This window comes from Escherichia sp. WS1118 (assembly GCF_046487695.1).
Classification (GTDB): domain Bacteria; phylum Pseudomonadota; class Gammaproteobacteria; order Enterobacterales; family Enterobacteriaceae; genus Escherichia; species Escherichia coli.
The window spans coordinates 286,826-339,966 of record NZ_JBJQIZ010000005.1; the positions used below are offsets into that span (position 1 = coordinate 286,826).

General features: G+C 50.1%; 55 protein-coding genes. 22 read left to right on the forward strand and 33 right to left on the reverse strand.

The features are described from left to right. Positions 1 to 402 precede the first annotated feature (402 nt). Positions 403 to 969, forward strand: coding sequence for a manganese efflux pump MntP (gene mntP / locus ACJHYO_RS11700; protein ID WP_001296134.1), 567 nt, complete (start codon positions 403 to 405; stop codon positions 967 to 969). On the opposite strand, the gene rlmA is transcribed toward mntP, so the two are convergent. The 5 genes from rlmA to mgrB form a co-directional block, all read right to left on the reverse strand. After that, the gene (rlmA, locus tag ACJHYO_RS11705) at positions 966 to 1,775 is read right to left on the reverse strand and encodes a 23S rRNA (guanine(745)-N(1))-methyltransferase (RefSeq protein WP_000010139.1); all 810 of its coding nucleotides are present in this window, start codon (positions 1,773 to 1,775) and stop codon (positions 966 to 968) included. The genes mntP and rlmA overlap by 4 nt on opposite strands. Before the next feature lie 165 nt (positions 1,776 to 1,940). Next, the gene (cspE, locus tag ACJHYO_RS11710; protein WP_001062678.1) at positions 1,941 to 2,150 is read right to left on the reverse strand and encodes a transcription antiterminator/RNA stability regulator CspE; all 210 of its coding nucleotides are present in this window, start codon (positions 2,148 to 2,150) and stop codon (positions 1,941 to 1,943) included. A gap of 12 nt (positions 2,151 to 2,162) precedes the next feature. Further along, on the reverse strand, positions 2,163 to 2,306 hold the full coding sequence (locus tag ACJHYO_RS11715; protein WP_001295496.1) for a DUF2627 domain-containing protein: 144 nt from the start codon (positions 2,304 to 2,306) through the stop codon (positions 2,163 to 2,165). Positions 2,307 to 2,975: 669 nt separating this feature from the next. After that, complete coding sequence (locus tag ACJHYO_RS11720; protein ID WP_001006866.1) at positions 2,976 to 3,263, reverse strand: YebO family protein; 288 nt, start codon at positions 3,261 to 3,263, stop codon at positions 2,976 to 2,978. A gap of 74 nt (positions 3,264 to 3,337) precedes the next feature. After that, positions 3,338 to 3,481: a PhoP/PhoQ regulator MgrB gene (gene mgrB / locus ACJHYO_RS11725; RefSeq protein ID WP_000714544.1), complete on the reverse strand. Its 144-nt coding sequence runs from the start codon at positions 3,479 to 3,481 to the stop codon at positions 3,338 to 3,340. A 158-nt stretch (positions 3,482 to 3,639) separates the two neighbouring features. On the opposite strand from mgrB, the gene ACJHYO_RS11730 reads away from it, so the two are divergent. Next, the gene (locus tag ACJHYO_RS11730) at positions 3,640 to 3,879 is read left to right on the forward strand and encodes a YobH family protein (protein ID WP_001211011.1); all 240 of its coding nucleotides are present in this window, start codon (positions 3,640 to 3,642) and stop codon (positions 3,877 to 3,879) included. Between the two features lie 143 nt (positions 3,880 to 4,022). Here the strand turns inward: ACJHYO_RS11730 and kdgR are convergent, their stop codons facing one another. Next, positions 4,023 to 4,814 carry a DNA-binding transcriptional regulator KdgR gene (gene kdgR, locus ACJHYO_RS11735; protein ID WP_001262188.1) on the reverse strand — a complete coding sequence of 264 codons (792 nt, stop codon included), beginning with the start codon at positions 4,812 to 4,814 and terminating at the stop codon, positions 4,023 to 4,025. 176 nt (positions 4,815 to 4,990) lie between these two features. Between kdgR and ACJHYO_RS11740 the strand changes: the two genes are divergently transcribed. Then, positions 4,991 to 6,364 (forward strand): MFS transporter, encoded by a 1,374-nt coding sequence (locus tag ACJHYO_RS11740; protein ID WP_085455374.1) that lies wholly within the window; start codon positions 4,991 to 4,993, stop codon positions 6,362 to 6,364. A gap of 45 nt (positions 6,365 to 6,409) precedes the next feature. Here the strand turns inward: ACJHYO_RS11740 and htpX are convergent, their stop codons facing one another. The 4 genes from htpX to msrC all read right to left on the reverse strand — a co-directional run bounded on the left by htpX (position 6,410) and on the right by msrC (position 10,843). Beyond that, on the reverse strand, positions 6,410 to 7,291 hold the full coding sequence (gene htpX / locus ACJHYO_RS11745) for a protease HtpX (protein WP_000984517.1): 882 nt from the start codon (positions 7,289 to 7,291) through the stop codon (positions 6,410 to 6,412). Between the two features lie 191 nt (positions 7,292 to 7,482). Next, positions 7,483 to 9,531 carry a carboxy terminal-processing peptidase gene (prc, locus tag ACJHYO_RS11750; RefSeq protein WP_001055805.1) on the reverse strand — a complete coding sequence of 683 codons (2,049 nt, stop codon included), beginning with the start codon at positions 9,529 to 9,531 and terminating at the stop codon, positions 7,483 to 7,485. A 19-nt stretch (positions 9,532 to 9,550) separates the two neighbouring features. Continuing rightward, the gene (gene proQ / locus ACJHYO_RS11755) at positions 9,551 to 10,249 is read right to left on the reverse strand and encodes an RNA chaperone ProQ (RefSeq protein WP_000431375.1); all 699 of its coding nucleotides are present in this window, start codon (positions 10,247 to 10,249) and stop codon (positions 9,551 to 9,553) included. Between the two features lie 96 nt (positions 10,250 to 10,345). Beyond that, complete coding sequence (gene msrC / locus ACJHYO_RS11760; protein ID WP_001029108.1) at positions 10,346 to 10,843, reverse strand: L-methionine (R)-S-oxide reductase; 498 nt, start codon at positions 10,841 to 10,843, stop codon at positions 10,346 to 10,348. A gap of 129 nt (positions 10,844 to 10,972) precedes the next feature. On the opposite strand from msrC, the gene yebS reads away from it, so the two are divergent. From yebS to ACJHYO_RS11785, 5 genes are all read left to right on the forward strand, one after another. After that, on the forward strand, positions 10,973 to 12,256 hold the full coding sequence (yebS, locus tag ACJHYO_RS11765; RefSeq protein ID WP_001207279.1) for a membrane integrity lipid transport subunit YebS: 1,284 nt from the start codon (positions 10,973 to 10,975) through the stop codon (positions 12,254 to 12,256). Beyond that, positions 12,225 to 14,858: a lipid-binding membrane homeostasis protein YebT gene (gene yebT / locus ACJHYO_RS11770; RefSeq protein ID WP_001552982.1), complete on the forward strand. Its 2,634-nt coding sequence runs from the start codon at positions 12,225 to 12,227 to the stop codon at positions 14,856 to 14,858. Before yebS ends, yebT begins: the two co-directional genes overlap by 32 nt. A gap of 79 nt (positions 14,859 to 14,937) precedes the next feature. After that, entirely contained in the window at positions 14,938 to 16,377 is a 1,440-nt protein-coding gene (gene rsmF / locus ACJHYO_RS11775) for a 16S rRNA (cytosine(1407)-C(5))-methyltransferase RsmF (RefSeq protein WP_069371382.1), read from the forward strand. 117 nt (positions 16,378 to 16,494) lie between these two features. Then, positions 16,495 to 16,731, forward strand: a complete 237-nt coding sequence (locus ACJHYO_RS11780) for a YebV family protein (RefSeq protein WP_001295499.1) — start codon at positions 16,495 to 16,497, stop codon at positions 16,729 to 16,731. A 104-nt stretch (positions 16,732 to 16,835) separates the two neighbouring features. Continuing rightward, positions 16,836 to 17,027 (forward strand): YebW family protein, encoded by a 192-nt coding sequence (locus tag ACJHYO_RS11785; RefSeq protein ID WP_001317886.1) that lies wholly within the window; start codon positions 16,836 to 16,838, stop codon positions 17,025 to 17,027. Here the strand turns inward: ACJHYO_RS11785 and pphA are convergent, their stop codons facing one another. From pphA to yobA, 4 genes are all read right to left on the reverse strand, one after another. Continuing rightward, the gene (gene pphA, locus ACJHYO_RS11790) at positions 17,028 to 17,684 is read right to left on the reverse strand and encodes a protein-serine/threonine phosphatase (RefSeq protein ID WP_000812743.1); all 657 of its coding nucleotides are present in this window, start codon (positions 17,682 to 17,684) and stop codon (positions 17,028 to 17,030) included. Positions 17,685 to 18,078: 394 nt separating this feature from the next. Next, entirely contained in the window at positions 18,079 to 18,420 is a 342-nt protein-coding gene (locus ACJHYO_RS11795; RefSeq protein ID WP_085455375.1) for a YebY family protein, read from the reverse strand. Between the two features lie 12 nt (positions 18,421 to 18,432). Then, positions 18,433 to 19,305 (reverse strand): copper homeostasis membrane protein CopD, encoded by an 873-nt coding sequence (copD, locus tag ACJHYO_RS11800; RefSeq protein ID WP_000879311.1) that lies wholly within the window; start codon positions 19,303 to 19,305, stop codon positions 18,433 to 18,435. Between the two features lie 3 nt (positions 19,306 to 19,308). Further along, entirely contained in the window at positions 19,309 to 19,683 is a 375-nt protein-coding gene (gene yobA / locus ACJHYO_RS11805) for a CopC domain-containing protein YobA (RefSeq protein WP_000168747.1), read from the reverse strand. 138 nt (positions 19,684 to 19,821) lie between these two features. On the opposite strand from yobA, the gene holE reads away from it, so the two are divergent. The 3 genes from holE (at position 19,822) to exoX (ending at position 21,495) form a co-directional block, all read left to right on the forward strand. Then, positions 19,822 to 20,052, forward strand: coding sequence for a DNA polymerase III subunit theta (holE, locus tag ACJHYO_RS11810; protein WP_000916763.1), 231 nt, complete (start codon positions 19,822 to 19,824; stop codon positions 20,050 to 20,052). Between the two features lie 101 nt (positions 20,053 to 20,153). Then, positions 20,154 to 20,810, forward strand: coding sequence for a carbon-nitrogen hydrolase family protein YobB (gene yobB / locus ACJHYO_RS11815; RefSeq protein ID WP_000011664.1), 657 nt, complete (start codon positions 20,154 to 20,156; stop codon positions 20,808 to 20,810). 22 nt (positions 20,811 to 20,832) lie between these two features. Continuing rightward, positions 20,833 to 21,495 (forward strand): exodeoxyribonuclease X, encoded by a 663-nt coding sequence (gene exoX, locus ACJHYO_RS11820; protein WP_000944256.1) that lies wholly within the window; start codon positions 20,833 to 20,835, stop codon positions 21,493 to 21,495. On the opposite strand, the gene ptrB is transcribed toward exoX, so the two are convergent. The 4 genes from ptrB to yebG form a co-directional block, all read right to left on the reverse strand. Next, entirely contained in the window at positions 21,492 to 23,552 is a 2,061-nt protein-coding gene (ptrB, locus tag ACJHYO_RS11825) for an oligopeptidase B (protein ID WP_000936977.1), read from the reverse strand. The two genes, exoX and ptrB, sit on opposite strands and share 4 nt — an antisense overlap. 206 nt (positions 23,553 to 23,758) lie before the next feature. Beyond that, a complete protein-coding gene (locus ACJHYO_RS11830; protein ID WP_000024728.1) occupies positions 23,759 to 24,418 on the reverse strand; it encodes a tellurite resistance TerB family protein in 660 nt (219 codons plus the stop codon). Positions 24,419 to 24,744: 326 nt separating this feature from the next. Then, complete coding sequence (gene yebF, locus ACJHYO_RS11835) at positions 24,745 to 25,101, reverse strand: protein YebF (protein ID WP_001295500.1); 357 nt, start codon at positions 25,099 to 25,101, stop codon at positions 24,745 to 24,747. Positions 25,102 to 25,167: 66 nt separating this feature from the next. After that, on the reverse strand, positions 25,168 to 25,458 hold the full coding sequence (yebG, locus tag ACJHYO_RS11840; protein ID WP_000257738.1) for a DNA damage-inducible protein YebG: 291 nt from the start codon (positions 25,456 to 25,458) through the stop codon (positions 25,168 to 25,170). A 133-nt stretch (positions 25,459 to 25,591) separates the two neighbouring features. Between yebG and purT the strand changes: the two genes are divergently transcribed. After that, positions 25,592 to 26,770 (forward strand): formate-dependent phosphoribosylglycinamide formyltransferase, encoded by a 1,179-nt coding sequence (gene purT, locus ACJHYO_RS11845; protein ID WP_000173466.1) that lies wholly within the window; start codon positions 25,592 to 25,594, stop codon positions 26,768 to 26,770. Positions 26,771 to 26,825: 55 nt separating this feature from the next. On the opposite strand, the gene kdgA is transcribed toward purT, so the two are convergent. From kdgA to zwf, 3 genes are all read right to left on the reverse strand, one after another. Then, positions 26,826 to 27,467: a bifunctional 4-hydroxy-2-oxoglutarate aldolase/2-dehydro-3-deoxy-phosphogluconate aldolase gene (gene kdgA / locus ACJHYO_RS11850; RefSeq protein WP_000800512.1), complete on the reverse strand. Its 642-nt coding sequence runs from the start codon at positions 27,465 to 27,467 to the stop codon at positions 26,826 to 26,828. 36 nt (positions 27,468 to 27,503) lie between these two features. Continuing rightward, positions 27,504 to 29,315 carry a phosphogluconate dehydratase gene (gene edd / locus ACJHYO_RS11855; protein WP_001069461.1) on the reverse strand — a complete coding sequence of 604 codons (1,812 nt, stop codon included), beginning with the start codon at positions 29,313 to 29,315 and terminating at the stop codon, positions 27,504 to 27,506. Between the two features lie 234 nt (positions 29,316 to 29,549). Next, positions 29,550 to 31,025 carry a glucose-6-phosphate dehydrogenase gene (gene zwf, locus ACJHYO_RS11860; protein ID WP_000301727.1) on the reverse strand — a complete coding sequence of 492 codons (1,476 nt, stop codon included), beginning with the start codon at positions 31,023 to 31,025 and terminating at the stop codon, positions 29,550 to 29,552. Positions 31,026 to 31,362: 337 nt separating this feature from the next. Here zwf and hexR point away from each other — a divergent pair, with 337 nt between their 5' ends. Then, positions 31,363 to 32,232 carry a DNA-binding transcriptional regulator HexR gene (gene hexR / locus ACJHYO_RS11865; protein ID WP_001056695.1) on the forward strand — a complete coding sequence of 290 codons (870 nt, stop codon included), beginning with the start codon at positions 31,363 to 31,365 and terminating at the stop codon, positions 32,230 to 32,232. A gap of 127 nt (positions 32,233 to 32,359) precedes the next feature. Next, on the forward strand, positions 32,360 to 33,802 hold the full coding sequence (gene pyk / locus ACJHYO_RS11870; RefSeq protein WP_000091149.1) for a pyruvate kinase: 1,443 nt from the start codon (positions 32,360 to 32,362) through the stop codon (positions 33,800 to 33,802). Positions 33,803 to 33,933: 131 nt separating this feature from the next. Here the strand turns inward: pyk and lpxM are convergent, their stop codons facing one another. The 3 genes from lpxM to znuA all read right to left on the reverse strand — a co-directional run bounded on the left by lpxM (position 33,934) and on the right by znuA (position 37,294). Next, positions 33,934 to 34,905 carry a lauroyl-Kdo(2)-lipid IV(A) myristoyltransferase gene (gene lpxM / locus ACJHYO_RS11875; protein ID WP_001296141.1) on the reverse strand — a complete coding sequence of 324 codons (972 nt, stop codon included), beginning with the start codon at positions 34,903 to 34,905 and terminating at the stop codon, positions 33,934 to 33,936. Between the two features lie 118 nt (positions 34,906 to 35,023). Continuing rightward, positions 35,024 to 36,346, reverse strand: coding sequence for a murein DD-endopeptidase MepM (gene mepM, locus ACJHYO_RS11880; RefSeq protein ID WP_001184045.1), 1,323 nt, complete (start codon positions 36,344 to 36,346; stop codon positions 35,024 to 35,026). 15 nt (positions 36,347 to 36,361) lie between these two features. Beyond that, a complete protein-coding gene (znuA, locus tag ACJHYO_RS11885; protein WP_085446830.1) occupies positions 36,362 to 37,294 on the reverse strand; it encodes a zinc ABC transporter substrate-binding protein ZnuA in 933 nt (310 codons plus the stop codon). A 78-nt stretch (positions 37,295 to 37,372) separates the two neighbouring features. Between znuA and znuC the strand changes: the two genes are divergently transcribed. Both znuC and znuB read left to right on the forward strand, forming a co-directional pair. Continuing rightward, positions 37,373 to 38,128 (forward strand): zinc ABC transporter ATP-binding protein ZnuC, encoded by a 756-nt coding sequence (znuC, locus tag ACJHYO_RS11890; RefSeq protein ID WP_000202996.1) that lies wholly within the window; start codon positions 37,373 to 37,375, stop codon positions 38,126 to 38,128. Beyond that, positions 38,125 to 38,910 carry a zinc ABC transporter permease subunit ZnuB gene (gene znuB / locus ACJHYO_RS11895; RefSeq protein ID WP_000571479.1) on the forward strand — a complete coding sequence of 262 codons (786 nt, stop codon included), beginning with the start codon at positions 38,125 to 38,127 and terminating at the stop codon, positions 38,908 to 38,910. Before znuC ends, znuB begins: the two co-directional genes overlap by 4 nt. A gap of 147 nt (positions 38,911 to 39,057) precedes the next feature. Here the strand turns inward: znuB and ruvB are convergent, their stop codons facing one another. From ruvB to yobI, 3 genes are all read right to left on the reverse strand, one after another. Further along, the gene (gene ruvB / locus ACJHYO_RS11900) at positions 39,058 to 40,068 is read right to left on the reverse strand and encodes a Holliday junction branch migration DNA helicase RuvB (RefSeq protein ID WP_000568522.1); all 1,011 of its coding nucleotides are present in this window, start codon (positions 40,066 to 40,068) and stop codon (positions 39,058 to 39,060) included. Between the two features lie 8 nt (positions 40,069 to 40,076). Continuing rightward, positions 40,077 to 40,688 carry a Holliday junction branch migration protein RuvA gene (gene ruvA / locus ACJHYO_RS11905; RefSeq protein ID WP_000580323.1) on the reverse strand — a complete coding sequence of 204 codons (612 nt, stop codon included), beginning with the start codon at positions 40,686 to 40,688 and terminating at the stop codon, positions 40,077 to 40,079. Between the two features lie 138 nt (positions 40,689 to 40,826). After that, entirely contained in the window at positions 40,827 to 40,892 is a 66-nt protein-coding gene (gene yobI, locus ACJHYO_RS11910; RefSeq protein ID WP_072123646.1) for a stress response small protein YobI, read from the reverse strand. A 73-nt stretch (positions 40,893 to 40,965) separates the two neighbouring features. Between yobI and ACJHYO_RS11915 the strand changes: the two genes are divergently transcribed. After that, positions 40,966 to 41,568 carry a YebB family permuted papain-like enzyme gene (locus ACJHYO_RS11915; RefSeq protein WP_001024939.1) on the forward strand — a complete coding sequence of 201 codons (603 nt, stop codon included), beginning with the start codon at positions 40,966 to 40,968 and terminating at the stop codon, positions 41,566 to 41,568. Between the two features lies 1 nt (position 41,569). On the opposite strand, the gene ruvC is transcribed toward ACJHYO_RS11915, so the two are convergent. From ruvC to aspS, 4 genes are read right to left on the reverse strand one after another with little or no spacing between them, the layout of a single operon-like run. Further along, entirely contained in the window at positions 41,570 to 42,091 is a 522-nt protein-coding gene (gene ruvC / locus ACJHYO_RS11920; RefSeq protein WP_001295503.1) for a crossover junction endodeoxyribonuclease RuvC, read from the reverse strand. A gap of 34 nt (positions 42,092 to 42,125) precedes the next feature. Further along, positions 42,126 to 42,866: a YebC/PmpR family DNA-binding transcriptional regulator gene (locus ACJHYO_RS11925; RefSeq protein WP_000907234.1), complete on the reverse strand. Its 741-nt coding sequence runs from the start codon at positions 42,864 to 42,866 to the stop codon at positions 42,126 to 42,128. Positions 42,867 to 42,894: 28 nt separating this feature from the next. Continuing rightward, positions 42,895 to 43,347 (reverse strand): dihydroneopterin triphosphate diphosphatase, encoded by a 453-nt coding sequence (gene nudB / locus ACJHYO_RS11930; protein ID WP_077393227.1) that lies wholly within the window; start codon positions 43,345 to 43,347, stop codon positions 42,895 to 42,897. Further along, complete coding sequence (aspS, locus tag ACJHYO_RS11935; RefSeq protein ID WP_001258675.1) at positions 43,340 to 45,112, reverse strand: aspartate--tRNA ligase; 1,773 nt, start codon at positions 45,110 to 45,112, stop codon at positions 43,340 to 43,342. The genes nudB and aspS overlap by 8 nt, the downstream gene beginning before the upstream one ends. Positions 45,113 to 45,421: 309 nt before the next feature. Here aspS and ACJHYO_RS11940 point away from each other — a divergent pair, with 309 nt between their 5' ends. Genes ACJHYO_RS11940 through cmoB form a run of 5 tightly spaced genes read left to right on the forward strand, consistent with a single transcriptional unit; the run spans position 45,422 to position 49,003 of the window. Then, entirely contained in the window at positions 45,422 to 45,988 is a 567-nt protein-coding gene (locus ACJHYO_RS11940; RefSeq protein WP_000891620.1) for a hydrolase, read from the forward strand. Continuing rightward, complete coding sequence (locus ACJHYO_RS11945; protein WP_085455377.1) at positions 45,985 to 46,803, forward strand: DUF72 domain-containing protein; 819 nt, start codon at positions 45,985 to 45,987, stop codon at positions 46,801 to 46,803. Before ACJHYO_RS11940 ends, ACJHYO_RS11945 begins: the two co-directional genes overlap by 4 nt. A gap of 52 nt (positions 46,804 to 46,855) precedes the next feature. Beyond that, entirely contained in the window at positions 46,856 to 47,251 is a 396-nt protein-coding gene (locus ACJHYO_RS11950) for an MAPEG family protein (protein ID WP_000252980.1), read from the forward strand. A 40-nt stretch (positions 47,252 to 47,291) separates the two neighbouring features. Beyond that, positions 47,292 to 48,035 carry a carboxy-S-adenosyl-L-methionine synthase CmoA gene (gene cmoA / locus ACJHYO_RS11955; protein WP_000019588.1) on the forward strand — a complete coding sequence of 248 codons (744 nt, stop codon included), beginning with the start codon at positions 47,292 to 47,294 and terminating at the stop codon, positions 48,033 to 48,035. Beyond that, positions 48,032 to 49,003, forward strand: a complete 972-nt coding sequence (cmoB, locus tag ACJHYO_RS11960; RefSeq protein WP_000564725.1) for a tRNA 5-methoxyuridine(34)/uridine 5-oxyacetic acid(34) synthase CmoB — start codon at positions 48,032 to 48,034, stop codon at positions 49,001 to 49,003. Before cmoA ends, cmoB begins: the two co-directional genes overlap by 4 nt. Positions 49,004 to 49,167: 164 nt before the next feature. Here cmoB and torZ read toward each other — a convergent pair whose 3' ends face one another. Together torZ and ACJHYO_RS11970 are read right to left on the reverse strand one after the other, a co-directional pair. Continuing rightward, positions 49,168 to 51,597 (reverse strand): trimethylamine N-oxide reductase TorZ, encoded by a 2,430-nt coding sequence (gene torZ / locus ACJHYO_RS11965; protein WP_049595280.1) that lies wholly within the window; start codon positions 51,595 to 51,597, stop codon positions 49,168 to 49,170. A gap of 24 nt (positions 51,598 to 51,621) precedes the next feature. Beyond that, positions 51,622 to 52,722 carry a NapC/NirT family cytochrome c gene (locus ACJHYO_RS11970; protein WP_001214286.1) on the reverse strand — a complete coding sequence of 367 codons (1,101 nt, stop codon included), beginning with the start codon at positions 52,720 to 52,722 and terminating at the stop codon, positions 51,622 to 51,624. Positions 52,723 to 53,141 lie beyond the last annotated feature (419 nt).

Below are 53,141 nucleotides of genomic sequence, written 5' to 3' on the forward strand. Positions count from 1 at the left end.
TAGTGTATTTTTAATAATCAGACATAGCTTAGGCTATATTACCTCTTCCCTTATTTGTTTTTTATTTTAACGTTTCATTGATATATAAATCTAAATGAAAATCGTTATCAATAAAGCAATAAAATAATATATTCCAACAGTTGTCTTATATTCTCAAAATATGTTAAGGTTGCGCCCTCATTTGGGGAGTAGCTGATTTCCAGATTCCGGAAATGTACGTGTCAACATACTCGTTGCAAAACGTGGCACGTACGGACTGAACACTTTCAGTCAGGCGAGACCATATGCACATCAATCGCTATGCCTGCATGAACGCGAAAACCATCGCGGCTTGTTGTTCATGTATGCATGTTTGCTGGGGGCGATGATGTGTTTTATGGATACCCCGGTCAGGACGTTGTCATGAATATCACTGCTACTGTTCTTCTTGCGTTTGGTATGTCGATGGATGCCTTTGCTGCATCAATCGGTAAAGGTGCCACCCTCCATAAACCGAAATTTTCTGAAGCATTGCGAACCGGCCTTATTTTTGGTGCCGTCGAAACCCTGACGCCGCTGATCGGCTGGGGAATGGGCATGTTAGCCAGCCGGTTTGTCCTTGAATGGAACCACTGGATTGCGTTTGTGCTGCTGATATTTCTCGGCGGGCGAATGATTATTGAGGGTTTTCGTGGCGCAGATGATGAAGATGAAGAACCGCGCCGTCGACACGGTTTCTGGTTACTGGTAACCACTGCGATTGCCACCAGCCTGGATGCCATGGCTGTGGGTGTTGGTCTTGCTTTCCTGCAGGTTAACATTATCGCGACCGCATTGGCCATTGGTTGTGCAACCTTGATTATGTCGACATTAGGGATGATGGTTGGTCGCTTTATCGGCTCAATTATTGGGAAAAAAGCGGAAATTCTCGGCGGGCTGGTACTGATCGGTATTGGCGTCCAGATCCTCTGGACGCACTTCCACGGTTAATAAGAACGCTGCCAGAGGTGAATATTAAAGTCCGTCTGGCAGTCGAACACTTCTTTTGCGGCCAGTGCTTGCCAGACTTCAGGCTTCGCACGCCAGGCAAACGGCGTCATCTGCAATAATGCGACGGCTTCATCACCGCGAAGACGCATCAGATAACACAACTCATCACTCTGCTGTAATGTAAAACCTTTCAGTTGTTCTGCATGAGGTGCATGAAGATGTACTTCATTGTAAATCAGCCCCTTCAGCTCCATTAAGTGTCTCGGTCCCGGCGTGGCAGTAATGACCCAACCGCCGGGCTTCACTACTCGCACTAATTCTTCTGCTTTACACGGCGCGTAAATACGTATTATGGCGTCCATACTGGTATCGGAAAACGGCAAACGGTGGCTGGAAGCGACACAAAAAGTGACCTGCGGATAGCGTTTCGCCGCCGCTTTTATCGCTACCTTCGAGACATCCAGGCCAAACGTGGTGATTTCGGGCAACGCATCAGCAAATGCGTGTGTGTAATACCCTTCACCACAGCCAATATCCAGCACCGCCGCGGCCTTTTCATCAAGCCGTTCCCGCAGTTGGCCGACAATTGCATCACGCAGCGGCTGATAATGTCCGGCATCTAAGAATGCGCGGCGTGCTTGCATCATTTCCGCGCTGTCGCCCGGATCACGAGACCGTTTATGCTGAACGGGCAGCAGATTGACATACCCTTCTTTCGCCATATCAAACTGATGTCGCTGGGGACAGATATAGCTGTTTTTTTCACGCGAAAGAGGCTGATGGCAAAGTGGACAGGAAAACGACATGACAACTCCGGTAGGATACTAAAGGCCGCAAGTGTAACGCGAATCATGCGGCGGGCAAATATCCGAACGACTGGAGCGAAGATAAAACAAAGTAAAAAGCCTCGCATTCGACGAGGCTTTATAGCGAGATTGAAGCGTATTCACACTTCAGATCAGTGGATTCGATCAGATAGCTGTTACGTTAACAGCTGCCGGACCTTTCTGACCGTCCTGAATTTCGAACTCAACGTTCTGACCTTCAGCCAGAGTTTTGAAACCATTACCCTGGATAGCGGAGAAGTGTACGAACACATCTTTGCTGCCATCAGCCGGAGTAATGAAGCCAAAACCTTTAGACTCGTTGAACCACTTAACCTGACCTTTAATCTTTGCCATTTGAAAAATTCCTTAGATTGTTTTCTTCGCCCGCAGGCATAACATAGATAAAACTGACACATTACTGCATGAGGCACCAATATAAGGCTCGGCAGAGAAGCGGTATTCAACGTCAACGTGTTTACTCAGGACTTCTTTACTGAAAATGCCACACATAAACAGAACTGTACCTCGTTTAACCCGAAATCTGTTATCACATACAACGTTAATTATGGCAAGCCATTTTTAAACATGTCTCGATCAGACGCACAAATCTCGATACGTCTTCCACTTTTTTTGCACACTTATGCAACGAAATACGCGCCGATATATCATTGTGCTTAACCTTGCCAGTTCAGGCAGATACTTAAACTGGCGTATTTTCTAACATAGTTCAATAAGTTCAGTTGTTCCAGGCCAGTGGGAGAAGTTATTACATAGTGCGTGCAATATCACATTTTTTGCTATGCAATGAATAAAAAGTTATATCACTTTTTCTCATAAAACAGTCAGTTAACGGCTATCAATTACCCTAAAGAGAAGTCAGTCCCCAAAGGGATTGTAAATTTAAAATAAGAAAAATTGATGAATGAGCAAAAAAATCAAGAGAGAAACGTTTCGCTAATAAATAATACCACACTTAATCACAAATCCGATGTAAACATCCTAATAAATTAATGAGGGAAATATCTTTTTCTGATATCCCGTTACGCAAATTAATAATATGATAATTATTTGAAGTCAGACCAGAGTTTTAATTTGAAGCAGCTGCACCATGACAGTGCGTATAATCAGCATGAATTGAGTAACCCTTCAACGACGGGGTTACTCAAGATTGAGGAAGGATTATCGTTCGGCGACCAGACGAATAATATCTTCGTCTTCAACCGATTTTTGACTCTCAACGGTCTTTTTATCTGCTTTCTCAGGTTCGTTTGCTTCGCACAAACGACGTAACAGTGCATTTTGACGTTTTTGCTGATCCAGCAACGCCTCAAGCAGTTCAATCTGTTCGTTAGTCCGTGAACTGGCACGATTGATAAAAAACCACAAGATGAGCCCGATAAGAAGAACCACCACCGATACAACCAAAGACGCAATGTTCATCACGCCTGAATTTACAACTTCGTTCATTTCACCACCTCTGAGTAGAGGCGCTATTCTACCACTGCTGGAGAGGAAGAAAATCTAGTGCTGAAAAAATGATATCACCACGGGATAAACTGGTTAATGGCACAAATTCCGCTGAAAAATTGTACATCCTGATCGCACATCATGTTGAATACCTGCGCCCAAAGCAGCAAGCAAGCCAACACCACGACAACCAGAGCGACCCATCGAAACTTTTTCACTCCAATCTCCGTTTCACCTACCTTATGTCATTAAACTAGCATGCGTTAGTTAAACAGCGCCTAACTATGTCGATATTCGTGCTTTTTCGGAATGAGTCGCTTGCTTCAGCGCATATTGCCGCTACGATTAAGCGAACATAAAAAGAGAAGAGGTTGTAATGCGATTCATCATTCGCACAGTTATGCTGATAGCGCTGGTATGGATAGGATTATTACTCAGCGGATATGGCGTTTTGATTGGAAGCAAAGAGAATGCCGCGGGATTAGGTTTACAATGTACCTATCTGACCGCCAGAGGCACCAGCACGGTACAATACCTGCACACTAAAAGTGGTTTTCTGGGGATAACAGATTGCCCGTTGTTACGTAAAAGCAATATTGTGGTCGATAATGGTTAAGGGTAATAAATAACCAGATTCTCACTCATGAGTAAAATATTCTTATCGCAAGTGCGTTTAATATAACGCCACCTTCAACTTTATTTTTCTCATGCTAAATAAAGAACCTGTCTGTTTGATATTCAGACAGGTTCTTACTCTCATCAGAACGGATAGTCGTGATAACCCATTTGGGCAGAAATTTTGCGCGCCGCGGTATGCAACATTGCGACATATTCCTGTAAACGCTCTTCAGAGAAACGCAACGTCGGGAAGGAGATGCTCAGACCGGCAATGACCACGCCAAAGCGATCAAATACCGGAACCGCAATGCAACGCAGTCCTTCTTCCTGCTCTTCATTATCTTCGCCATACCCCTGCTCGCGCACCTGGTCCAGAACGGGTAATAACGCTTCTGTACTGGTGATGGTCCGCTCGGTACTGCGTTTATACTCCACGCCCTCAAGAATTTGCATCACTTCATCGCGATCGCGCCATGCCAGCAGTACCTTACCAATCGCGGTGCTGTACAGCGGATTACGACGCCCAATCCGTGAATACATGCGCAAATTGTACATTGAGTCAATTTTGTGGATGTAAACAATACTGTCTTCGTCCAGTGCGCCGAGGTGGATAGTTTCTTTGGTCAGGCGGGAGATCTCACGCATCTGGATATCTGCGCTACGAATTAAATCGACGTTTTGCAACGCGCGAGCGCCCAGTTCAAACAATTTCAGGGTCAGCGAATATTTCTCCGACTCCCCTTCCTGCGCCACATAACCTAAGGTTTTCATGGTCTGTAAAAAGCGATAAACGGTGCTTTTTGACATCATGACGCGCTGCGACAACTCGGTTATCCCTATTTCGCGCTCTTCACCCAGCGCCTGCAAAATGCCAAAAACTTTTAGCACGGAAGATACAGAATCAGGCTGTTTATCCAGATCTGCGTTAGCCATTTATCACCTCATTGCGAGTGTTTTATAAAAATCAGAACTGTTTTTTATTATAATTTCGCACCAGGGTGGTCGCAATCCATCTTTTGCCGGTTAGTTACAATTCTGCGACATCCACCGTGAATATCAGTGCTAGAATCAGACCCCTGTTGATTATTCACCAAAGATATAAAATTCCTATGCCAAAAGTTCAGGCCGACGGCCTGCCATTGCCCCTGCGATACGGTGCGATATTAACCATTGTGATTGGTATTTCGATGGCTGTCCTTGACGGCGCAATCGCCAACGTCGCCTTGCCAACAATCGCTACGGACCTTCATGCCACGCCGGCCAGTTCCATCTGGGTAGTGAACGCCTATCAAATCGCCACTGTCATCTCCCTGCTCTCGTTTTCGTTTCTGGGCGATATGTTTGGCTATCGACGTATTTATAAATGCGGTCTGGTCGTTTTTCTGTTGTCTTCACTGTTCTGCGCCCTTTCTGATTCGCTGCAAATGCTCACCCTTGCGCGTGTCATACAAGGTTTCGGCGGTGCAGCGTTGATGAGCGTTAATACCGCACTTATCCGCCTGATCTATCCACAACGTTTTCTGGGTAGAGGGATGGGCATAAACTCGTTTATTGTTGCCGTCTCTTCTGCTGCCGGGCCGACAATTGCTGCAGCAATCCTCTCCATCGCATCCTGGAAATGGTTATTTTTAATCAACGTACCGTTGGGTATTATCGCCCTGCTTCTGGCGATGCGTTTTCTGCCACCCAATGGTTCTCGCGCCAGTAAACCCCGTTTCGACCTGCCCAGCGCCGTGATGAACGCGTTAACCTTCGGCCTGCTTATCACTGCGTTGAGTGGTTTCGCTCAGGGGCAATCGCTGACATTGATTGGTGCGGAACTGGTGGTAATGGTTGTCGTTGGTATTTTCTTTATTCGCCGCCAGCTTTCTCTTCCCGTACCGCTGCTACCGGTGGATTTACTGCGTATCCCGCTGTTTTCACTTTCTATTTGCACATCTGTTTGCTCTTTCTGCGCACAAATGCTGGCAATGGTTTCCCTGCCCTTTTACCTGCAAACCGTGCTCGGGCGTAGTGAAGTCGAAACAGGTTTACTTCTGACACCGTGGCCGTTAGCAACGATGGTGATGGCTCCACTGGCAGGCTATTTGATTGAACGCGTACATGCAGGATTGCTGGGTGCTTTAGGGTTATTCATCATGGCTGCGGGGCTTTTTTCCCTGGTTCTGCTGCCAGCGTCACCTGCGGATATCAATATTATCTGGCCGATGATCTTATGTGGTGCTGGATTTGGCTTGTTCCAGTCACCCAATAACCACACCATTATTACCTCCGCTCCTCGCGAACGTAGCGGTGGAGCCAGTGGCATGTTAGGGACAGCTCGTCTTCTGGGTCAGAGTAGCGGTGCGGCTCTGGTAGCGCTGATGCTAAATCAGTTTGGTGATAATGGTACGCACGTCTCGCTGATAGCTGCGGCTATTCTGGCAGTGATTGCTGCCTGTGTCAGTGGTTTACGTATCACTCAGCCACGATCCAGGGCATAAAAAAAGCGCGTCGATCAGGACGCGCTTTTTAGTATTTACTTCATATTACTTCAGGTATTCACCCGTACGCAGAGCTTCAATACGTTTATCCAGCGGCGGGTGAGTCATGAACAACTCACTGAGCGATTTCGACTTCCCGTTAATGCAGAAAGCCATCATGCTGGTTGCTTCTTGCGGTTCATAGCTGGTTTTCAGGCGTTGCAGCGCGGCAATCATTTTCTCGCGACCAACCAGTTTTGCTGAACCCGCATCGGCGTGGAATTCACGATGACGCGAGAACCACATGGTTATAATGCTCGCCAGAATACCAAACACCAGTTCCAGAACCGTTGCAACCGCAAAGTAGATCAGCGGGTTGCCGTTGCTCTCTTCACCTTCATCACGGTTTCCGCCCATAAAACCCGCGGCAAGCTGCGCCAGAATACGGGAAATAAAGATAACGAAGGTGTTCACCACGCCCTGAATCAGCGTCATGGTGACCATATCACCATTGGCGATGTGGCTGATTTCGTGAGCAATTACCGCCTCGGCTTCATCCGGGCTCATGTTCTGCAGCAAACCGGTGCTGACAGCAACCAGAGAGGCATCACGGCGCGCACCGGTTGCAAAAGCATTGATGTCCGGCGCATGGTAGATAGCCACTTGCGGCATAGCGATCCCCGCCTGACGAGCCTGGGTTGCTACAGTATTGACCAGCCAACGTTCCCTTTCGTTACGCGGTTGCTCGATCACTTCCCCGCCAACAGATCGTAATGCCATCCATTTGGACATCAGAAGCGAAACGAAGGAACCACCAAAACCGAACAGCAAGGCCATGATCATCAGCCCCTGAACGCTGCTCGACTGTATCCCTGTCAGGCTCAGTACCAGCCCGAAAACGACCATTACGGCCAGGTTCGTTAGCAGGAAGAGCGCGATTCGCATCATAATTTTCTTTTTACCTCAGTTTAACAAAACGCAATATGCGATACCCACATCGTATGGGTTACGCGACTATTTTCAAGTCTGGATAGTGCGTAAGTCACCAGAAAGACACAACTTTACATTTTGTAGCATCTGATTTACGGCATCTTGCCGCTGTTAAAAAATCAGGCACAATTTCTTGTGCCTGATTGATATTACTTGACGGGAGCGGGTTGTTCCGCGGGTCTGGCTTTTTCAAGCTTCGCCAGATCGAGTGCGATATTCACCGTCTCATCCAGATAAGGATCTGGCTCCTGGTAATCTTTCGGTAGATCATCCAGTTTCTTCAACTCCGGTTTACCTTCGCGTTTAAAGCGTTCGTTCAAACGCGCCAGACGCGTCGCATCATCTTCATTATTCTCTTTCTCACGCACAGCGTAATTCAGAGAAACGATATTGCGCTTGTCCTTCATAGCGTTGAAGCGCGCGATATCCTTCATGATGTTCTGGAACTCAGGATCTTTCGCGATACGCGCATTATGTTCCTTCAGCAGCTCCGGTTCAAAGGCCGTTAAATCTCCTGATTTCACATAAGTCGCGGCATCAATGCTATCCCACGGCAGCGCGTTATCTTCGAATTTCTCACCCGTTTCCGTTTCTTCATTACCCGTCGGCATGATGATGTCTGGCGTTACGCCTTTACGTTGCGTACTGCCGCCGTTAACGCGATAGAATTTCTGGATCGTGTACTGCACAGAACCCAGCGCTGGCCATTCAGGACGTAACATCTGATCGTAAATACGGTTCAATGAACGGTACTGCTGAACGGTGCCTTTACCAAATGTCGGTTCACCCACAACCAGGGCACGACCGTAATCCTGCATTGCCGCGGCAAAGATTTCTGAAGCCGAAGCACTGAAGCGGTCAACCAGCACCACCAGCGGGCCTTTATAGAAGACCTGTCCGTCGGTGTCGCTGTCTTCACGAACCTTGCCGTTGTTATCGCGGACCTGAACAATCGGGCCGGATGGAATGAACAGACCGGAGAGCGATACGGCTTCAGTCAACGCCCCACCACCATTGCTACGCAGGTCGATAATCACACTGCTGACATTCTGTTTTTCCAGTTTCTGCAGTTGCACTTTGACATCGTCTGTCAAACCCACATAGAAGCCCGGAATATCCAGCACGCCGACTTTCTCTTTACCGACGGTCTTCACCGACATTTTAACCGCGCGGTCTTCGAGACGAATACGTTCACGGGTCAACGTTACCGTACGGGTCTTGGTCCCTTTACCAGCAGGTAAAATTTCCAGACGAACCTTACTGCCCTTAGGCCCTTTAATTAAGGCCACCACATCATCAAGACGCCAGCCAATCACGTCAACCATCGGCTTGCCTGTTTGACCAACACCGACAATTTTGTCACCAACGCTGATAGCTTTGCTCTTCGCTGCCGGACCTCCTGCCACCATCGAATTGATAACGGTGTAGTCATCATCCATTTGCAGCACTGCGCCAATACCTTCCAGCGACAAACTCATTTCAGTGTTGAACTGTTCGGTATTACGCGGGGAAAGATAGTTGGTATGCGGGTCGATTTCACGCGCAAACGCCGTCATTGCCAGCGAGAAAACATCTTCGCTGTTGGTTTGCGCCAGACGACGAATGGCAAATTTGTAGCGGCGAGTCAGGGTTTCACGAATTTCCTTATCCGTTTTTCCTGTCAGCTTCAGGCTTAACTCGTCGAATTTGACTTTACTGTCCCACAGCGCGTTCAACTCAGCCTCGTTTTTCGGCCAGGGCGCTTTGCTGCGGTCAAGGTTATAAGTGTCGTTGCCGGTGAAATCCATCGGCTTTTCCAGTACCGACAAAGCGTACTGGTAACGTTCAAAACGGCGCTTTTGCGCCAGATTGTAGAGATCGTAGAAAACGTCGAGTTTACCTGAACGCAGTTCATCGCCTAACTCAGTTTTCTTTTTCGCGAACTGTTCAACATCGCTTTCCAGCAGCACATTGTGGCTGTAATCGAGCAGATTCAGGTAGCGGTCAAAGATTTTGGCCGAAAATGCCTGATCGAGGTCGAACTGGCGATAATGAGAACGGGTGAAGCGCGACGTTACGCGCTCACTCACCGTCGCATGCTGCGTCTCTTCCTTTAATACCGGAATTTGATCAGCACGCGTGATATCTTCTACAGCGAAGGTCTGGCCTGCTATTGCAAGCAGGCCAGCTAACGCGGTAAGCCTAAAAAACATGTTCATGCCTGGCCCGGCCTCCGTTTCAGAACACCAGGTGTTCTGCGCGCACAATCAAAGACATACCCGAATTCAGCTGGACGCGGACGCCGTCTTTGGTGATTTCTAATACGGTGGCATCCATCGCGTTTTGACCCGCTTTCACCTTCAGGGCTTGTCCGACAGTCAGAGCTGAAATGTCAGAAACCGGGGTGTGCTGTTCTTCGCGAGGTGCTTTTACTGTTTTTAGCGCTTTCTCTACCGGCTTTTGCGAACGAGGTTTACGTTCAGCGCCTTCTTTGCGGCGTGGCGTGGTCGGACGTGGCTTGCGTTCGCGGCGCGGTGCGTCTTCTTTCTCACCAGCAGCTGCGGCAGCTTCGCGTTTTTTCGCTTGCTGTTCAGCACGCTGTGCCTGAACACGCGCTTTCGCTTCTTCAAGCTGCTTGCGAGCATGCTCGACATGTTGCTCGTCCAGCTCACCGCATGGGTTGCCGTCAAGATCGACACGTGTTGCGCCGGGTTTAACACCGTAAAGATAACGCCAGCTCGAAGTGTAGAGACGTAAAGCGGATCGCAATTGCGTTTTGCTCAGGTTCATTTCCCCGGCAACACGATCGACCAAATCCTGAAAAATACCGATTTTCAGCGGACGCGCTTCACCTTCCGCACTGAAACAGTGGGGAAAACGTTCGGCCAGAAACGCGATTACTTCTTTACTGCTATTCAACTTAGGTTGATTTTCCATGAAATTTCCTGATTACAACGGACGTAGCCAACAAGCGCAGGCATGAACAGGCGTCATTATAATGACGCTATCAGTAAATGCTACGTTATCCGTTGATTATCCTGCGACGCTCGCAAAGAATTTTTTGTAATCCGTCGTTGCAAGCACTTTTTCAAGCTGTGCCACAAGCTGACGTAAGCCTTGCTCGTCCTCGTCTGTAAAGCGACCGAAGACGGTACTATCGATGTCGAGAACACCAATAATCTGATTTTTCACCACCAGTGGCAGAACAATTTCAGAATTACTCGCCGCATCACAGGCAATATGCCCGTCAAACGCGTGAACATCCTCGATACGCTGCACTTGATTGCGGGCAACCGCAGTGCCGCATACGCCGCGCCCAACGGGTATCCGGACACAGGCAATTTTGCCCTGAAATGGTCCGAGCACCAGTGTATCGTCCTCAAGCAAATAAAAACCTGCCCAGTTTACGTCAGTGAGACGCTCATATAACAACGCACTGGTGTTCGCAAGCGTTGCCAGAAAACTGGTTTCTCCCACCATCAGCGCGTTAAAGTCGCGATTTAAATCCGCGTAAAATTCTGCTTTGTTCATTATATAATCACTTGGTTGTCTTACCTGGAACTGCCAGCCTATTAAAATAAGCATTAAATGCGTTAATGCTCAAGATCATTCCCATCATGGGTTAAGATTAATGTTAATTCTTATTACATTTGGCACGTCATGGCTCTTAACACACCACAAATTACGCCGACAAAGAAGATAACAGTGAGGGCTATCGGCGAGGAACTGCCGCGTGGTGATTACCAACGTTGCCCGCAATGTGACATGCTGTTTAGCCTGCCCGAGATAAATTCTCATCAAAGTGCCTATTGTCCGCGCTGTCAGGCAAAAATTCGTGACGGGCGCGACTGGTCGCTAACGCGCCTGGCGGCAATGGCCTTCACCATGCTGTTGCTTATGCCGTTTGCCTGGGGCGAACCGCTGTTGCATATCTGGCTGTTAGGCATTCGTATTGACGCCAACGTTATGCAAGGCATCTGGCAAATGACCAAACAGGGCGATGCGATAACGGGGGCGATGGTCTTTTTCTGCGTTATCGGTGCCCCCCTCATTCTGGTGACCTCCATAGCTTATTTATGGTTTGGTAACCGATTGGGAATGAATTTACGCCCGGTACTGCTGATGCTTGAGCGGCTGAAAGAGTGGGTGATGCTGGATATCTACCTGGTCGGCATTGGCGTTGCTTCTATAAAGGTACAGGATTATGCCCATATCCAGGCGGGTGTCGGCTTGTTCTCTTTTGTGGCGTTGGTAATTTTAACGACGGTGACGTTGTCACATCTTAATGTTGAAGAACTGTGGGAGCGATTTTATCCACAGCGCCCCGCTACCCGTAGGGACGAGAAACTCCGTGTCTGTCTTGGGTGCCATTTTACCGGCTATCCTGATCAGCGTGGTCGCTGCCCGCGTTGCCATATCCCGCTACGCCTGCGTCGCCGTCATAGTCTGCAAAAATGCTGGGCGGCGCTGTTAGCGTCAATCGTTTTGTTGTTACCTGCCAACCTGTTGCCTATCTCTATCATTTATCTGAATGGTGGTCGGCAGGAAGATACGATTCTTTCCGGAATTATGTCGCTGGCAAGTAGCAACATTGCAGTTGCGGGAATCGTGTTTATCGCCAGTATTCTGGTACCGTTTACTAAAGTGATCGTCATGTTCACTTTACTGTTGAGTATTCATTTTAAATGCCAGCAAGGTTTACGCACACGCATTCTGTTACTGCGGATGGTGACCTGGATTGGTCGCTGGTCGATGCTCGACCTGTTTGTCATATCTTTAACCATGTCGCTGATTAATCGCGATCAAATCCTCGCTTTTACTATGGGGCCGGCTGCGTTTTATTTCGGCGCAGCGGTAATTTTGACTATTCTTGCTGTGGAATGGCTGGACAGCCGCTTACTTTGGGATGCACATGAGTCAGGAAACGCCCGCTTCGACGACTGAAGCGCAGATTAAAAATAAACGCCGTATCTCACCTTTCTGGCTGCTGCCGTTCATCGCGCTAATGATTGCTGGTTGGCTGATTTGGGACAGTTATCAGGACCGGGGTAATACCGTCACCATCGACTTTATGTCGGCGGATGGTATTGTTCCAGGCCGTACGCCTGTTCGTTATCAGGGCGTTGAAGTTGGAACAGTGCAGGATATCAGCCTCAGCGACGATCTTCGTAAGATTGAAGTCAAGGTCAGCATCAAGTCCGATATGAAAGATGCGCTGCGCGAAGAGACACAGTTCTGGCTGGTGACGCCAAAGGCCTCGTTGGCAGGTGTCTCCGGGCTGGACGCCCTCGTCGGTGGTAATTATATCGGCATGATGCCGGGTAAAGGTAAAGAGCAGGATCACTTTGTCGCACTCGACACCCAACCGAAATATCGGCTGGACAATGGCGATCTGATGATCCACCTGCAAGCCCCCGATCTCGGTTCACTGAGCAGTGGTTCATTGGTCTATTTCCGCAAGATCCCGGTAGGTAAAGTCTACGACTATGCCATCAATCCCAACAAGCAAGGCGTGGTGATTGATGTCCTGATCGAGCGGCGTTTTACCGATCTGGTGAAAAAAGGTAGCCGTTTCTGGAACGTTTCCGGCGTTGATGCCAACGTCAGTATCAGTGGCGCGAAGGTGAAACTGGAAAGTCTGGCGGCACTGGTTAACGGTGCGATTGCCTTCGATTCACCTGAAGAGTCGAAACCTGCCGAAGCGGAAGATACCTTTGGTCTGTATGAAGACCTGGCCCATAGCCAACGTGGCGTAATAATAAAACTGGAACTGCCAGACGGTGCCGGATTAACCGCCGACTCGACGCCGTTAATGTATCAGGGGCTGGAAGTCGGACAGCTGACTAAACTGGATTTAAATCCTGGTGGTAAAGTCACTGGGGAAATGACCGTTGATCCCAGCGTCGTCACCCTGCTTCGTGAAAATACCCGCATCGAATTACGCAACCCGAAATTATCCCTTAGCGATGCCAATCTCAGCGCCCTGCTGACCGGAAAAACCTTTGAGTTGGTGCCCGGCGATGGCGAGCCACGCAAAGAGTTTGTTGTTGTGCCAGGCGAAAAAGCCCTGCTGCAAGAGCCGGATGTTCTGACACTGACCCTGACAGCACCAGAAAGTTACGGTATTGATGCTGGTCAGCCGCTCATTCTTCACGGCGTGCAGGTAGGCCAGGTTATCGATCGTAAACTCACCAGCAAAGGCGTCACCTTTACCGTCGCCATCGAGCCTCAGCATCGCGAACTGGTAAAAGGCGATAGCAAATTTGTCGTCAACAGCCGTGTCGACGTGAAGGTGGGGCTGGATGGCGTTGAGTTTCTCGGTGCCAGCGCCTCAGAATGGATCAATGGCGGAATACGTATTCTGCCGGGCGATAAAGGCGAGATGAAAGCCAGCTATCCACTGTATGCCAATCTGGAAAAAGCGCTGGAGAACAGCCTTAGCGATTTACCCACCACAACCGTGAGTTTGAGTGCAGAGACGCTGCCGGATGTGCAGGCAGGATCGGTAGTGCTGTACCGTAAATTTGAAGTTGGTGAAGTTATTACTGTGCGTCCGCGAGCTAACGCGTTTGATATCGATCTGCATATTAAGCCGGAGTATCGCAACCTTCTGACCAGCAACAGCGTGTTCTGGGCAGAAGGTGGGGCGAAAGTTCAGCTGAATGGTAGTGGTCTGACTGTACAGGCATCCCCGCTCTCCAGAGCATTAAAGGGGGCTATTAGCTTCGATAACCTCAGCGGTGCCAGCGCCAGTCAGCGTAAAGGCGACAAGCGTATTCTGTATGCTTCCGAAACAGCGGCCCGTGCGGTTGGCGGGCAAATTACGCTTCACGCTTTCGATGCCGGAAAACTGGCGGTCGGGATGCCAATTCGCTATCTCGGTATTGATATCGGGCAAATCCAGACGCTGGATCTGATTACCGCACGCAATGAAGTACAGGCAAAGGCGGTGCTCTATCCGGAATATGTCCAGACCTTTGCTCGCGGTGGTACGCGCTTCTCAGTGGTCACACCGCAAATTTCGGCAGCTGGCGTTGAGCATCTTGATACTATCCTCCAGCCGTATATCAACGTCGAACCAGGCCGGGGCAATCCTCGCCGCGACTTTGAATTACAAGAGGCCACCATTACTGATTCGCGTTACCTGGATGGCTTAAGCATTATTGTTGAAGCGCCGGAAGCCGGTTCGTTAGGTATCGGTACACCTGTGCTGTTCCGTGGTCTGGAAGTAGGTACGGTTACCGGAATGACGCTGGGGACATTGTCAGATCGCGTGATGATTGCGATGCGCATCAGTAAACGCTATCAACACCTGGTGCGTAACAATTCCGTCTTCTGGTTGGCATCGGGTTACAGTCTGGACTTTGGTCTGACGGGCGGCGTAGTGAAAACCGGCACCTTTAACCAGTTTATCCGTGGCGGCATCGCCTTCGCCACGCCTCCGGGTACGCCACTGGCACCGAAAGCCCAGGAAGGCAAGCACTTCCTGTTGCAGGAAAGTGAACCGAAAGAGTGGCGTGAATGGGGAACTGCGCTTCCCAAATAATGCCCACTGCTCCGGCGTGCCTGCGCCGGAGCGTTTATGCTAAACTGCGCGCCTGTTTTTTTGCCAGTGGTATATGCTCGTGGCCCAACACACCGTTTATTTCCCGGACGCCTTTCTGACACAAATGCGCGAAGCGATGCCTTCGACGCTCTCTTTTGATGATTTTCTTGCCGCCTGTCAGCGCCCGTTGCGCCGCAGCATTCGCGTTAATACGCTGAAAACCTCCGTTACTGATTTCCTGCAATTAACTGCTCCTTATGGCTGGACGCTTACGCCAATTCCGTGGTGTGAAGAAGGTTTCTGGATTGAACGCGACAATGAAGATGCATTGCCGTTGGGTAGTACCGCCGAGCATTTAAGCGGCCTGTTTTATATTCAGGAAGCCAGTTCAATGTTGCCTGTTGCCGCCTTGTTTGCTGACGGTAATGCACCACAGCGGGTGATGGATGTCGCTGCTGCACCAGGTTCCAAAACGACGCAAATTGCTGCGCGGATGAATAACGAAGGGGCAATCCTTGCCAATGAGTTTTCCGCCAGTCGGGTAAAAGTGTTACATGCCAATATCAGCCGCTGTGGCATCAGTAATGTTGCGCTCACGCATTTTGATGGCCGCGTATTTGGTGCGGCAGTGCCAGAAATGTTCGATGCCATTTTGCTGGACGCTCCCTGCTCCGGCGAAGGCGTGGTGCGTAAAGATCCCGATGCGCTAAAAAACTGGTCACCAGAAAGCAATCAGGAAATCGCAGCGACCCAACGAGAGCTGATCGACAGCGCCTTTCATGCATTACGTCCTGGCGGTACGCTGGTTTACTCGACCTGTACCTTAAACCGGGAAGAAAACGAAGCCGTTTGCCTGTGGCTGAAAGAGACTTATCCCGACGCAGTAGAGTTTTTACCGCTTGGCGATCTCTTCCCTGGTGCAAACAAGGCGCTGACCGAGGAAGGCTTTTTGCATGTTTTCCCACAAATTTACGACTGCGAAGGCTTCTTCGTTGCTCGTCTGCGTAAAACTCAGGCGATTCCCGCCTTACCCACCCCAAAATACAAAGTGGGCAATTTCCCGTTCAGCCCGGTGAAAGATCGCGAAGCCGGACAAATTCGTCAGGCGGCTGCAAGTGTTGGCTTAAACTGGGATGAAAACCTGCGACTCTGGCAGCGTGACAAAGAACTGTGGTTGTTCCCGGTGGGCATTGAAGCCCTGATCGGTAAAGTCCGATTTTCTCGCTTGGGGATTAAACTTGCCGAAACGCACAACAAAGGTTATCGCTGGCAGCATGAAGCCGTTATTGCCCTTGCCTCCCCCGACAATGTGAACGCTTTTGAACTGACACCGCAGGAAGCGGAGGAGTGGTATCGCGGGCGCGATGTATACCCGCATGCCGCGCCAGTGGCGGATGATGTATTGGTTACCTTCCAGCATCAGCCGATTGGTTTAGCCAAACGGATTGGTTCACGACTGAAAAACAGCTACCCGCGTGAACTGGTGCGCGACGGGAAACTTTTTACCGGTAACGCCTGACAGCGCACAAAAAAAGCGCACTTTTTGACTGGCACATTCGACTGCCTCAACTAGGCTGAAAAATGGTGCGATCGGACTGGTCGTACCACAACAGGCAGCTAAATGGAGAGCACGAAGATGAAAACCAGTGTGCGCATAGGCGCTTTTGAAATCGACGACGGCGAATTACACGGCGAATCGCCGGGTGATCGAACGTTAACCATTCCTTGTAAATCAGACCCCGATTTATGTATGCAACTGGATGCCTGGGATGCTGAAACCAGTATCCCTGCCCTGCTAAATGGCGAACACTCTGTCCTTTACCGTACCCGTTACGATCAACAATCTGATGCCTGGATTATGCGTCTTGCCTGATCCAAAAAGAACCCGTCGGCATGGCGGGTTATTTGTCCTGGTTATTCCCCCGTTGTAAAATCTCTCCTAAACTTAACGGTACGGCACCACACTTCGGGGATGAAATGTTCGCGCTGGTACTTTTTGTTTGCTACCTGGATGGCGGTTGTGAAGATATTGTTGTGGATATCTACAACACGGAACAGCAGTGTCTCTATTCTATGAGCGATCAACGGATCCGCCATGGCGGTTGTTTTCCGATTGAGGATTTTATAGATGGTTTCTGGCGACCTGCACAGGAGTACGGTGATTTTTAATTATTGCAATTGCACAAGAGTCAGTTCTCCCCCAAAGACAGCACCGGTATCAATATAATGCAGGTTGCCAATATCCACGCGATGGCGCAAAGGTGTATGACCAAACCAGAAATGATCAGCACCTGCAATTCCCTGCCCTTTTTGGCGTTCACCTAATCGCGAGCGGCTCCACAAGACCTGATGCAAATCGACGTCCTTTTGCCATTCATAAACATCATCTGGATAATCGGCATGAGCAATAACATGTTTGCCGGTGCGACTGTGTAATTCAAGAATAAAGGGCAAATGCTGACATTTTTCCAGCGCCGTTTTCGCTTGTTTCTGTTGATTATCTGCCAGCGCAATAAACCAGTCGCCGCCATTTATCAACCATAAAGACATCTGCCGGGATGCCAGCGCATCCATCGCCATCTGTTCATGATTGCCTCTTACCGCACGAACCCAATGTTGTTCCAGTAACTGCAGGCAACGTAAACTTTGCGGCCCACGATCGATAACGTCTCCCACTGAGATAAGTAAATCTCGCCACGGATCAAAACGACAATGCCATAATTTGCGGCGCAACTGCTCAAGACAACCGTGTATATCGCCTGAAAGCCAGATATGTCGCCATTGATGACCCGCAATTCTCTGATAAACGGGCGCAGGCTGTTTCATCAATATTTTCCTCCCGCGCTAAAGATCACATAATCTTAACAAGAATGTTAAAAAACGCTGGACTCAGACAGTAGAGTGTGTGTTATGGTTGACTATAAAGTCAGCGAAGGGAATGCTTCTGGCTTTTAACAGATAAAAAGAGACCGAACACGATTCCTGTATTCGGTCCAGGGAAATGGCTCTTGGGAGAGAGCCGTGCGCTAAAAGTTGGCATTAATGCAGGCTTAGTTGCCTTGCTCTTTAAGAATAGATGACGACGCCAGGTTTTCCAGTTTGCGTGCAAAATGGTCAATAAAAAGCGTGGTGGTCATCAGCTTAAATGTTAAAAACCGCCCGTTCTGGTGAAAGAACTGAGGCGGTTTTTTATTGGAAATCAAAAGGCTATTTTAGGTAATTAACAGAGTTTTTCAGCTCGCTCTATAAACGGTGCCAGACTCATTTTTTCGCCGGAATTGTTAGGATCATCAATCTGAATCACCGAAATGGGTTGGGCTTTAGTCTTCCCACTGGCAACTTCCTTTTGTGCGATATCGTTTAAAGGATACTGCACGAGGGTACTTGGGTTAATGACATACAAAGCATTACCCGGTCGGCAAGTCAACATCACCTCTTCGCGATTAAACGCCCATTTGTCTTTACCCACTTCAAAACGGCTGACGGTAATCACCTGCGGTGCCGCCAGCGCAGCTGCAGAACTGGTGAGTAACAGAAACGCCAGAATACTTTTTCTCATCATTTTCGTAATCCATCAAAAAGGTTCGAGAGTCGCAAGCAGGCTGATGATCACCAGCACTACCGCACCTATCGCCCATTCGAGTTTAGTCATCCAGACAAACCAGGGAGCCGCACGATCTTCATCCTGCCTCATGCGCGGTACAAGAACATAACGATTAGCCAGCGCGATGACCACCATAATCATCACCAGGATGGCTTTGAGCAATAAGAGTTGGCCCCAGTAAGTCGTAAGCGTGGGGGGAAATCCGGTAATCAACAATGCATTAAGCACGCCGCTTGCCAGTACGCCGATCACCGCAAAATGCCCGCACCAGGAAAAACGCATCAGCGCCTGAATAGCCTGGTGTCGCCAACGGCCTTTGATGAGTTGCATACACCAGAGCACCGGCAGTAATCCCCCAAACCACGCCGCCGCACAGATCAGGTGAATTGCGTGATTAGTCTGATGGATTTTCGCCGTTACCCCTTCATTCAACGTCGCATGCCCGACTCCCGCCAGCAGAATAAATTGCGCGGTAGTGAGCATAAACAGCAAACGTGGCATATTCCGCGGTTGCATAAGGGCGACGATCAACGTTACGAGGGCGAGAACAATTTGCCATAACCAGACGCCACCAAACTGCGTTTGCAAAACAGCCAACCAAATGTTTGGCGAAAATACATCTGACCATCCCGCTCCCATCAACCCGCCCTGAACGGCGAGCATTGCAGTGGCACTGATCAAACTCCAGACGGCAGCGTGCTGTTGTAAACGCAGAAAACGCTTCGTCAGCAAGCGACGAATCGTTAAGGGGGCCAGCCAGGCACCGTACATTGCGAAGCCAAAAACCAGCATTAGCGAGGTGAAATGGATAAATCGCAGCGCGATCCAGGTAAACGCCAGCATGATTTATTTCACACTAAAGGTGTAATGTCCTTTCGTTTTATGCCCATCCACCGAAACAACATGCCAGTCAACGGTGTAGGTTCCGGGTTTCAGCGAATCGGCCAGTGGAACAATCAGTTGCTTTTGGTCCTGCTCATTCCGCTTCGCCGGTAATGTTTTAATATTTTCGTTTTTTGGCCCCGTGATTTTTGCACCACTGAATCCTGTTTCAACGCCTTCCGAGAAGTTTAAAGTGATTGCCTGCGGAGCTGCTGTCACTTGTGCATTTGCCGCAGGATACTGATGCGTTAAATGCGCATGTGCCCAGACGGAAGGTGTCACCAACGAAGTGGTCAGGATTGCCAGCGCGTAGCGAAGGGAGCGTGCAGTTGAAGCCATATTATCTATTCCTTTTTGTAATAACTTTTTTACAGAGCATAACCTTGTCTAATGTCTGAGTCGAGGATCATCAATTCCGGCTTGCCATCAAGGCTCACTCTTAGTAACTTTTGCCCGCGAATGATGAGGAGATTAAGAATGCTGAAGAATCTCGCTAAACTGGATCAAACAGAAATGGATAAAGTGAATGTCGATTTGGCGGCGGCAGGGGTGGCATTTAAAGAACGCTACAATATGCCGGTGATCGCTGAAGCGGTTGAACGTGAACAGCCTGAACATTTGCGCAGCTGGTTTCGCGAGCGGCTTATCGCCCACCGTTTGGCTTCGGTCAATCTGTCACGTTTACCTTACGAGCCCAAACTTAAATAAAACTTATACATAGTTACACTTTCTTACATAACGCCTGCTAAATTATGAGTATTTTCTAAACCGCACCCATAATTTGCAGTCATTTTGAAAAGGAAGTCATTATGTCGTTCTGGAAAGTTGCAGCAGCGCAATATGAGCCCCGTAAAACCTCACTCACCGAACAGGTAGCTCATCATCTGGAGTTTGTGAGGGCCGCCGCCAGGCAACAATGTCAGCTGTTAGTTTTTCCATCGCTTTCTTTACTGGGGTGTGATTATTCGCGACGTGCCCTTCCTGCCCCACCCGATCTCTCGCTATTAGACCCGCTTTGTTATGCCGCAACGACCTGGCGAATGACCATCATTGCCGGCCTTCCCGTTGAATATAACGATCGCTTTATTCGTGGAATTGCGGTATTCGCACCGTGGCGAAAAACGCCAGGGATCTACCATCAGAGTTATGGTGCATGTCTGGGCCGTCGTTCCAGAACCATCACGGTGGTCGATGAACAACCGCAAGGTATGGATATGGACCCGACCTGTTCACTGTTTACGACAGGGCAATGTCTGGGAGAACCCGACCTGCTGGCGTCGGCCCGTCGCTTACAATTTTTTTCACATCAGTACTCGATTGCAGTGCTGATGGCAAATGCCCGTGGTAACAGTGCACTATGGGATGAACATGGTCGTCTCATCGTTCGCGCCGATCGTGGTTCATTATTGTTAGTCGGTCAGCGTTCATCACAGGGTTGGCAAGGCGATATCATTCCATTACGCTAGGCTTTTCGGCCTGGAGCATGCCATGTTGCGCATTATCGATACAGAAACCTGCGGTTTGCAGGGAGGGATCGTAGAGATTGCCTCTGTTGATGTCATTGACGGAAAAATCGTCAATCCCATGAGCCACCTGGTGCGTCCCGATCGTCCTATTAGTCCACAGGCGATGGCGATTCATCGCATCACCGAAGCCATGGTCGCCGATAAACCGTGGATTGAAGATGTGATCCCGCACTATTACGGTAGTGAATGGTATGTCGCGCATAACGCCAGCTTTGACCGCCGCGTACTGCCTGAAATGCCCGGTGAGTGGATTTGCACTATGAAACTGGCCCGTCGTTTGTGGCCAGGGATCAAGTACAGCAATATGGCGCTATATAAAACACGGAAGCTCAATGTACAGACGCCGCCGGGCCTGCATCATCACCGCGCGTTGTATGACTGTTATATCACCGCCGCGTTGCTTATCGATATTATGAACACCTCTGGCTGGACGGCAGAACAGATGGCCGATATCACCGGACGTCCATCGTTGATGACGACCTTCACCTTTGGCAAATACCGTGGCAAAGCGGTTTCCGACGTTGCCGAACGCGATCCGGGCTATCTGCGCTGGTTGTTTAATAACCTCGACAGCATGAGCCCGGAGCTGCGTTTAACACTGAAACATTATCTGGAAAATACTTAATCCGCTGACTGAGCGGGTAATGTTCCCTGCGCCAGCGCGACCAGAAAAGCATATTCCATCGCTACGCCTTCGTACGATTTGAAGCGACCAGATTTACCGCCATGACCTGAGTCCATGTCGGTACAGAGCAATAAAAGATGGTCATCGGTTTTCAGCTCGCGCAATTTAGCGACCCATTTTGCCGGTTCCCAATATTGCACCTGAGAATCGTGTAAACCGGTCGTTACCAGTAAATGCGGATAAGCCTGTGCGGTGACGTTGTCATACGGGCTGTAGCTTTTCATATACTCGTAATATTGCGGATCCTGCGGATTCCCCCACTCTTCAAATTCGCCGGTGGTAAGAGGAATTGATTCATCCAGCATTGTTGTTACAACATCAACAAACGGTACCTGGGCGATAACGCCGTGGAACAATTCCGGGCGTTGATTAATCGCAACGCCCATCAACATACCCCCCGCACTCCCGCCCATCGCATAACAGAGCGAAGGAGAGCCATAGCCCAGTTTTAACAATGCATCGCAGGCATCAAGATAATCATTAAACGTATTTTTCTTCTTCAGAAATTTACCGTCCTCGTACCATTGTTGCCCCAGCTCACCGCCGCCACGAACATGGACAATGGCGTAGACAAATCCACGATCCAACAAACTCAAGCGGCTAAAACTGAAATCGGCATCAATACTTGCGCCGTAAGAACCGTAGCCATACACCAGCAGCGGGTTGTGTCCTTTGCGAAAATGTTTGCGATGATAGACCAGCGAAACCGGAACTTCGACGCCATCACGGGCGACTATCCACAGGTGTTCACTGCGGTAATTCGCCGCATCAAAACCAGGAACTTCCGTTTGTTTTAATACACGACGCTCACCGGTATCCATATCCAGTTCAAACAAAGTATCTGGTGTGGTCATGGACGAATAACCATAACGCAATCGCGCGGTTTCAGGTTCTGGATTGTAGGCAATCCAGGTCACATAGGCCGGATCATCAAAGGCAATGCCAATGACTTCCCGGGTCTTGCGGTTAATTTGCCGCAAACTGGTTAACCCGCGCTGACGCTCTTCAACCACCAGCCAGTCGGTAAACAGCGTAAACCCTTCCAGCATAATGTTATCACGTGGCGGAATTAACTCTTCCCACTGTTGCTCATCACGCATACGGGTACGGTATAAGCCAAAGTTTTTACCGTGGCGGTTGGAACGCAGATAAAACCGATGCTGGTAGTGATCAAGGCTGTATTCGTGATCTTTGCGGCGAGGCAGAAAAACAAACGGCTCGGCATCGGCCATTTCCGCGTCCAGCAGGCGAACTTCACTGGTGGTTGCGCTGGCCAGATGAATGACCACATAATGCTTCGAGGTCGTTTTATGCAGGCTGACGTAATAGGTATCGTCTTTTTCTTCGTAAATCAGTTTATCTTGCGATGCTGGCGTACCGATGGCGTGACGCCAGACCTGATAAGGCAGCAGCGTCACTGGATGCTTGCGAACATAGTAGAAAGTCCAGGAGTCATTTGCCCAGACAAAGCTGGGTTCAACGTTATCCAGCAGTTCCGGGTACCAGTTACCTGTTTCCAGATTACGAAAACGAATGCCATACTGCCGTCGGGAAAGAAAATCTTCTGCCAGTGCCATAATGGTGTTATCTGGCGTAATCGCCATTCCGCCCATCGAATAAAACTCACTATGAGCCGCGCGCTTGTTGGCATCGAGCAATGTTTCCCACTCGTCCCACTCTTCACTGAACGCCGATTGACGCTGGTAGATAGCATATTCACAGCCTGGTTCATAAATATGCCGATAGCGGTAGCCATTTTTGATGTAGGGCGCAGAAACTTCTCGTTGCGGAATGCGGTCGATGATTTCCTTTAAGATGCGATCCTGCAAGGCTTGTTGCGAGGCCATCACCCGATGACCGTAACTATTTTCTTGTTGCAGATAGTCCAGGACTTTCGGCTGAGAACGCGTATCGTCCCGCAGCCAGTAGTAATTATCGATGCGCGTATCGCCATGAAGCGTCATGGCGTGGGGAATGCGGGCGGCTTTTGGTAGCATGTTATTGTTCTTTCTGGTTGAAACATCTTATAAGGGTGGCAAAACTCACCGGGGATGCAAGCGAAACAGGGTAGTCATTGCTTAGATGATGACAGGTAATGGCGCGGATATCGAATGTTATGCAGACAGAGAAAATCAGCCTGCTCAAATGGCTGTGCGGTTCTGGATAGCCCGAAATCGTCAACTTCAGGCTATCCAGAGCGGAATTATTCCGCCAAAGTGCGTTTTTGTTGTTCGAGATCGCGTTCAATGCCTTCACGAACGTCCTGGGGGATTTTCAGCGCGTCACCCAGTGCATTCAGGTAACTGCGTTCCATAAAATGATCAATATCAATAGCCGCGCAGCTCAGGAAATAGATTTCCAGCGCCTCTTCTTCATTGCGGACCCCGGTAGCCAGGCGTTGTGGATCCAGCGGTTGTTCGATTGCCTGCTCAATGAGTACACGCCCCTTCTCTTCCACACCGGCTTCTCGCAATTGCTGGTCGATTGCCGCACGTTCTTTGGCATCAATATGGCCATCACTTTTAGCGGCAAAGACCAGCGCAAGGATCAAACGTTCCGTACGCTCATCCAGCGGCGTACTTTGCGCGCCAAACTGCGGTTCATCCTGATGCGCCGCGCGAATTTTATCTTTGTATTTATTCCACAGCACCGTACCCGCTACCGCTCCGCCGCCAACCAGTAACGCGTTTGTGCCATATTTCGTAAGAAGTTTACGTGCTGATTTATTTGCGACCAGCAGCCCAGCCAGTCCGCCTAATGCGCCAGGCACTAAAAGTTTGCCCAATCCCTGATCCGCAGACGAGGAGGTAGAAGAACGGCTTTGCCCAAGCAGGGATTGCAGTTGATTTAACCAGTTAGCCATATTTGCTCCTCAATAACCATTTTTAGTGCCTGTAGCATAGCGGATGAGGATGTCAGAAAATGTATATTGAGACAAAAGATGCGCAAATAAGCGGGGCGGTAGGCCGTTATTCAAAGAAATTCGCGCCAGGTAAGGTGTTCACTGTATATAAGGTGATAAGGGTATTTTAGGTGAAAGTAGTTTGACGTTTTGAGTGAAACTGTTTGATGCTGATTGCCCAATGCGACGCTGTTGCGTCTTCTCAGGCCTACGATTATGTTGCGTTGTAGGGCGGACAAGGCACCCGCGCCGCATCCGCCAACGGTCAATCGAATTATCAGAAGCCATTAACGCCGCTGATATTCCGCCATTCCCGCTTTGCAGTCCACGCTGACCTGGTAATGAATATCGGCACTTTTACCACGCACGGTTAGCGGTACTGACCATTTATCATCTTTCCCCTGAATGTCCTGCAAACTGACCCATGCCACGGGGTCGGCCTGACCGACAATTTTTTGATCATCAGCCCAGCGCGCCACGCGATTTTGTTGGTAATCACGTTTTACGCTCGCGGCAATTCCGGCAGCATCCAGACCTTCACACTTTGGGAAAGTGACCGACTTGCTGGTTTCATTATTGGCAGCGAAAACTGATGCGCAGGCAGAAACCAACAACAGCCCTAAAAACGCCCCTCTTTTTTTCATGTTTTTCTCCATAGCACAATGATTCAGGAGAAAGCATGGTACAAATTGTCAGGAGCGCAAGTTGCTTCAGGCCGCGTGTGAGGCATCTTCCTCTTCGGATTCAGCACCGACGACCTGTGGGGACGGTAATTTGCCGGTTTTCAGAATGGTGCTCAGCACATCTTTTTGTTCTGCCAGCCATAGCGAAAGGGCTTCACGTTGCTCATCTTCCATTTGCACTGGAGAATTTGTCAGCCAGGTGTCAAGCAGATCGGCCGTATCAAGCATCTTGTCATAAGCATCGGCTTCCTTTTTGCTGGTAAACGACATTTTCTCTTCGCCCTCACGAATGACTACGTATTTAACTTCAACCGCCATTTGCAGCCTCTCATAATAACTGTGATTTTATACAGTATATTTATTTTCAGCTGGGAAATCAACATCAGCAATAAAGACACGCGCAAACGTTTTCGTTTATACTGCGCGCGGAATTAATCAGGGGATATTCGTTATGACGTTATTAGGCACTGCGCTGCGTCCGGCAGCAACTCGCGTGATGTTATTAGGCTCCGGTGAACTGGGTAAAGAAGTGGCAATCGAGTGTCAGCGTCTCGGCGTAGAGGTGATTGCCGTCGATCGCTATGCCGACGCACCAGCCATGCATGTCGCGCATCGCTCCCATGTCATTAATATGCTTGATGGTGATGCATTACGCCGTGTGGTTGAACTGGAAAAACCACATTATATCGTGCCGGAGATCGAAGCTATTGCCACCGATATGCTGATCCAACTTGAAGAGGAAGGACTGAATGTTGTCCCCTGCGCTCGCGCAACGAAATTAACGATGAATCGCGAGGGTATCCGTCGCCTGGCGGCAGAAGAGCTGCAGCTGCCCACTTCCACTTATCGTTTTGCCGATAGCGAAAACCTTTTCCGCGAAGCGGTTGCCGCCATTGGCTACCCCTGTATTGTTAAACCGGTGATGAGTTCTTCCGGTAAAGGGCAGACGTTTATTCGTTCTGCAGAGCAACTTGCTCATGCATGGGAGTACGCTCAGCAAGGTGGTCGCGCCGGAGCGGGCCGCGTAATTGTTGAAGGCGTCGTTAAGTTTGACTTCGAAATTACCCTGCTAACCGTCAGCGCGGTGGATGGCGTCCATTTCTGTGCACCGGTAGGTCATCGCCAGGAAGATGGCGACTATCGTGAATCCTGGCAACCACAGCAAATGAGCCCGCTTGCCCTTGAACGTGCGCAGGAGATTGCCCGTAAAGTGGTGCTGGCACTGGGCGGTTATGGGCTGTTTGGTGTCGAGCTGTTTGTCTGCGGTGATGAGGTGATTTTCAGTGAAGTCTCCCCTCGCCCGCATGACACCGGGATGGTGACGCTAATTTCTCAGGATCTCTCGGAGTTTGCCCTGCATGTACGTGCCTTCCTCGGACTTCCGGTTGGCGGGATCCGCCAGTATGGTCCTGCTGCTTCTGCCGTTATCCTGCCGCAACTGACCAGTCAGAATGTCACGTTTGATAATGTGCAGAATGCCGTAGGCGCAGATTTGCAGATTCGTTTATTTGGTAAGCCGGAAATTGATGGCAGCCGTCGTCTGGGGGTAGCACTGGCTACTGCAGAGAGTGTTGTTGACGCCATTGAACGCGCGAAGCACGCCGCCGGACAGGTAAAAGTACAGGGTTAAACCCGGCAAAAAAACGCTACAAAAATGCCCGATCCTCGATCGGGCATTTTGACTTTTACAGCTTAGCGCCTTCTACAGCTTCACGCGCCAGCTTAGTAATGCGGTCGTAATCGCCCGCTTCCAGCGCATCTGCCGGAACCAGCCAGGAACCACCGATGCACAGCACGCTTTTCAGCGCCAGGTAGTCACGGTAGTTAGCCGGAGAAATACCACCTGTCGGGCAGAAACGGACCTGAGAGAACGGACCCGCGATCGCCTGCAGGGCTTTCACACCGCCGTTAGCTTCAGCCGGGAAGAATTTGAACTCTTTCAAACCGTAGTCCATACCCAGCATCAGTTCGGAAACAGTGCTGATCCCCGGAATCAGAGGAATAGTCCCTTCGGTAGCAGCTTTCAGCAGCGGCTCGGTCAGACCCGGGCTAATTGCAAACTGTGCACCTGCTTCAGTGACTTCTGCCAGCTGCTGTGGATTCAGCACCGTACCGGCACCCACAATCGCTTCAGGCACTTCTTTGGCGATAGCACGGATAGCGTCAACTGCGCACTCGGTACGCAGAGTCACTTCCAGAACGCGCACCCCACCAGCAACCAACGCTTTTGCCATCGGCACCGCGTGTTCCAGTTTTTTTACCACGATAACCGGTACAACCGGGCCGGTGGTCAGGATTGATTCTGCACTTGTTTTCCAGTTTTTCATCAGAGTTTTCTCTCGCCTGATTACAAATTTGTCGTCTTAAAAAGTGATACAGGTTGCGCCCTGTTCGGCACCGGACAGTTTTTCACGCAAGGCGCTGAATAATTCACGTCCTGTTCCCACGCGTGACGCGCTCAGGTCAGGAATGTGCGGTTCGCGAGCAGCCAGTTCCGCTTCGTCTACCAGCAGCGTCAGTTCGCCTGTCTGTCCATTCACACGAATGATGTCCCCGTCGCGCACTTTTGCCAGCAGCCCGCCATCGTAGGCCTCTGGTGTTACGTGGATAGCTGACGGCACTTTACCTGAAGCGCCGGAGAGTCGTCCATCGGTAACTAACGCAATTTTGAAACACCGGTCCAATAATACACCAAGTGGCGGCATGAGTTTATGTAATTCTGGCATTCCGTTCGCTTTTGGCCCCTGATGACGGACAACAACGACACAATCGCGGTCCAGTAAACCCGCTTCAAAGGCCGGCATAACGTCATGCTGGCTTTCAAAAACAACCGCTGGCGCTTCAATCACCTGGTTCTCTACCGGCACGGCAGAGGTTTTCATAACCGCTCGCCCCAGGTTACCGCTTAACACTTTTGTCCCACCATGATGAGAGAAAGGTTGTTCGAAGGACGCGATCACATTGTTGTCGAGTGATTTTTCTGCCCCTTCCCGCCAGTCCAGTTCACCATTATTCAGCCATGGTTCAAGGGTATAACGAGACAGACCAAAGCCTGCCACCGTATTGACATCTTCATGCAGCAGGCCTGCTTTGAGCAGTTCACGTACCAGAACCGGTACGCCACCTGCCGCCTGGAAGTGGTTAATATCGGCCGGACCGTTCGGGTAGAGACGTGCCATCAGCGGTACAACATCAGAAAGGTCAGAGAAGTCATCCCAGTTAATCTGAATACCGGCTGCGCGCGCCATCGCCACCAGGTGCATGGTGTGGTTAGTGGAACCACCGGTCGCCAGCAGTGCAACGATACCGTTCACCACCACTTTCTCATCGATCATCTTACCGATCGGCATCCATTCATTACCATTACCGGTCATGCGCGTAACCTGGCGCGCAGCTGCAGCGGTCAAAGCATCGCGCAGCGGAGAATCCGGATGAACAAAAGAAGAGCCTGGCAACTGCATCCCCATAAACTCCACCACCATCTGGTTGGTGTTGGCAGTACCGTAGAAAGTACATGTTCCCGGCGCATGATAAGACGCGGCTTCTGACTCCAGTAGTGCCATGCGGTCCACTTTACCTTCGGCATAAAGCTGGCGAATACGCACTTTTTCTTTATTTGGCAAACCGCTTGCCATCGGTCCAGACGGCACAAACACCGCAGGCAAATGACCAAACGACAGGGCTGCCATGGTCAGACCCGGGACAATCTTGTCGCACACACCGAGAAACAGAGCACCATCAAACATGTTATGGGACAGCCCCACCGCCGCAGACATCGCAATCACTTCGCGGCTTAACAGCGACAATTCCATTCCATCCTGCCCCTGGGTGACACCATCACACATCGCCGGAACACCGCCCGCAACCTGACCAACCGCATTCGCTTCATGCAGGGCTTTACGAATGATTTCCGGATAGTGTTCATAAGGCTGGTGAGCGGAGAGCATGTCGTTATAGGAGGTGATGATGGCGATATTGTTACGCAACATGCTTTTCAAAGAGGCTTTGTCTTCTGGCTGGCAGGCAGCGAAACCGTGTGCCAGGTTACCGCATGCCAACTGCGAACGATGAACGGTCGAAGTTTTCGCTTGTTCTATCCGGGCGAGGTAAGCAGAGCGAGTCTCGCGCGAACGTTCAATGATTCGATTTGTTACGCGTAACAATTGTGGATTCATAAAGGCTCCTGAAATTGAGTTGTCAGAGCAGGATGATTCACAACACGTTTCATTCAGAGGATTCATGACTGAAACGCCTGTAACCGGAGCTCATAGGGCAAAAACGTTTCAGTCAGTGTAATAAAAAAAGCCTCGTGGGTGAATCCGCACGAGGCCTGAAAGTGTAAAAATTGTTCTACAATCTGTGCAAGATCATGTTACCGGTAAAATAACCATAAAGGATAAGCCCAGATATTACTCAAACTCATTCCAGGAACGACCGTCACGGGTAATCATCGCCACCGAGGCAACGGGGCCCCAGGTTCCGGCCTGATACGGTTTCGGCGCATCATTGTCCATCGCCCACGCCTCAGTAATGGAGTCTACCCATTTCCAGGCTTCTTCCACTTCATCACGACGTACAAACAGTGCCTGAATACCACGCATGGTTTCCAGCAGCAGACGTTCATAGGCATCTGCCAGATGCGTTTGATTAAAGGTTTCTGAATAGCTCAGATCCAGCTTGGTGATTTGCAGGTTATGTTTGTGGTCAAGGCCAGGAACTTTATTCAGTACCTGGATATCCACGCCTTCATCAGGTTGCAGACGGATAGTCAGTTTATTCTGCGGCAGATCCTGCCACGACTCTTTAAACAGATTCAGTTCAGGTGTTTTGAAATAGACCACGACTTCAGAACATTTGGTCGGCAGACGTTTACCAGTACGCAGGTAGAATGGCACACCGGCCCAGCGCCAGTTATCAATGTCGACGCGGATCGCCACGAAGGTTTCTGTATTGCTGCTCTTGTTCGCGCCCTCTTCTTCCAGATAGCCCGGCACTTTTTTGCCCTGAGCGAAGCCCGCAGTATATTGCCCGCGTACGGTTTTTTCGCGCACGTTGGAGCGGTCGATGCGGCGCAGAGACTTCAGTACTTTCACTTTTTCATCGCGGATGCTGTCTGCGCTCAGGTCAGACGGCGGAGACATCGCAATCATGCAAAGAATTTGCAGCAGGTGGTTCTGGATCATGTCGCGCATCTGACCGGCTTTATCAAAATAGCCCCAGCGCCCTTCGATCCCCACTTCTTCTGCCACGGTAATCTCAACATGATCAATGGTGCGATTGTCCCAGTTGTTCACAAACAGAGAGTTAGCAAAACGCAACGCCAACAGGTTCAGCACTGTTTCTTTACCAAGATAGTGGTCGATACGGTAAACCTGGCACTCCTCGAAGTATTCGCCAACCTGATCGTTGATTTCCTGCGAGGTCGCCAGCGACGTCCCCAGCGGTTTTTCCATGACTACGCGTGCCGGTTTAGCATTCAGTTTTGCCTCACCAAGCCCTTTGCAAATTGCGCCAAAAGTGCTGGGCGGCATGGCAAAGTAGTTAATGGTGATACGATTTTTTTGATCCAGCATCGCGCCGAGACGGCTGAATGCAGCAGTGTCATTGACATCAAGATTACAAAAATCCAGACGTGCACTCAGGGTGTCCCATAAACCTTCATCAATGGTTTCTTTCATGAAAGTTTCGAGCGCCTCGCGGACAACTTTGGTATAAGCCGCTTTATCCCAGTCAGCACGCCCTACGCCGATAATCCGGGTGTCCGGGTTGAGCTGACCGGCTTTTTCCAGTTGATACAGGGAAGGCAGCAATTTACGACGCGCAAGGTCGCCTTTCGCGCCGAAAATGACCAGGTCACAGGCCTGGGCTGTTTGCGTTACCGCCATGTCATTCTCCTTAAGTTAACTAACCCGGTACTTAAGCCAGGGTATACTTGTAATTTTCTTACGGTGCACTGTACTGCTTTTACGAGCTTGCGAAAACTGTAAACGCTTATCCACCCGTGCGATTACGGTAAAAGCGCGCAAAGTGCGGCAAAACTGATAAAAAAATCATCGTTTTCCATTGGGTAAAAATCTGACACTGATCATGTTATGAAAAAAAATAACAACTTTTTTATCTGCTTTTGTCATTAACACAGCACACAGGCGTAATATCTGACAAAACTGCATTTCGATTTCTTTCAGAGCGGAAATCGTCATTACCCGTGAGTCTCTTTACATCATGAATATGCTGGAAAAAATCCAGTCTCAGCTGGAACATTTGAGCAAATCTGAGCGCAAAGTTGCCGAGGTCATTCTGGCTTCGCCCGATAACGCGATCCATTCGAGTATTGCTGCTCTGGCGCTGGAAGCCAATGTTAGCGAACCGACGGTGAATCGTTTCTGTCGCAGCATGGACACACGCGGTTTTCCTGATTTTAAACTTCATCTGGCACAAAGTCTGGCGAATGGCACTCCCTATGTTAATCGCAACGTCAATGAAGATGACAGCGTTGAATCATACACGGGGAAAATATTTGAGTCCGCAATGGCAACGCTCGATCATGTCCGTCATTCACTGGATAAATCTGCCATCAACCGCGCCGTCGACTTGCTCACTCAGGCAAAAAAAATCGCCTTTTTCGGATTAGGTTCTTCAGCCGCCGTTGCCCACGATGCGATGAATAAGTTCTTTCGTTTTAATGTTCCGGTGGTGTACTCCGATGATATCGTGCTGCAACGCATGAGTTGTATGAATTGTAGCGACGGAGACGTGGTGGTGCTGATTTCTCACACGGGAAGAACAAAAAATCTGGTCGAGCTGGCGCAGCTGGCACGCGAAAACGACGCTATGGTAATTGCCCTCACCTCTGCGGGTACCCCACTCGCCCGGGAAGCAACGCTGGCAATTACCCTCGACGTACCGGAAGATACTGACATTTATATGCCCATGGTTTCTCGACTTGCACAGCTGACCGTGATAGATGTGCTGGCGACAGGATTTACTTTGCGGCGCGGTACAAAATTCAGAGATAACTTGAAGCGGGTCAAGGAAGCGCTGAAGGAATCGCGTTTTGATAAGCAGTTACTTAATTTAAGTGACGATCGCTAAAAACGACTGTCACTGTCCTAATCTTATACGACATCCGAATGAGATTAATTTATCGCCATCACGGCGTTATTTCATTCGGATTTCATGTTCAAGCAACACCTGGTTGTTTCAGTCAACGGAGTATTACATGTCCAGAAGGCTTCGCAGAACTAAAATCGTTACCACGTTAGGCCCGGCAACAGATCGCGATAATAACCTTGAAAAAGTTATCGCGGCGGGTGCCAACGTTGTACGTATGAATTTTTCTCACGGCTCGCCTGAAGATCACAAAATGCGCGCGGATAAAGTTCGTGAGATTGCCGCAAAACTGGGGCGTCATGTGGCTATTCTGGGTGACCTCCAGGGGCCCAAAATCCGTGTATCCACCTTTAAAGAAGGCAAAGTTTTCCTCAATATTGGGGATAAATTCCTGCTCGACGCCAACCTGGGTAAAGGTGAAGGCGACAAAGAAAAAGTCGGTATCGACTACAAAGGCCTGCCTGCTGACGTTGTGCCTGGTGACATCCTGCTGCTGGACGATGGTCGCGTCCAGTTAAAAGTACTGGAAGTCCAGGGCATGAAAGTGTTCACCGAAGTGACCGTCGGTGGTCCCCTCTCCAACAATAAAGGTATCAACAAACTTGGCGGCGGTTTGTCGGCTGAAGCGCTGACCGAAAAAGACAAAGCAGACATTAAGACTGCGGCGTTGATTGGCGTAGATTACCTGGCTGTCTCCTTCCCACGCTGCGGCGAAGATCTGAACTATGCCCGTCGTCTGGCACGCGATGCAGGATGTGATGCGAAAATTGTTGCCAAGGTTGAACGTGCGGAAGCCGTTTGCAGCCAGGAGGCAATGGATGACATCATCCTCGCCTCTGACGTGGTAATGGTTGCTCGCGGCGACCTCGGTGTGGAAATTGGCGATCCGGAACTGGTCGGCATTCAGAAAGCGTTGATCCGTCGTGCACGTCAGCTAAACCGCGCGGTAATCACGGCGACCCAGATGATGGAATCAATGATTACTAACCCGATGCCGACGCGTGCAGAAGTCATGGACGTAGCAAACGCCGTTCTGGATGGTACTGACGCTGTGATGCTGTCGGCAGAAACTGCTGCTGGTCAATACCCGTCAGAAACTGTTGCAGCCATGGCGCGCGTTTGCCTGGGGGCGGAAAAAATCCCGAGCATCAACGTTTCTAAACACCGTCTGGACGTTCAGTTCGACAATGTGGAAGAAGCCATTGCCATGTCAGCAATGTACGCGGCTAACCACCTGAAAGGCGTTACGGCGATCATCACCATGACCGAATCGGGTCGTACCGCGCTGATGACCTCCCGTATCAGCTCTGGTCTGCCAATTTTCGCCATGTCACGCCATGAACGTACGCTGAACCTGACTGCTCTCTATCGCGGCGTTACGCCGGTGCACTTTGATAGCGCTAATGACGGTGTAGCAGCTGCCAGCGAAGCGGTTAATCTGCTGCGTGATAAAGGTTACTTGATGTCTGGTGACCTGGTGATTGTCACCCAGGGCGACGTGATGAGTACCGTGGGTTCTACTAATACCACGCGTATTTTAACGGTAGAGTAAGTACGTTGCCGGATGCGGCGAAAACGCCTCATCCGGCCTACAGTTCAATGATAATTCAACAGATTTCGAATCTTCTGAAGCAAACTTGAACTTATCATCAGTCGAAGGCCTCTCCTCGCGAGAGGCATTTTTTATTTGATGGGATAAAGATCTTTGCGCTTATACGGTTGGATTTCGCCCGGTTTGCGAGTTTTCAGCAATTTTAATATCCAGGTGTATTGTTCTGGTCGCGGACCAACAAAAATCTCGACTTCTTCATTCATCCGCCGCGCAATCGTATGATCATCCGCCTCTAACAGATCATCCATCGGTGGGCGCACCTGAATCGTCAGACGATGCGTCTTGCCATCATAAATCGGAAACAGCGGTACAACGCGCGCACGGCACACTTTCATCAAACGACCAATCGCGGGCAACGTCGCTTTATAGGTGGCAAAGAAATCAACAAATTCGCTGTGTTCTGGGCCATGATCCTGATCGGGTAAATAATATCCCCAGTAACCCTGACGTACCGACTGGATGAATGGTTTAATACCATCATTTCTCGCATGCAGACGACCACCAAAGCGACGGCGCACCGTGTTCCAGACATAATCAAAAACCGGGTTGCCCTGATTATGGAACATCGCTGCCATTTTCTGCCCTTGCGAGGCCATCAGCATGGCAGGAATATCGACGGCCCAACCGTGCGGCACCAGAAAAATCACTTTCTCGTTATTACGCCGCATCTCTTCGATGATCTCCAGCCCTTGCCAGTCAACGCGCGGCTGAATTTTCTCCGGCCCGCGTATTGCCAACTCAGCCATCATTACCATCGCTTGCGGCGCGGTGGCAAACATCTCATCTACAATCGCTTCGCGTTCAGCTTCACTACGTTCTGGAAAGCAGAGCGACAGATTGATTAACGCACGACGGCGTGAGCTTTTTCCCAGTCGTCCGGCAAAACGTCCCAGCCGTGCCAGAATGGGATCACGGAACTTTGGCGGCGTTAAAGCGATACCCGCCATCGCTGCTACGCCCAGCCATGCTCCCCAGTAGCGCGGGTGGCGAAAGGATTTATCAAACTCAGGAATGTATTCGCTATTATTTTTTTTCGTTTCCATGCTTTTCCAGTTTCGGATAAGGCAAAAATCAATCTGGTGATAGTGTAGCGGCGCAACTTGCCCCGCACCAAATAAAAAAGCCGGTACTGACTGCGTACCGGCTGCGAATGGATGTTAATTAATCAAACCGTAGCTGCGGCACAATCTCTTTGGCCTGTGCCAGGAATTCGCGACGATCGGAGCCGGTCAGCCCTTCGGTACGCGGCAGTTTTGCCGTCAGCGGGTTTACGGCCTGCTGGTTTATCCATACTTCATAGTGCAGATGCGGCCCGGTTGAACGTCCGGTATTACCGGAAAGCGCGATACGGTCGCCACGTTTCACCTTCTGTCCCGGTTTCACCAGGATCTTGCGCAAGTGCATATAACGCGTGGTGTAGCTGCGACCATGACGAATAGCCACATAATAACCTGCTGCGCCACTGCGTTTGGCAACCACCACTTCACCGTCACCCACTGAAAGCACTGGCGTACCTTGTGGCATGGCAAAATCAACACCTCTGTGTGGCGCAACGCGACCGGTCACCGGATTAGTACGACGCGGGTTAAAGTTAGATGAGATACGGAACTGTTTCGCCGTCGGGAATCGCAAGAATCCTTTCGCCAGACCAGTACCGTTACGATCGTAGAATTTGCCATCTTCAGCGCGGATTGCGTAATAATCTTTACCTTCTGAACGCAAACGTACGCCCAGCAGCTGGCTTTGCTCACGTTTACCATCAAGCATTTCTCGTGACATTAACACCGCAAATTCATCGCCTTTTTTCAGTTTGCGGAAATCCATTTGCCACTGCATGGCTTTAATCACTGCGCTCACTTCGGCGCTGGTTAAACCGGCGTTTCTGGCGCTGGCAACAAAGCTTCCCCCGACGGTACCTTTCAGCAGATTGTTGACCCACTCTCCTTGCTGCATTTCGCTGGTCATTTTAAAACCGTTAGCGGCAGTACGGTCATAGGTTCGGGTTTCACGACGAGACACTTCCCAGGTGAGGCGCTGCAGTTCGCCGTCCGCGGTTAATGTCCAGGAGAGTTGTTGACCGATTTTCAGGTTACGCAATTCTTTGTCGGCAGCAGCCAGTTGGGTGATATCACCCATATCAATACCATACTGATTGAGAATGCTGCTTAGCGTATCGCCAGTGGAAACAACATATTCATGCACGCCCGCTTCACCGGCGATTTTGTCATCCAGTTCGTCCTGGGGAATGGCTTCATCTTCTTGTGCAGCTTGATCAATCGGCTCACTGGCTTCAGGTAAGAGCGAACGAATTTCGTTCTGTTCCAGCTCAATGGTTTTGACAATTGGCGTGGCATCGCGGTGATAAACATAGGGCCGCCAGACAGCGACGGCCAGAGTAAGAACGGTGAGCGACCCCAACATAACGCGGTGTGGTCGCGGTAAATTATTAAACGCCAGGGCGACAGAGCGGGCTATCTGTTGCACGTAATCACTTCCTCATTAATCTCCTTTCAGGCAGCTCGCATACTGGTTGGCTAATTGATTCAGGAATTCTGAATAGCTTGTTTTACCCAGTTTGATATTCGTCCCCAGGGGATCCAACGTTCCCATACGAACGGATGTCCCTCGTGCGACGCTCTCAACGACCGCTGGCCTGAACTGTGGCTCAGCAAAAACGCAGGTTGCTTTTTGCTCAACCAACTGTGTTCTTATTTCATGTAAACGCTGCGCGCCAGGTTGAATCTCAGGGTTAACGGTAAAATGACCAAGCGGTGTCAGTCCGAACTGTTTTTCGAAGTAGCCGTAAGCATCGTGAAAAACGAAATAACCTTTCCCCTTGAGCGGCGCGAGCTCGTTACCAACCTGCGTTTCGGTTGAGGCTAATTGTGCCTCAAAATCCTTCAGGTTGGCGTCAAGTTTGGCTCGACTTTGCGGCATAAGTTCCACTAATTTTCCATGGATTGCAACCGCTGTAGCCCGCGCTATATATGGGGAAAGCCAAAGATGCATGTTGAAATCGCCGTGATGGTGATCTTCGTCACTTTTTTCCGCGTGATCGTGATCATCATCATCGTCGTGAATACTTTTCATCAGCAGCGGTTTCACATCTTCTAGCTGCGCAATCGTTACCTGTTTCGCTTCTGGTAATTTACTTACCGGTTTTTGCATGAACGCTTCCATCTCCGGGCCAACCCAAACGACTAAGTCCGCGTTCTGTAAGCGTTTTACATCCGATGGACGCAGTGAATAATCATGTTCTGAAGCGCCGTCAGGCAGTAAAACCTGCGTTTCTGTTACCCCATCAGCAATGGCAGAAGCGATGAACCCAACCGGTTTAAGCGAAGCGACAACGGCGGCATCTGCGGCCTGTGTTGCACCGCCCCAGAGAGCGGCGGATAATGCTGCGAAAAGAAGCGTTTTTTTATGTAACATAATGCGACCAATCATCGTAATGAATATGAGAAGTGTGATATTATAACATTTCATGACTACTGCAAGACTAAAATTAACATGACAAGTCTGGTTTCCCTGGAAAATGTCTCGGTTTCTTTTGGCCAACGCCGCGTCCTCTCTGATGTGTCGCTGGAACTTAAACCTGGAAAAATTTTGACTTTACTTGGGCCAAATGGCGCAGGTAAGTCGACACTGGTACGGGTAGTGCTCGGGCTGGTAACACCCGATGAAGGGGTTATCAAGCGCAACGGAAAACTGCGCATCGGCTATGTACCGCAGAAGCTGTATCTCGACACCACGTTGCCACTGACCGTAAACCGTTTTTTACGCTTACGCCCTGGCACACATAAAGAAGATATTTTGCCTGCACTGAAACGTGTCCAGGCCGGGCATCTGATTAACGCACCGATGCAAAAGCTCTCGGGTGGCGAAACGCAGCGTGTACTGTTAGCGCGAGCATTGTTAAATCGACCGCAATTATTAGTGCTGGATGAACCCACTCAGGGCGTGGATGTGAATGGTCAGGTGGCGTTATATGACCTTATTGACCAACTGCGTCGTGAACTGGATTGTGGCGTTTTAATGGTATCTCACGATCTGCATCTGGTAATGGCAAAAACCGATGAAGTGCTTTGCCTGAATCACCACATTTGTTGTTCCGGCACACCGGAAGTTGTTTCCCTGCATCCGGAGTTTATTTCTATGTTTGGTCCTCGTGGTGCTGAACAACTGGGTATCTATCGCCATCATCATAATCATCGTCACGATTTACAGGGACGAATTGTTTTGCGTCGGGGAAATGATCGCTCATGATTGAATTATTATTTCCCGGTTGGTTAGCCGGGATCATGCTCGCCTGTGCCGCGGGTCCGCTGGGTTCGTTTGTAGTCTGGCGTCGTATGTCTTATTTCGGTGATACGCTGGCTCATGCCTCATTACTTGGCGTCGCGTTTGGTTTGTTGCTGGACGTGAATCCATTCTATGCGGTGATTGCAGTTACGCTGCTGCTGGCGGGCGGTCTGGTATGGCTGGAGAAGCGTCCACAGCTGGCGATCGACACGTTATTAGGGATTATGGCGCACAGTGCCCTGTCGCTGGGCCTGGTAGTCGTTAGTCTGATGTCTAATATTCGTGTTGATTTGATGGCTTACCTGTTCGGTGATTTACTGGCAGTGACGCCAGAAGATCTCATCTCTATTGCGATTGGCGTAGTCATCGTGGTGGCTATTTTGTTCTGGCAATGGCGCAATTTGCTGTCGATGACGATTAGCCCGGATCTGGCGTTTGTTGATGGTGTGAAATTACAGCGCGTGAAATTGTTGTTGATGCTGGTGACGGCATTGACGATTGGTGTAGCGATGAAATTTGTCGGCGCGTTGATTATTACTTCACTGCTGATTATTCCTGCTGCTACTGCACGTCGCTTTGCCCGCACGCCGGAACAGATGGCTGGTGTCGCTGTTTTGGTGGGGATGGTGGCAGTGACTGGCGGTTTAACCTTTTCCGCATTTTACGATACACCTGCAGGCCCGTCGGTGGTGCTATGCGCGGCACTGTTATTTATTCTCAGTATGATGAAAAAACAGGCCAGCTAATCTTTCGCTGAACATATTTGTCGGATGCGGCGCGAGCGCCTTATCCGACCTACGGTTCGCTATCTCTGGTAGGCCTGATAAGACGCGAACGGCGGCGCACCAGGCAACACTGCCAGTGTCGGATGCGCCGCGAGCGACCGATCCGACTTACGGCATTTCTGGCGGCGTGATGCCGAAGTGGTTCCACGCCCGCACTGTCGCCATACGCCCGCGCGGTGTACGCTGCAAAAAGCCTTGCTGAATCAAATAAGGTTCCAGCACATCCTCAATGGTTTCACGTTCTTCGCCAATGGCTGCCGCCAGGTTATCCAGACCTACCGGCCCACCAAAGAACTTATCGATTACCGCCAGCAACAATTTGCGGTCCATATAATCGAAACCTTCAGCATCGACATTCAACATATCCAGCGCCTGAGCAGCGATATCTGCCGAGATGGTGCCATCGTGCTTCACTTCGGCGAAATCACGCACTCGACGCAGCAGACGGTTGGCAATACGTGGCGTACCGCGCGCACGACGAGCAACTTCCAGCGCGCCGTCATCACTCATCTCAAGCCCCATAAAGCGTGCGCTGCGACTGACGATATATTGCAGATCCGGCACCTGATAAAACTCCAGACGTTGCACAATACCAAAACGATCGCGCAACGGTGATGTCAGCGAACCTGCGCGTGTGGTTGCACCAATCAGGGTAAACGGCGGCAAATCAATTTTAATGGAGCGTGCCGCCGGACCTTCACCAATCATGATATCCAGTTGGTAATCTTCCATTGCCGGATACAACACCTCTTCCACCACTGGTGAAAGACGGTGGATCTCATCAATAAACAGTACATCGTGTGGTTCAAGGTTAGTGAGCATTGCTGCCAGATCGCCCGCCTTTTCCAGCACCGGACCAGAAGTCGTGCGTAAATTAACGCCCATTTCATTGGCGACAATATTGGCAAGCGTAGTTTTACCCAACCCCGGAGGACCAAAAATCAATAGATGATCGAGGGCATCGCCGCGCAGTTTCGCTGCTTTGATGAAAATCTCCATCTGCGAACGAACCTGCGGCTGACCAACATACTCTTCCAGTAATTTAGGGCGAATGGCGCGATCTGCCACATCTTCCGGCAAAGTGGTACCGGCAGAAATCAGACGGTCTGCTTCAATCATCCTTTACCTCATAACGCAGCGCGTAGGGCTTCGCGAATTAATGTTTCACTGCTGGCGTCAGGGCGAGCGATTTTGCTCACCATGCGGCTTGCTTCTTGTGGTTTATAGCCCAGTGCCACCAGCGCAGCAACCGCTTCCTGTTCAGCATCGTCGGTCGCCGGGCTGGCAGGAGACGTGAGTACCAGGTCGGCGGCTGGCGTAAAGAGATCGCCATGCAAACCTTTAAATCGGTCTTTCATTTCGACAATCAAGCGTTCGGCGGTTTTTTTGCCAATACCCGGCAGTTTCACCAGTGCCCCCACTTCTTCACGCTCAACGGCATTAACGAACTGCTGCGCTGACATTCCGGAGAGGATCGCCAGCGCCAACTTCGGGCCGACGCCGTTGGTTTTGATCAACTCTTTGAACAACGTGCGCTCTTGTTTATTGTTAAAACCGTACAGCAGTTGCGCGTCTTCACGCACCACAAAGTGGGTGAAAACGATCGCTTCCTGACCCGCTTCAGGGAGTTCATAAAAACAGGTCATCGGCATATGCACTTCATAGCCTACGCCGCCCACTTCAATTAACACCAGCGGGGGTTGTTTTTCAATGATGATGCCTCTGAGTCTGCCTATCACATGACGCTCCTGCGTAATGAATCAAAGATAATGCTGTATGATAAAAAAATGCTGGATAGATATCCAGCGAAGGATGAAGAAAACTTGCGAGGTGTCTCGATGATCTGAAAAATGGCGCAGTATAATTTATTCTACAGATTATATTGGAAGCAAATATTTAAATATTACATATTCAGCGAAGAAATGTGTAATAAAAATACACATTGCGACCCCTGAAAAAAAAATAAATTTTTTATGCTATTACGTATATTCATATCTATTTCAATGGAATGACAACGTGAATATTAATTATCCTGCTGAATATGAAATTGGTGATATCGTCTTTACATGTATAGGTGCTACCTTATTTGGTCAAATATCAGCTGCATCAAATTGCTGGAGTAATCACGTCGGGATCATTATCGGTCATAACGGTGAAGACTTTCTGGTTGCAGAAAGCCGTGTTCCCCTCTCAACCATCACTACGCTATCCCGTTTTATTAAACGCTCTGCTAATCAACGCTATGCTATAAAGCGATTAGACGCCGGGCTAACAGAACAACAAAAACAACGAATTGTTGAACAGGTTCCCTCCCGGCTACGCAAACTTTACCACACCGGTTTTAAATACGAATCTTCGCGCCAGTTCTGTTCAAAATTTGTTTTTGATATTTATAAAGAGGCGCTATGTATTCCGGTGGGTGAAATAGAGACGTTTGGAGAATTGTTAAATAGCAATCCGAATGCAAAACTCACTTTCTGGAAATTCTGGTTCTTAGGTTCTATTCCGTGGGAGCGTAAAACCGTCACGCCAGCCAGTTTGTGGCATCATCCGGGTTTGGTGTTGATTCACGCGGTGGGAGTTGAAACGCCTCAGCCTGAACTGACCGAGGCGGTATAACTTAACGCAGTCGCCCTCTCGCCAGGTTCAGTCGCGATTCGCTCATTTGCATCGCATTCTGACTAACGTGGCAGTGGGTGATGGCAATCGCCAGCGCATCGGCGGCATCCGCCTGTGGATTAGCGGGCAGTTTCAGCAAGGTGCGGACCATATGCTGCACCTGGCTTTTTTCGGCACTACCAATACCTACCACTGTTTGCTTTACCTGACGTGCCGCATATTCAAATACCGGCAATTCCTGATTCACCGCCGCCACAATCGCCACGCCACGCGCCTGCCCCAGTTTCAGGGCTGAGTCAGCGTTCTTCGCCATAAAGACCTGTTCAATGGCGAAATAATCAGGCTGGAATTGGGTGATGATTTCCGTCACGCCCGCATAGATGAGCTTCAGACGAGACGGTAAATCATCCACTTTGGTGCGTATGCATCCGCTACCCAGGTAGGACAGTTGCCTGCCTACCTGGCGGATGACGCCATAGCCGGTCACGCGCGAACCCGGGTCAATGCCGAGAATAATAGCCATCACGCGTCTCCGTTTTGCTGTTTAGCAAGCCTCATCAGAGAGTCGCTGCAACCTCATCAGAGATTTCACCGTTATGGTAAACTTCCTGCACGTCGTCGCAATCTTCCAGCATATCGATCAGACGCATCAGTTTCGGTGCGGTTTCTGCATCCATATCAGCTTTGGTGGACGGGATCATGGAAACTTCCGCGCTGTCTGCTTTCAGACCTGCCGCTTCCAGAGCGTCGCGTACTTTGCCCATTTCTTCCCATGCAGTGTAGACATCAATCGCGCCGTCATCATAGGTCACAACGTCTTCAGCACCGGCTTCCAGGGCTGCTTCCATGATGGTGTCTTCATCGCCTTTCTCGAAGGAGATCACGCCTTTTTTGCTGAACAGATAAGCTACGGAACCATCAGTACCGAGGTTACCGCCACATTTGCTGAATGCATGACGCACTTCAGCAACGGTACGGTTGCGGTTGTCAGACAGACATTCAATCATGATTGCCGTGCCGCCAGGACCGTAACCTTCGTAGATGATGGTTTCCATGTTTGCATCATCATCACCGCCCACACCTCGTGCAATTGCGCGGTTCAGAGTGTCACGGGTCATGTTGTTAGACAGTGCTTTATCAATTGCTGCACGCAAACGCGGGTTAGCGTCCGGATCACCACCGCCCAGCTTAGCCGCGGTTACCAGCTCACGAATGATTTTAGTGAAGATTTTACCGCGCTTAGCATCCTGCGCAGCTTTACGATGTCTGGTGTTGGCCCATTTACTATGACCTGCCATAAAAATATCTCCAGATAGCCCTGCCTGTTCAGGCAGCGTTAATTACAAACTGTTCAATCGCCTGCCGGTTGCTCCAGGACTTAGTGAGCGCCGCCGCAGCAGACGCATCAAGCCACTTGTAAGCCAGATGTTCAGTGAAAACGATCTGGCGCTCGTGCGGAAGCGCAAGACAGAACCATGATTCCGTATTACGCGTCACGCCCGGCGCATAGCGATGACGTAAATGTGAAAAAATTTCAAACTCTACCGTGCGCTGACAGTCAATTAAGGTCAGTTGTTCAGCGACAACATCAATGGTGACCTCTTCCTTTACTTCGCGCATGGCAGCTTGCGGCGCGGTTTCACCCTCTTCCACGCTGCCGGTTACCGACTGCCAGAAATCGGGATCGTCACGCCGCTGCAACATCAGCACCCGTTTCGTATCTTGTGCGTAGATGACCACTAAGATCGAAACGGGACGCTTATAAGCCATATCAGTTATTCTCAGCCTTCTTCACAACCTGAATGCTCAGCTCAGCCAGTGCAGTCGGGTTAGCAAAGCTCGGTGCTTCAGTCATCAGACACGCCGCCGCCGTGGTTTTCGGGAAGGCGATAACGTCACGGATATTGTCGGTGCCGGTCAGCAGCATCGTCAGACGGTCAAGACCGAATGCCAGACCTGCGTGCGGCGGAGTACCGTATTTCAGGGCGTCGAGCAGGAAGCCGAATTTCTCGCGCTGTTCCTCTTCGTTGATACCCAGAATACCAAACACCGTCTGCTGCATATCACCATTATGGATACGCACAGAACCACCGCCCACTTCGTAACCATTGATGACCATATCGTAAGCATTAGCCACCGCATTTTCCGGTGCAGCTTTCAGTTCTGCTGCCGTCATGTCTTTCGGTGAGGTGAACGGATGGTGCATTGCCGTCAGGCCGCCTTCACCGTCGTCTTCAAACATCGGGAAGTCGATAACCCACAGCGGTGCCCATTTGCTTTCGTCGGTCAGACCAAGGTCTTTACCCACTTTCAGGCGCAGTGCCCCCATCGCGTCGGCAACAATTTTCTTGTTGTCGGCACCGAAGAAAATCATATCGCCATCTTGCGCGCCAGTACGCTCCAGGATGGCTTCAATGATTTCTGCATTGAGGAACTTCGCTACCGGGCTGTTGATACCTTCCAGACCTTTCGCGCGTTCGTTAACTTTGATGTAAGCCAGACCTTTCGCGCCGTAGATTTTAACGAAGTTACCGTATTCGTCGATCTGCTTACGGGTCAACGATGCGCCGCCCGGAACACGCAGAGCGGCAACACGGCCTTTCGGATCGTTCGCCGGACCTGCAAATACTGCAAACTCAACAGATTTCAGCAGATCGGCAACGTCGGTCAGTTCCATCGGGTTACGCAGATCCGGTTTATCAGAACCATAACGGCGTTCTGCTTCTGCAAAGGTCATTACCGGGAAATCGCCCAGATCCACGCCCTTCACTTCCAGCCACAGATGACGCACCAGCGCTTCCATCACTTCACGCACTTGCGGCGCGGTCATGAAAGAAGTTTCCACATCGATCTGAGTAAATTCAGGCTGACGGTCAGCACGCAGGTCTTCGTCACGGAAGCATTTAACGATCTGATAGTAGCGGTCAAAGCCGGACATCATCAGTAGCTGTTTGAACAACTGCGGGGATTGCGGCAGCGCGTAGAATTTACCTTTGTGCACACGAGAAGGCACCAGGTAGTCACGCGCGCCTTCCGGCGTGGCTTTGGTCAGCATCGGAGTTTCGATGTCGAGGAAGCCGTGGTCATCCATAAAACGGCGCACCAGGCTGGTGATTTTAGCGCGGGTTTTCAGGCGCTGAGCCATTTCCGGGCGACGCAGGTCGAGGTAGCGGTATTTCAGACGCGCTTCTTCGGTGTTGACGTGGTTAGAGTCAAGCGGCAGAACATCTGCACGGTTGATGATAGTCAGCGAGGACGCCAGTACTTCGATTTCGCCAGTCGCCATATCGCGGTTAATATTTTTTTCGTCACGCGCACGTACGGTGCCCGTGACCTGAATGCAGAACTCATTACGCAGTTCAGAGGCCAGCTTTAACGCGTCCGCACGATCCGGATCGAAAAATACCTGCACGATACCTTCGCGGTCGCGCATATCGATGAAGATCAGGCTACCAAGATCACGACGACGGTTGACCCAACCACACAGAGTCACCTGCTGCCCCACGTGGGACAAACGGAGCTGTCCACAATATTCTGTACGCATGAGATATCCCTTAACTTAGCTGCCGGCGGATGCCCCCTGCTGCGCAGGTGACCAAGTCGCAGCGTTAGCTGTATGTCACAACTGAATGAAAAAAGGCGGCTATTATACTGGAAATTCTGCCGCACCGTAAGAGCCTGGCCCGCGCTGGAACGCCTCGTTACCACTTTATATCGGGCCTGAAATCAGACTCTACGCCAGTTTGCTATAAAGGTGTTGTCCGAACTCATAAAAATTAACAAAATTTGTCGTTCCGCCATCGGCTAATCGCATTAAGGTGAGAGGCACGATTTTGTTTTATCAGGAGTCATCATGCTTGAACTTAATGCTAAAACCACCGCGCTGGTGGTGATTGATTTACAAGAAGGCATCTTGCCTTTTGCCGGAGGTCCACATACTGCCGATGAGGTGGTTAATCGCGCCGGGAAGCTGGCGGCGAAATTTCGCGCCAGCGGTCAGCCCGTGTTTCTGGTGCGTGTTGGCTGGTCTGCCGATTATGCTGAAGCATTAAAACAGCCGGTTGATGCCCCCTCCCCCGCAAAAGTGTTGCCCGAAAACTGGTGGCAACATCCTGCTGCATTAGGTGCAACCGACAGCGATATCGAAATCATCAAACGTCAATGGGGTGCGTTTTACGGTACGGATCTGGAGTTGCAATTACGCCGCCGGGGTATCGATACAATAGTGTTATGTGGGATCTCGACCAATATCGGTGTTGAATCCACCGCCCGCAATGCCTGGGAACTCGGTTTTAATCTGGTGATTGCCGAAGATGCCTGTAGCGCCGCTAGCGCCGAGCAGCACAATAACAGCATTAATCATATCTACCCGCGCATCGCCCGTGTGCGCAGTGTGGAAGAGATCCTCCACGCGTTATGATTTACATCGGTCTGCCGCAATGGTCGCATCCTAAATGGGTGCGGTTGGGGATCACCAACCTTGAAGAGTATGCCCGCCACTTTAACTGTGTGGAGGGTAACACCACGCTTTATGCCCTGCCGAAACCCGAGGTTGTCCTGCGCTGGCGTGAGCAGACCACAGATGACTTCCGCTTCTGTTTTAAGTTTCCGGCGACTATTTCGCATCAGGCAGCATTACGGCATTGCGATGATTTAGTGACTGAATTTTTGACCCGCATGTCACCGTTGGCTCCGCGCATTGGACAATACTGGCTGCAACTGCCTGCCACATTCGGCCCACGGGAGCTGCCTGCGCTTTGGCATTTTCTCGATTCTCTTCCCGGCGAATTTAATTATGGTGTGGAAGTCCGCCATCCACAGTTTTTCGCCAAAGGGGAGGAGGAACAAACGCTTAATCGCGGTTTACATCAGCGCGGCGTTAATCGGGTGATTTTAGACAGCCGCCCGGTTCATGCAGCACGTCCACACAGTGAAGCTATTCGCGACGCTCAACGAAAAAAACCTAAAGTGCCGGTACATGCTGTACTGACGGCGAAAAATCCACTGATCCGTTTTATCGGTAGTGATGATATGACGCAAAACCGGGAATTATTTCAGGTCTGGTTACAAAAATTAGCGCAGTGGCATCAGACCACTACGCCTTATCTTTTTTTACATACGCCAGATATTGTCCAGGCCCCGGAACTGGTACATACCCTGTGGGAAGACTTACGTAAAACGCTTCCAGAGATCGGAGCAGTTCCGGCTATTCCACAGCAATCTTCTCTTTTCTGAATTTGCCACCTATCATAGACAGGTGCCATCGGCCATTTTAAAGGGAGTTTGTATGGTAAGCGCGCTGTATGCCGTTTTAAGTGCGTTGTTATTAATGAAGTTCTCTTTTGATGTCGTTCGCCTGCGAATGCAGTACCGCGTTGCCTATGGCGACGGCGGTTTTAGCGAACTGCAAAGCGCTATTCGCATTCATGGTAACGCGGTGGAATATATTCCTATCGCGATTGTGTTGATGCTGTTTATGGAAATGAATGGCGCAGAAACCTGGATGGTGCATATTTGCGGCATCGTTTTGCTTGCTGGTCGTCTGATGCATTATTACGGTTTTCATCACCGTCTGTTCCGCTGGCGACGTTCTGGCATGAGCGCCACCTGGTGTGCGCTGTTGCTGATGGTGCTGGCGAATCTTTGGTATATGCCCTGGGAGTTGGTTTTCTCCCTGCGTTAGCGCACAATACGCCACTTTCTTTTTCCCGGATTTTTACGTTATGTCTCACCGCGACACGCTATTTTCTGCCCCTATCGCCAGACTGGGCGACTGGACCTTTGATGAACGGGTAGCTGAAGTCTTCCCGGATATGATCCAGCGTTCCGTTCCCGGCTATTCCAATATTATTTCCATGATTGGTATGTTAGCCGAGCGCTTCGTTCAACCTGGTACGCAGGTTTACGATCTGGGGTGTTCTCTGGGCGCGGCGACGCTCTCGGTGCGTCGCAACATTCATCATGATAATTGCAAAATTATTGCCATCGATAACTCCCCGGCGATGATTGAACGCTGCCGTCGTCATATTGACGCCTATAAAGCTCCTACGCCAGTAGACGTTATTGAAGGTGATATTCGCGATATCGCCATTGAAAACGCATCGATGGTGGTGCTGAATTTTACCCTGCAATTCCTGGAACCTTCCGAGCGCCAGGCGTTACTGGATAAAATTTATCAAGGGCTGAACCCGGGCGGTGCGCTGGTGCTTTCGGAAAAATTCAGTTTCGAAGATGCCAAAGTTGGTGAATTGCTGTTCAACATGCACCACGACTTTAAACGTGCCAACGGTTACAGCGAACTGGAGATCAGCCAGAAACGCAGCATGCTGGAAAACGTGATGCTGACCGATTCCGTGGAAACCCATAAAGCACGCCTGCATAAAGCCGGTTTTGAGCATAGCGAGCTGTGGTTCCAGTGCTTTAACTTTGGTTCACTGGTGGCATTAAAAGCAGAGGACGCTGCATGATCGACTTTGGTAACTTTTATTCTCTGATTGCCAAAAATCATCTTTCACACTGGCTCGAAACGCTGCCCGCGCAGATTGCTAACTGGCAGCGCGAGCAGCAGCACGGGCTGTTTAAGCAGTGGTCCAACGCGGTGGAATTTCTGCCTGAAATTAAACCGTATCGTCTGGATTTATTGCATAGCGTAACCGCCGAAAGCGAAGAGCCACTGAGCGCCGGGCAAATTAAGCGCATTGAAACGCTGATGCGCAACCTGATGCCGTGGCGCAAAGGGCCGTTCTCACTGTATGGCGTCAACATCGATACCGAATGGCGTTCCGACTGGAAATGGGATCGCGTTCTGCCCCATCTTTCTGATTTAACCGGGCGCACCATTCTTGATGTCGGCTGTGGCAGCGGTTATCACATGTGGCGCATGATTGGCGCAGGGGCGCATCTGGCGGTGGGTATCGATCCCACGCAGCTATTCCTCTGCCAGTTTGAAGCAGTGCGTAAACTGCTGGGTAACGATCAGCGCGCACATTTGTTACCGTTAGGTATTGAACAACTTCCGGCACTGAAAGCCTTTGATACCGTCTTTTCGATGGGCGTGCTTTATCATCGTCGTTCACCGCTGGAGCATCTCTGGCAGTTAAAAGACCAACTGGTGAATGAAGGCGAACTGGTGCTGGAAACGCTGGTTATTGATGGCGACGAAAACACGGTGCTGGTGCCGGGCGATCGTTACGCTCAAATGCGTAATGTCTATTTCATTCCTTCCGCGCTGGCGCTGAAAAACTGGCTGAAGAAGTGTGGTTTTGTTGATATTCGCATTGCAGATGTGAGCGTTACCACCACAGAAGAGCAGCGACGCACCGAATGGATGGTCACCGAGTCTCTGGCCGATTTTCTCGACCCGCATGATCCGGGTAAAACGGTGGAAGGTTATCCTGCGCCTAAACGCGCGGTGCTGATTGCGCGCAAGCCGTAAAGGTCTGGTAATACTGCCGGATGCGGCGTGAACGCCTTATCCGGCCTACAAAGTCTTGCTAATTCAATATATTGCAGGGGCTATGTAGGCCTGATAAGCATAGCGCATCAGGCAGTTTTGCGTTTGCATAACCTCAGCGCCCGTTTCCGGGCGCTTTTCACGTCTTATGCCTGAACAGCTGGCTGATCAAACGCCGTTAACTTCAGCGCATTGCCCGTATATTTTTCGATATACACCAGCGCAGAGTTACCGGCACAGGCATTCGCCAGCTGCGAGCTGGAGATATCCGCCGTTAACACGTTCGCACTACCGTTTTTACACAAGCCATTTTCCAGATCTGGCCATGCACCTTCATGTACGCATACCACGCCTTTTTTGATCCCGTCAGTCACCACCGCGCCTGTCAGAATCTGACCGCGCTTGTTCCAGACACGCACCAGATCGCCATTTGCAATACCAAAGCGAGCAGCATCTTCGGTGTGAATAGTGATTGGTTCACGATCGGCAACCGCATATTTTTTACGTAGTTCCGCATAGTTAAGCTGACTGTGTAAACGGTGTGCCGGATGTGCGGTCAGAAGCTGCAACTGCTTCTCGTCGGCGGTACCCTTCCACTCATCAGGCGCAAGCCAGGTTGGGTGTGCCGGGCAATCCTTATAGCCAAATTTTTCCAGCGTTCTGGAGTAAATCTCAATTTTGCCGCTTGGTGTACCCAGCGCATTTTTCACCGGATCGGCGCGGAAATCACCATAACGAATGTACTGTTCGTTCTTCTCGCTGCGGCGCATTTCGATCAGTTTATTTTGCTGCCAGAAGGCATTAAACATCGGCATAGTCACGCGTTGCGCACGGGCACCTTTCTGAGCGACATCATAGAAAAATTTCAGCCACGCCATTTCATCTTTACCTTCGGTATAGATCTCTTTTCCGCCAGGTTTGAGTAATTCAGCAAGATCGGCAAACACGTCAAAATCGTTGCGCGCTTCAAATTGCGCAGCGACAGCCTGCTTCATCGGCACAATATGCTGGTTGCTGTAATCACCGGTCATCGTCAGGTCATTGCGCTCAAACGATGTGGTGATCGGTAATACGATATCTGCGTGTTTGGCTGCTGCGGTCCAGTAGCATTCAGAAACGACGATCATCTCCGGTTTCTGCCATGCTTTAATCAGACGATTAGTATCCTGGTGATGGGTAAAGTTACCGCCACCCGCCCACCAGATCATTTTGATATTCGGATACGTTTGTTCTTTACCGTTATGCTGATATTTGCCGCCAGGATTTTCCAGCGCATCGACGATACGGGCAACAGGAATCGCCGTCATTCCGCCATCATCAGCGGCCTCGCTGGCCTGTCCGGCAATCGCCGCAGACATTTCTGGTAGCACGCCGCCAACACGCGTCGGGTTGCCACCGTTGGAGTAATGATAAGAGAAACCAAACCCGCCGCCCGGTGTACCAATCTGCCCTAACATCGCCGCCAGCGTCACCAGCATCCAGTGTTTCTGTTCACCATATTGCTGGCGCTGAATTCCCCAGCCTGCCATCAGCATTGTGCGATTTGCCGCCATCAGTTCAGCGAGTTTGACTATCTGCGCTTCCGGTACGCCAGTAATTTCCGCCGCCCAGGCCGCGCTCTTCGGCGTATTATCGCTCTTACCTGTCAGATACTCTTCAAACTGCGGATACCCGGTAGTGTATTTTTCAAGGAACACTTTATCGTGTTTGCCTTGTGTCATCAGGGTATGCGCAATCCCTAACATCAGTGCCACGTCGGTACCCATATTCGGTGCGATCCAGGTGGCATTATCGCCAAAGAATTCGATGGTTTCGGAGCGGATAGGATCAATGGCAATCACTGGTTTGCCAGATTTTTTCAGCTGATGGAAGTATTCCAGCCCTTGCTCATCGGTACTGCTCCAGGCAATTTTGAGCGTGTTCAGCGGGTTCATCCCCCACAGCACCACCACCTGGCTGTTTTCCAGAATCAGCGGCCAGGAGGTCTGCTGTTCATACACCTCTACAGAACCGACCACATGCGGCATGATCACCTGTGCCGCTCCGGTTGAATAATCGCCGCTATGCCCGGAATAACCGCCCGCCAGGTTCATATAACGTTGCAGTAAGGTTTGCGCTTTATGCAACACGCCAGAAGAACGCCAGCCATAAGATCCGGCAAAAATGGCCGATGGTCCGTTAGCTTTGCGAATGCGATCGTGTTGTTCATGAATCAGTTTTAATGCTTGTTCCCAGCTCACCTGTACATAGGTATCTTCGCCACGACCTTTCACCGGTTGCAGTGGATTATCGAGATAGCTTTTTCTCACCATCGGATGCTGAATACGCGCCGTGGTGTGTACCTGATCCGCCGCCGTAGACTGTAAGGAGTTCGGTATGGTTTTCGCCAGCGCGCCTGTCGAAGAAACAATCTTGCCGTCCTTCACTTCTACGTTCATCGCTCCCCAACGGCCCGCGGTGAGAATTTTGCCGCCCTTTTCTTCTGCCCATGCGGGTAGCGGTGCAGCCGATGTCACCACCAGCGTCCCTGCCGCAATACCGCTATGTTTAATAAATTCACGTCTTGTTAATGTCATAACTTCCTCCCTGATCAACGAGGATCACTGTTTCTCGGTAATATCTTTGGCGTTGTACTGGAAGTACCGCGTCAAAATGTCCAGTTCGTTTTCGCTCATGCTGGTTCGCGCCCCCATTCCTTTGGCAATGGACGGCCATGTATTGACGGTGTAATGGTCGGCGGCAATAGGGGCATGGCAGCCAGCGCAATAGGTACCGTCAAGTTTTTCAGCGTATTGCCATAGCGGTTTACGGTCCGCTAATGCGGGATCGATAAGCGCCCCCTGCAAAGACGCCTGACGCCATTGATTGCCGTATTCGTCAGCCTGCCATTCCCCGTTTACCGTTAGCGCCTTGATACCTTCTTCACTTAATGTGGCGAGCGCCAGCCGTTGGCCTGCCGCCAGGTAGAGCGTGTTTTCACTGCCCTGCATTTGATAACCCTGCAACCGAACAATTGGCTGTTTGCCACTGGCATCAACGACGGTAAGATCGGTACCAGGAGTCACGGTAGCCAGTTCGCCTATGCGAGAAGTTTTGAAAGGATAAATATGTGCGCCATTAGTAACTGAAGTAGCGGCCTGACTTTCCAGCTCATGCGCCGCGTTGTCATCCATTTTTATTTCTGGCGGAAAATGGGCAATGCCTTTATGGCAATCGATACAGGTTTCGCCGTCCTTTTGCGCTTTATTATGCATTTTCTGCGCAGATTCACTTTGCGAGGCAATATCCATGGCATCAAAAGAATGGCAACTACGGCAGGTTGCAGAGTCAGTTGCTTTTAATTCTTTCCATACTGTTTCGGCCATTTCCTGGCGATGAGCTTCGAACTTATCATCACTGTCTATTTTGCCGCTAACAAATTCATGATAAATATCTTTAGATGCTTTTAATTTAGCAAATAAATAATCCATCCCTGACTTTGGAATATGGCAATCGGCACATTCCGCACGTATCCCTTTCTGGTTTGAAAAGTGGACAGTTCCCTGATATTCCTCAAAAGGTTTACTCATCGAGTGGCAGGAAAGGCAAAATGCGGTATCCGACGTTTTATGTAAGGCTTTTTGCGCCAGCAATAACCCGCCGCCACCAACCACAACCGCTATCAGCAAAAACAATAACCCAATGCGTTTTTTCCCTCGCATAGATTCCTCTAATTAAATTCCAGGACACCGATACCATTGTATAAATAAATACACAACGAATTGACTACTTGCTTAATTCGGCACAACACTGCCTGAAATAATCGATAAAGAATATGATTTATTACAATGTAATCATTAATTGCTAAGGAATAACCCAGTTGTTATTTAGAATATATATTTGTCAGTTTTGGCAATTTAAATCACATAATGAATGTGAATATATAAAATATTTTTAGCACAACGCTATGCGCACTGTCACCCGCTCAACAGATCACGGCAATCGTTCGTTTTTTATACTGCTCAGGGATAATAAATATCCTCCGGCATAGCCGGAGGTTTTTCAAATGCGCCTATAAGGCTCTCTTACCAGCCGCGCCCTAACAGGCGCACACGATCTGACATTTGCATCCAACTTCGTT

Coding starts and splice junctions, on each gene's coding strand:
- mntP (WP_001296134.1), top strand. CDS start 403: ATGAATATCACTGCTACTGTTCTTCTTGCGTTTGGTATGTCGATGGAT.
- edd (WP_001069461.1), bottom strand. CDS start 29,315: ATGAATCCACAATTGTTACGCGTAACAAATCGAATCATTGAACGTTCG.
- yebT (WP_001552982.1), top strand. CDS start 12,225: ATGAGTCAGGAAACGCCCGCTTCGACGACTGAAGCGCAGATTAAAAAT.
- ACJHYO_RS11830 (WP_000024728.1), bottom strand. CDS start 24,418: ATGGCTAACTGGTTAAATCAACTGCAATCCCTGCTTGGGCAAAGCCGT.
- torZ (WP_049595280.1), bottom strand. CDS start 51,597: ATGACATTAACAAGACGTGAATTTATTAAACATAGCGGTATTGCGGCA.
- cspE (WP_001062678.1), bottom strand. CDS start 2,150: ATGGCAAAGATTAAAGGTCAGGTTAAGTGGTTCAACGAGTCTAAAGGT.
- znuA (WP_085446830.1), bottom strand. CDS start 37,294: ATGTTACATAAAAAAACGCTTCTTTTCGCAGCATTATCCGCCGCTCTC.
- ACJHYO_RS11795 (WP_085455375.1), bottom strand. CDS start 18,420: ATGATGAGAAAAAGTATTCTGGCGTTTCTGTTACTCACCAGTTCTGCA.
- yobB (WP_000011664.1), top strand. CDS start 20,154: ATGTCGTTCTGGAAAGTTGCAGCAGCGCAATATGAGCCCCGTAAAACC.
- kdgA (WP_000800512.1), bottom strand. CDS start 27,467: ATGAAAAACTGGAAAACAAGTGCAGAATCAATCCTGACCACCGGCCCG.
- ACJHYO_RS11720 (WP_001006866.1), bottom strand. CDS start 3,263: ATGAACGAAGTTGTAAATTCAGGCGTGATGAACATTGCGTCTTTGGTT.
- ruvC (WP_001295503.1), bottom strand. CDS start 42,091: ATGGCTATTATTCTCGGCATTGACCCGGGTTCGCGCGTGACCGGCTAT.
- hexR (WP_001056695.1), top strand. CDS start 31,363: ATGAATATGCTGGAAAAAATCCAGTCTCAGCTGGAACATTTGAGCAAA.
- kdgR (WP_001262188.1), bottom strand. CDS start 4,814: ATGGCTAACGCAGATCTGGATAAACAGCCTGATTCTGTATCTTCCGTG.
- yebS (WP_001207279.1), top strand. CDS start 10,973: ATGGCTCTTAACACACCACAAATTACGCCGACAAAGAAGATAACAGTG.
- yebG (WP_000257738.1), bottom strand. CDS start 25,458: ATGGCGGTTGAAGTTAAATACGTAGTCATTCGTGAGGGCGAAGAGAAA.
- holE (WP_000916763.1), top strand. CDS start 19,822: ATGCTGAAGAATCTCGCTAAACTGGATCAAACAGAAATGGATAAAGTG.
- pyk (WP_000091149.1), top strand. CDS start 32,360: ATGTCCAGAAGGCTTCGCAGAACTAAAATCGTTACCACGTTAGGCCCG.
- cmoB (WP_000564725.1), top strand. CDS start 48,032: ATGATCGACTTTGGTAACTTTTATTCTCTGATTGCCAAAAATCATCTT.
- zwf (WP_000301727.1), bottom strand. CDS start 31,025: ATGGCGGTAACGCAAACAGCCCAGGCCTGTGACCTGGTCATTTTCGGC.
- purT (WP_000173466.1), top strand. CDS start 25,592: ATGACGTTATTAGGCACTGCGCTGCGTCCGGCAGCAACTCGCGTGATG.
- rlmA (WP_000010139.1), bottom strand. CDS start 1,775: ATGTCGTTTTCCTGTCCACTTTGCCATCAGCCTCTTTCGCGTGAAAAA.
- prc (WP_001055805.1), bottom strand. CDS start 9,531: ATGAACATGTTTTTTAGGCTTACCGCGTTAGCTGGCCTGCTTGCAATA.
- htpX (WP_000984517.1), bottom strand. CDS start 7,291: ATGATGCGAATCGCGCTCTTCCTGCTAACGAACCTGGCCGTAATGGTC.
- ptrB (WP_000936977.1), bottom strand. CDS start 23,552: ATGCTACCAAAAGCCGCCCGCATTCCCCACGCCATGACGCTTCATGGC.
- ACJHYO_RS11715 (WP_001295496.1), bottom strand. CDS start 2,306: ATGTGTGGCATTTTCAGTAAAGAAGTCCTGAGTAAACACGTTGACGTT.
- cmoA (WP_000019588.1), top strand. CDS start 47,292: ATGTCTCACCGCGACACGCTATTTTCTGCCCCTATCGCCAGACTGGGC.
- ACJHYO_RS11945 (WP_085455377.1), top strand. CDS start 45,985: ATGATTTACATCGGTCTGCCGCAATGGTCGCATCCTAAATGGGTGCGG.
- msrC (WP_001029108.1), bottom strand. CDS start 10,843: ATGAACAAAGCAGAATTTTACGCGGATTTAAATCGCGACTTTAACGCG.
- exoX (WP_000944256.1), top strand. CDS start 20,833: ATGTTGCGCATTATCGATACAGAAACCTGCGGTTTGCAGGGAGGGATC.
- copD (WP_000879311.1), bottom strand. CDS start 19,305: ATGCTGGCGTTTACCTGGATCGCGCTGCGATTTATCCATTTCACCTCG.
- yebF (WP_001295500.1), bottom strand. CDS start 25,101: ATGAAAAAAAGAGGGGCGTTTTTAGGGCTGTTGTTGGTTTCTGCCTGC.
- ACJHYO_RS11970 (WP_001214286.1), bottom strand. CDS start 52,722: ATGCGAGGGAAAAAACGCATTGGGTTATTGTTTTTGCTGATAGCGGTT.
- yobA (WP_000168747.1), bottom strand. CDS start 19,683: ATGGCTTCAACTGCACGCTCCCTTCGCTACGCGCTGGCAATCCTGACC.
- aspS (WP_001258675.1), bottom strand. CDS start 45,112: ATGCGTACAGAATATTGTGGACAGCTCCGTTTGTCCCACGTGGGGCAG.
- proQ (WP_000431375.1), bottom strand. CDS start 10,249: ATGGAAAATCAACCTAAGTTGAATAGCAGTAAAGAAGTAATCGCGTTT.
- znuB (WP_000571479.1), top strand. CDS start 38,125: ATGATTGAATTATTATTTCCCGGTTGGTTAGCCGGGATCATGCTCGCC.
- ACJHYO_RS11730 (WP_001211011.1), top strand. CDS start 3,640: ATGCGATTCATCATTCGCACAGTTATGCTGATAGCGCTGGTATGGATA.
- znuC (WP_000202996.1), top strand. CDS start 37,373: ATGACAAGTCTGGTTTCCCTGGAAAATGTCTCGGTTTCTTTTGGCCAA.
- lpxM (WP_001296141.1), bottom strand. CDS start 34,905: ATGGAAACGAAAAAAAATAATAGCGAATACATTCCTGAGTTTGATAAA.
- ACJHYO_RS11785 (WP_001317886.1), top strand. CDS start 16,836: ATGTTCGCGCTGGTACTTTTTGTTTGCTACCTGGATGGCGGTTGTGAA.
- ACJHYO_RS11940 (WP_000891620.1), top strand. CDS start 45,422: ATGCTTGAACTTAATGCTAAAACCACCGCGCTGGTGGTGATTGATTTA.
- ACJHYO_RS11925 (WP_000907234.1), bottom strand. CDS start 42,866: ATGGCAGGTCATAGTAAATGGGCCAACACCAGACATCGTAAAGCTGCG.
- ruvB (WP_000568522.1), bottom strand. CDS start 40,068: ATGATTGAAGCAGACCGTCTGATTTCTGCCGGTACCACTTTGCCGGAA.
- pphA (WP_000812743.1), bottom strand. CDS start 17,684: ATGAAACAGCCTGCGCCCGTTTATCAGAGAATTGCGGGTCATCAATGG.
- ACJHYO_RS11780 (WP_001295499.1), top strand. CDS start 16,495: ATGAAAACCAGTGTGCGCATAGGCGCTTTTGAAATCGACGACGGCGAA.
- ACJHYO_RS11950 (WP_000252980.1), top strand. CDS start 46,856: ATGGTAAGCGCGCTGTATGCCGTTTTAAGTGCGTTGTTATTAATGAAG.
- ACJHYO_RS11740 (WP_085455374.1), top strand. CDS start 4,991: ATGCCAAAAGTTCAGGCCGACGGCCTGCCATTGCCCCTGCGATACGGT.